Origin of the sequence: Bacillus sp. FSL K6-0255, assembly GCF_045040725.1 — a bacterium.
In the GTDB taxonomy this organism is placed as follows: Bacteria; Bacillota; Bacilli; order Bacillales; family Bacillaceae; genus Bacillus; species Bacillus subtilis.
Genome location: NZ_CP150278.1, coordinates 3,980,244 through 4,037,914, shown reverse-complemented (window position 1 = coordinate 4,037,914; position 57,671 = coordinate 3,980,244). Strand labels below are relative to the sequence as shown.

Below are 57,671 nucleotides of genomic sequence, written 5' to 3'. Positions count from 1 at the left end.
GGTATTTATGTTTGATTAAGCTTGGCAAAAGTACGTTACCAATCGCAATCCCGACGCCGATAAGTGCCGTTCCGAAAAACAAAGCGGCAGTATAACCGGTAGAACGAGTCAAAACACCGATAAGCAGTATCACGAGACCTAGCCATAAAGTTCGCTCATTTCCGAGGCGCTGTCCAAGCTTAGGTGCAAGCGGAGAAAGAACTGCAAACGAAAGCAGCGGCAGTGCGGTCAAAAAACCGGCTGCCCCATTGGACATGTGCAGCTCTGCCCGGATAGAGCTGATGACCGGACCGACTGAAGTGATCGCGGGCCGTAAGTTAAAGGCGATAAAGATAATGCCGGTGATCAGCCAAAATGATTGGATTTTTTTATTATGTGGATGTGGCAAAGCAGTTACTCCTCTTTTCTAACATATACATGATATTATCCCGAAACAGGTAAGCAAGTATGTGAATGAAGGCTATGATTTGTCCTCTTTTTGCAGTTCAGCCATTTTGGCAAGCAGAATATGCTGAGGCATATGCATGATCTGTTCAAGCGGCAGATTCAAGGACTCTGCAAGCTTTTGTGCAGTTTCAGCAGAAATTTGCAAAGGTCTCACAAAAGATCCCTCCTCTCTTCTGTCCATTGTACAAGAATCAGATGTGAAATGTAAGAAGATGTCACAAAGGAATAGAGCAATCGGAAAATGACCGTTATAAAAGAGGTAAGGAGGGTTCTTATGCACGCACCGTTGTCTTTATTAAAACAAATGCTGAAGGAACACCAAATAGACACTGAAAAAGCTGTCACTTTCGAAGAATATATAGCAGTGAGGCTAAAGCTTCAGGAGCTGATGGGGAAATTTGCTTCGATCGGGGAGTGGGATCTGTATCAAAAAGCGGCAGATTTGATGATGCACATAGGCATCCAATGGATGAAATAAACCGATAACCGCTAAAAAACCCTCGCTGCAGCGAAGGCTTTCATTCATTAAAATGAGTGTTCTTCTTCCACATTTTTAAACTGGTCATAAATTACAAGCTTAGACGGACTGTTTTCCTTAGCCACCTGTTTGGCCTTTTCAATAGCGGCGTCTTTAGACGTATACAAAGCTGTCGGCGCTACATTCTCCACCTCAATAAACCAGCCGTCCGCATCAACATTAGGCGTAATCGCATATTTCTTTATCATCTTTCATTCCTCCCTCATGTTTTATTGCATTTTTCCCGCCTTGTTACTGTCCGAAACGATCCAATCTGCTAACTGAAAAAAACAGGAAACAGACAATTTTTCTATTTTTTTTCTGTAGAAATGGTAGAATGGAGGTTGGAGATTTTTTAATGAGAGGACGGTGCTTAGCATGACAGACCTTCTGAATGACCGGCTTCCTCCGCAAAATATAGAAGCCGAACAAGCCGTGTTAGGCGCTATTTTTTTACAGCCGTCTGCTTTAACACTGGCTTCAGAAGTATTGATTCCAGATGATTTCTATAGAATGTCCCACCAAAAAATCTATAATGCGATGCTGGTGCTCGGTGACCGAGGTGAACCGGTTGATCTGGTGACAGTAACATCAGAGCTTGCGAACACAGACCTGCTGGAAGAAGTAGGCGGCATTTCATATTTGACAGATATCGCAAACTCGGTGCCGACAGCGGCTAACATAGAATATTACGCGAAAATCGTTGAGGAAAAATCGATTCTTCGCCGATTAATCAGAACTGCGACAACGATTGCTCAAGACGGGTATACCCGTGAGGATGAGGTCGAGGATTTGCTCAGTGAAGCGGAAAAAACGATTATGGAAGTGGCACAGCGCAAAAACACGAGTGCCTTCCAAAATATTAAGGACGTCCTTGTCCAGACCTATGATAATATCGAACAGCTTCACAATCGAAAAGGTGATATCACGGGAATTCCAACAGGGTTTACGGAGCTTGACCGGATGACTGCGGGTTTCCAGCGCAACGACTTGATCATTGTGGCTGCCCGTCCATCAGTAGGGAAAACAGCCTTTGCCCTGAACATCGCACAAAACGTGGCGACAAAGACCGATGAGAGCGTAGCAATTTTCAGTCTTGAGATGGGTGCCGAGCAGCTCGTTATGCGTATGCTCTGTGCCGAGGGAAATATCAATGCCCAGAATCTCCGTACAGGTAACCTGACCGAAGAGGATTGGGGCAAGCTGACGATGGCAATGGGAAGCCTATCGAACAGCGGGATTTACATCGACGATACACCAGGTATTCGAGTGAGTGAAATCCGTGCCAAGTGCCGCCGCTTGAAGCAGGAAAGCGGGCTGGGCATGATTTTGATCGATTACCTGCAATTGATTCAGGGAAGCGGTCGTTCAAAGGACAACCGTCAGCAGGAAGTATCTGAAATTTCCCGTGAACTGAAGTCGATTGCGAGGGAGCTGCAAGTCCCTGTTATCGCGCTTTCTCAGCTTTCCAGGGGTGTTGAGCAGCGTCAGGATAAACGTCCGATGATGTCTGATATCCGGGAATCAGGAAGTATCGAGCAGGACGCGGATATTGTCGCGTTCCTTTATCGTGATGACTACTATGACAAAGAAACCGAGAATAAAAATATTATCGAAATTATTATCGCCAAACAGCGTAACGGCCCGGTAGGAACCGTGTCTCTTGCGTTCGTAAAAGAATACAACAAATTCGTCAACCTGGAACGGCGTTTTGATGACGCAGGCGTTCCGCCCGGCGCATAAGCCCCAAGAGCTGCTCTTGGGGTTTTTTTTCATTCGAAAGATGGAAGAAATACCGTTCGCTCAGCGGATGAAAATTTGAAAGCGTTTTAATAAAATGGTGCAAAAAGGAGATGGTAACAATATGGGAAAACGTTTTTCGTCTTTTCAAGCAGCACAAATCCGAATTGCGCGTCCTACGGGCCAGCTTGATGAGATTATTCGTTTTTACGAAGAGGGACTGTGTTTGAAACGAATAGGAGAATTTTCACAGCATAACGGGTATGACGGTGTCATGTTCGGCCTTCCTCATGCCGATTATCATTTAGAATTCACCCAGTATGAAGGGGGAAGCGCTGCCCCCGTTCCCCATCCCGACAGCCTTCTTGTTTTTTATGTGCCGAATGCAGATGAACTGGCAGCGATCACTTCAAAGCTAAAGCACATGGGCTATCAAGAGGTCGAATCAGAGAACCCGTACTGGAGCAATGGGGGCGTAACGATAGAGGACCCGGATGGCTGGCGGGTCGTTTTTATGAATTCAAAAGGGATATCAGGCAAGTGATTCTTTCTTATGCTAAAGGATGAAAGTTTCGCAAGCTTTTTATGACAAAGCAGTGAGAAAACGCTTATAAAACGAATGGAAGCGAACGAATATAGATTTACAATAATTTAATGTTCGGATTTACAATTGACTTTCTGTTTCTTCACTGATAAACTTGATTTGTTTGAATAGAATCGTTTTGAAAGGTTAACGGAGGTGCACGGACATGTCTTCAGTAGTTGTAGTAGGTACGCAATGGGGCGATGAAGGAAAAGGTAAAATTACAGATTTCCTATCAGAAAATGCAGAAGTGATCGCCCGTTATCAAGGCGGAAATAACGCAGGGCATACAATCAAGTTTGACGGAATCACATATAAGCTTCACTTAATCCCGTCTGGAATTTTCTATAAGGATAAAACGTGTGTAATCGGAAACGGAATGGTTGTAGATCCGAAAGCATTAGTCACAGAGCTTGCGTATCTTCATGAGCGCAACGTGAGTACAGATAACCTGAGAATCAGCAACAGAGCTCACGTCATTCTGCCGTATCATTTGAAATTGGATGAAGTGGAAGAAGAGCGTAAAGGGGCTAACAAGATCGGCACAACGAAAAAAGGAATCGGCCCTGCTTACATGGATAAAGCAGCCCGCATCGGAATTCGCATCGCGGATCTGTTAGACCGTGACGCGTTTGCGGAAAAGCTTGAGCGCAATCTTGAAGAAAAAAACCGTCTTCTCGAGAAAATGTACGAGACAGAAGGGTTTAAACTTGAGGATATCTTAGACGAATATTATGAGTACGGACAGCAGATTAAAAAGTATGTTTGCGATACATCTGTTGTCTTAAACGATGCTCTTGATGAAGGGCGCCGTGTATTATTTGAAGGCGCACAAGGGGTTATGCTCGATATCGACCAAGGAACATACCCGTTTGTTACGTCATCTAACCCGGTTGCCGGCGGTGTCACGATCGGTTCTGGTGTCGGCCCGACCAAAATCAAGCACGTTGTCGGTGTATCAAAAGCATATACGACTCGTGTCGGCGACGGTCCTTTCCCGACTGAGCTGAAAGATGAAATCGGCGATCAAATCCGTGAAGTCGGACGCGAATATGGAACAACAACAGGCCGCCCGCGCCGTGTCGGCTGGTTTGACAGCGTTGTTGTCCGCCACGCCCGCCGTGTGAGCGGAATTACAGATCTTTCTCTGAACTCAATTGACGTCCTAACAGGAATTGAAACGTTGAAAATCTGTGTGGCATACCGCTACAAAGGCGAAATCATTGAAGAATTCCCAGCAAGTCTTAAGGCACTTGCTGAATGTGAGCCGGTATATGAAGAAATGCCAGGCTGGACTGAGGATATTACAGGTGCGAAGAGCTTGAGCGAGCTTCCGGAAAATGCGCGCCATTATCTTGAGCGTGTGTCTCAGCTGACAGGCATTCCGCTTTCTATTTTCTCTGTCGGTCCAGACCGCTCACAAACAAATGTCCTTCGCAGTGTGTACCGTGCGAACTAAATAGAATATGTCTGCAAGCCCCTATTTAAGGGGCTTGTTTTTGTTTGAAAGCCGCATATAAGTTGGTCTGAGAAAAAAATATGAAAAAAAACCAAAAAAGTTATTGCCACTTCTATTTGTTCGTGATATTATAAATCTCGTTGTTACGGAAACTGCTTCAATAGAGTACGAGATAAGAACTAGATCTAAGTCGTTTGCTCTATAGAAATTCCGACATCTTTAAGAGCCATTAGCTCAGTTGGTAGAGCATCTGACTTTTAATCAGAGGGTCGAAGGTTCGAGTCCTTCATGGCTCACCATTTCGTGAAGGCCCGTTGGTCAAGCGGTTAAGACACCGCCCTTTCACGGCGGTAACACGGGTTCGAATCCCGTACGGGTCATTGATTTACTTTAGCGTTATTGCTAAATTCCTTATTTGTCTGTGAGAGCTGACACGACAGCTCTCCGGACAATTACTGTAAGGTCCGGTAGTTCAGTTGGTTAGAATGCCTGCCTGTCACGCAGGAGGTCGCGGGTTCGAGTCCCGTCCGGACCGCCATTTTACTTTACTTAGTAGAGAAAAATAAAACATTTGGCTCGGTAGCTCAGTTGGTAGAGCAACGGACTGAAAATCCGTGTGTCGGCGGTTCGATTCCGTCCCGAGCCACTTACCAAACGCATCTGCAATCGTAGGTGCGTTTTTTCTTTTAGGAAAAAGGCAAACATGAGGAGTGTTATAATAGAAGAAAAAGGGAGAACCGGCCCTGCGGCCGGTTCAAAGAAGAAGACGTCATTGATAAAGACGCACTCCGGTGAGGGGAGGTTTCAATAAAGTTATCTTTTTTAAAAAAAGTTGACCAGCATGACAATAGATAAACAACTGGCGATAAAGGTGAAACATGTGTTTTTTTTCTAAACCTTTATTTTTTTTATCTTTTGACCTTAAACCGTTATAATAGACAAGGACCCATTCTTTACATGGGCCATAAGTGATGAAACGAATGTTATATAGATGAAATGAAGTCATTCGGCAGGAGGAAAATCAAAATGATGGATAAAAAGATCCTTGTAGTAGATGATGAAAAACCGATTGCAGATATATTGGAATTTAACTTAAGAAAAGAAGGCTATGAAGTGCACTGTGCCCACGACGGAAACGAAGCCGTTGAAATGGTAGAAGAGCTTCAGCCTGATTTAATTCTTTTAGATATTATGCTCCCGAATAAAGACGGCGTTGAAGTATGCCGTGAAGTCAGAAAGAAATACGATATGCCAATCATTATGCTGACGGCTAAGGATTCAGAAATTGACAAGGTTATCGGGCTTGAAATCGGTGCTGATGACTATGTCACAAAACCATTCAGCACACGCGAGCTCTTGGCACGTGTAAAAGCGAACCTGCGCCGCCAGCTGACAACAGCGCCTGCGGAGGAAGAGCCTTCCTCTAACGAGATTCATATCGGCTCTCTCGTCATCTTCCCTGACGCGTACGTTGTATCAAAACGAGACGAAACAATCGAATTGACTCATCGTGAGTTCGAATTGCTTCATTATTTAGCAAAACATATCGGACAAGTGATGACTCGTGAACATTTGCTTCAAACCGTTTGGGGCTATGATTACTTCGGCGATGTCAGAACGGTTGACGTAACAGTCCGCCGGCTTCGTGAAAAAATCGAGGACAACCCGAGCCATCCAAATTGGATCGTCACACGCCGCGGTGTAGGTTATTACTTGAGAAACCCAGAACAGGACTAATGACCATATGAATAAGGTTGGTTTTTTTCGGTCGATCCAATTTAAGATTACCTTGATTTATGTGCTTTTGATTATCATTGCCATGCAAATCATTGGTGTGTATTTTGTCAATCAGGTAGAGAAGTCGCTGATCAGCTCTTATGAACAATCGCTGAATCAGCGAATCGACAACCTTTCTTATTATATCGAACAAGAATATAAGAGCGATAACGACAGCACCGTCATAAAGGATGACGTCAGCCGTATTTTGAATGACTTCACGAAAAGTGATGAGGTTCGGGAAATTAGCTTTGTAGATAAAAGCTATGAAGTGGTCGGTTCTTCAAAGCCGTATGGTGAGGAAGTGGCAGGGAAACAAACGACCGATCTGATTTTCAAAAGAATTTTTTCTACCAAACAGTCGTATTTAAGAAAATATTATGACCCGAAAAGCAAAATCAGAGTTCTTATTTCCGCGAAGCCCGTCATGACTGAAAACCAAGAGGTTGTCGGCGCGATCTATGTTGTCGCGAGTATGGAAGATGTCTTTAATCAAATGAAGACGATCAACACGATATTGGCGTCCGGCACAGGTTTGGCACTTGTTTTGACGGCTCTTCTCGGTATTTTTCTGGCAAGAACCATTACCCATCCGCTTTCAGATATGCGAAAGCAGGCGATGGAGCTTGCGAAAGGGAATTTCTCGAGGAAGGTTAAAAAGTACGGGCATGATGAAATTGGGCAGCTGGCCACAACGTTTAACCACTTAACGAGAGAGCTTGAAGATGCCCAGGCGATGACTGAAGGAGAACGCAGAAAGCTAGCCTCTGTCATTGCCTATATGACAGACGGCGTAATCGCTACAAACCGAAATGGAGCGATTATTCTCTTAAACAGCCCGGCGCTGGAGCTGTTGAACGTTTCACGTGAAACAGCCTTAGAAATGCCGATTACGAGTTTGCTGGGGCTTCAAGAGAATTATACTTTTGAAGATTTAGTGGAGCAGCAGGATTCTATGCTGCTTGAAATTGAGCGCGATGATGAATTAACGGTGCTTCGCGTGAATTTCTCTGTGATTCAAAGGGAACACGGCAAAATTGATGGTTTAATCGCTGTCATTTACGATGTAACCGAACAAGAGAAAATGGATCAGGAACGCAGAGAATTCGTTGCGAATGTATCACATGAGCTGCGGACGCCGCTTACGACAATGCGCAGCTATTTAGAAGCGTTAGCTGAAGGCGCGTGGGAAAATAAAGACATTGCTCCGCGCTTCTTAATGGTGACACAAAATGAAACAGAGCGTATGATCCGGCTTGTCAATGATCTGCTTCAGCTGTCGAAATTTGACAGTAAGGATTATCAATTTAACCGGGAATGGATTCAGATTGTCCGGTTTATGTCGCTTATTATTGACCGTTTTGAAATGACAAAAGAGCAGCATGTGGAGTTTATCCGCAATCTGCCGGACAGAGATCTGTACGTCGAGATCGACCAGGATAAAATTACGCAGGTGCTCGATAATATTATTTCTAACGCTTTAAAATATTCACCGGAAGGCGGACATGTCACGTTCTCGATTGATGTCAATGAAGAGGAAGAACTTCTCTATATCAGCGTGAAGGATGAAGGGATCGGCATTCCGAAAAAAGATGTCGAAAAAGTCTTTGACCGCTTCTACAGGGTGGATAAAGCGAGAACGAGAAAACTTGGCGGCACCGGTCTGGGATTGGCGATTGCCAAGGAAATGGTACAGGCGCACGGCGGAGATATTTGGGCGGACAGCATAGAAGGAAAAGGCACGACGATTACATTTACTCTTCCATATAAAGAGGAACAAGAGGATGATTGGGATGAAGCGTGAAAATATAAAAACGATATTACTTACGGTACTCGTCGTCATCAGTCTTGTTTTTACATGGGGGATATGGACGTTCCAGCCAAACTTTTCTGAAGGCTCATCCTCAACAGAGTCTACTGTTCGTGTGAAACATAAAATCGAAAAAACCACTCAAAAGCTGTCTGAAACGGTAAGGCCAAGGGACATGTTTATCCATGATGACGGCGCTCATTACAAAGTGGATGACAATGCCCTCTATGAAGAAATTTGGTCTGACTTGCCACATTGGGATGTGAAAGGAATTAAAGATATTTCGGATCAGTATGACAAGGCTGGATTCAAAAGCTGGTTTTATGGAATAGGCGGTTCTGAAGCCAAGCTTGACTTGCAATTCAGCGATACGATTCCGATTGATATTTTCCAAACGCTGTTTAAATGGTCTAATCAGTCGTTTGAATACAGTTCGTTTGACCATATTCTGATCCCGTTCAATGAAACAAAAGCGAACAAGAAAATCTATTTGGTGTCATACAGCAAGCAGCTCATTCTTGAAGTGACGGTTGAATCAGCAAACTACCGGAACATTATGAACGACTTGAAAAACAGGCAATCAAATATGCCGGCGTTCAGTTTGTTCTCCATTGGCTCAAAGAAAGAGTTCTTGCTGCCGAACAAACCGCTTACGATGGACAAAAAAGAATTTGTCACAGAATCCATTAAAACAAATACCTTTAAGCAGGCTTTGTTTAGTGATCCGAGCATTGTAAGAGAAGATTCGAATTACAACAACAGAAATGTGCTGACAGATGGGATCAGCCGTTTAGATGTGAATCTAAGCCAGCGACAGGTGCAATTTCAGCAGCGCAATTTGGTGCAGAGCACATCCTATCAAACAGGTGAATTAATCAAAAAGAGCCAAAAATACCTTGAGGATACCGGAAGCTGGACGGATCACTATCAATTTTTCAATATCAATGACAGCCAGCAGCTGAGCTTCTATATCTTTATGGATCAGATCCCGGTCATTAACAGCACAGCCAAACCTTTCGGAGCGACATCGGCGATTACGGTGCAATGGGCGAATGATGATATTCTCAGCTATAAGCGGCCGAATTACAGTCTCGGAACGAATCCGATTAAAACAAGTGAAACAGAGCTCATGAGCGGCAGCGAAGTGAGGATGCTGCTTTCGAAACAAACCGCTTATGATACGGACAAAATTGATCAGATCTTCCTTGCTTATCAATTGGTATCAACATCAACCAATGATGATCCTCTCGTTGAACTGGAACCGGTTTGGGCGATGAAAGTAAATGGAAAAATTGTGCCGATTACAAAGGATTTATTGAGGAAGGAGGGGGCTAACAGTGGAGTGGAATAAGACAAAATCAATCTTCATCGTTGCCTTCCTCATTTTAGATATTTTCTTAGGCTATCAGTTTTTTCAAAAATGGCAGGCTACCGGCAAAGAATATGAAGTCATTAAAAATGATGTCGAGCATGACATGAAGGCCGATCATATCACGTATGAAGGTTTGAATAAGGAAGCGACAGAAGGTTATCGGATCACGGCAAATCAAAAGTCTTTCTCCAAGGAGGAAATTGAGGCGCTGAAGGATCAAAAGCCTTTAATGGACATGCCTAGTGATGATCATAAAGTAACGAGCCTGAAAATGAAGTTTGCAAATCCAATCGCCCTATCAAAGAAGGATATCGAGGACGATGCTCAGGCACTTGTTTCTTCGAAAATTCAAGATGGCGAAAAATATAAGCTTTGGAAGGTTGATAAATCGAAGAAAGAAATTATTTTCTTCCAAACGTACGAAGGTCATTATATTTACCAAAAGACCGACAATCCCTCTAATATGATCGGGCAAGTGGTGCTGCACTTAAACGGTAAAAACGAGGTTGTGTCATACGACCAGACTACGCTTGAGACCTTCAAGCAAATCCAGAAAGAAAGCTTAATTACTGAAATGGATGCGGTTGAGCTATTGTACTATCAAAATCAATTAAAAGAATACAGCACTGTGAAGAGCTGTAAATTCGGCTATGTAGCACAATATCCGCTGACAAGTACGCAGGTGCTGGCGCCGGTATGGAGAATTACGGTCGAGTACGAGAAAAAAGTGAACGGTGAGAAAAAGACAGTACAAGAGTATTTTACTGTGAATGCTTTGGAGAGTACGATTTTAGATACAGATCAATGAAAATAATGGAGTGAGACAAACATGAGCTTGCAATTTAGCGTACTTGCGAGCGGGAGTACGGGAAATGCGTTTTACCTCGAAACAGAGGATCACGCATTTTTAGTGGACGCCGGTTTGAGCGGGAAAGCCATGGATGGGCTGATGGCGCAGATCGGGCGTAAGCTGGATGATGTAGACGGCATTTTTGTGACGCATGAGCATAGTGACCATATTAAGGGCCTTGGTGTCGTCGCCAGAAAGTACAAGCTTCCGATCTATGCGAACGAGAAGACTTGGAAAGCGATGGAGAATCAAATCGGCAAAATTGACACCGATCAAAAGTTTGTATTTCCGATGGAGACGGTAAAGTCGTTCGGCGGACTTGATGTTGAATCGTTTGGCGTCTCCCACGATGCGGCGGAACCGATGTTTTATGTATTCCATTATAACGGCCGAAAGCTCGCATTAATGACAGATACGGGATATGTCAGCGACCGGATGAAAGGCATTATCCGTTCAGCGAATGTGTTTGTGTTTGAAAGCAATCACGATGTCGGTATGCTGCAAATGGGGAGATACCCATGGAGCATTAAGCGGCGGATTTTAAGTGACGTCGGGCACGTGTCAAATGAAGATGCTGCCTTGGCGATGACGGATGTCATTGGTGATGAGACGTCTCGTATTTACCTGGCGCATTTGAGCCAGGACAACAACATGAAGGAGCTGGCAAGAATGTCTGTACAGCAGACATTGGCTTCTAAAGGATTTGTGACGGGTGAGACATTTGACTTATACGACACTGATCCGAAGAAGGCCACTCCGCTTTGCGCTGTATAATTTTTCTATGTAAATCATGACTATTCTAGGAGTTTCTAACCCACAATATAACCATATTAACGTTCTTGGAAAGGATGGAATATGGTGGATTACGAACGTGAGGAAGAACATACTACTCCTGAACAGCCAAAGAGAAGCAAAAAAGGATATTTTCTTTCGAGTCTGATTGGCGTGATTGTCGGTGCCGTATTAATGGCGTTTATCATGCCGTACCTTTCAAATGAAGGGCTAGATACAGGCGCCTTAGATCAGCAGCAAAACAACAATGGCCGGGAATCAATCAGGACGGTGAATGTCAGTGTCAACAATACGGTCACCAAGATTGTCAGCAATGTGTCGCCCGCCGTTGTGGGTGTTGTGAACATCCAAAAATCAGATATACGGGGAGAGAGCGGCGAGGCTGGGAGCGGCTCTGGCGTCATCTATAAGAAAAATGACCATTCCGCTTATGTCGTGACCAACCATCATGTCATCGAAGGCGCTTCCCAAATTGAAATCAGCTTGAAAGACGGCTCACGTGTATCAGCTGATCTTGTCGGCAGCGACCAGCTGATGGACCTTGCCGTTTTACGGGTGAAAAGCGATAAGATTAAAGCAGTCGCCGATTTCGGAAATTCAGATAAAGTGAAGTCTGGGGAGCCGGTTATTGCGATCGGGAACCCGTTAGGCCTTGAGTTTGCTGGCTCTGTCACACAAGGCGTCATCTCGGGTACGGAGAGGGCGATCCCAGTAGATTCAAACGGTGATGGACAGCCTGACTGGAACGCAGAAGTCCTGCAAACAGATGCGGCCATTAACCCTGGGAACAGCGGCGGTGCTTTGTTAAATATGGATGGGAAGGTCATTGGCATCAATTCAATGAAAATTGCCGAGTCGGCGGTTGAAGGGATTGGCCTGTCGATTCCATCTAAGCTCGTGATCCCTGTGATAGAGGATTTAGAGAGATACGGAAAGGTCAAACGCCCGTTCCTTGGCATTGAGATGAAATCCCTAAGCGACATCGCAAGCTATCATTGGGATGAAACATTAAAGCTTCCTAAGAACGTCACCAATGGAGCGGTTGTGATGGGTGTAGACGCCTTTTCACCTGCTGGAAAAGCGGGGCTGAAGGAACTGGATGTCATCACGGAATTTGACGGATACAAAGTAAATGATATTGTTGACCTGCGAAAACGGCTTTATCAGAAAAAAGTCGGTGACCGGGTGAAGGTGAAGTTTTACCGCGGCGGAAAAGAAAAATCTGTAGACATCAAGCTGTCCTCCGCAGACCAATTAGGAAGTTAATCAAAACAGTCTGGCATCGTTTGCCAGGCTGTTTTGATATGCAAAAAAAACTGAACAGGGGTCACGCCCGTTCAGTTGAAAAGGATATATCGAATATGAAGAAAAATACAAGATGGATGTTACACGTGAAACAGCAGCAAATGGCTGTTAACTGCAAATACCTCCATTCTCAGCATTCACTTTAATGGTTTGTACCGTGTGGTTGCTGGCTGTGATGGTGATGATGTACACATAGGTGCCATTTTCTTTCTTCAATGCAGAAGATGTGACGGTGCCTATGCACTTGTTCAACGCAAAGCTTTGTGCTTTTGCTTTTGTGATCGCGGCTTGTTTATTTTCAACGTGATGCTTGACGATTTTTCCGCTGCTGCAGTTAATGTTAAAGGTGTGAATTTTGCCATCCTCACCAAGCACTTTAATGACATAGACATAAACGCCATCTGCTTTCTTCATTTGTGCTGATTGAACTGCGCCTTTGCACTTCTTTAAAACGACAGTTTTTGCTTTAGAGAGCGTAATAGAAGCCTGCTGCTGGGTTTGAACTTTAGCAGTGTCCTCTTTATGCAGAACAGCCGCGTGTGCGGATGATAAAGAACTGATTGAAATGACCGCGCCTAAAGCAGCTGCAGAACATATTTTCATATTCATTTGTAGGTCCTCCTTAGAAAAAGAACTGAACGCGGGTCACACACGTTCAGTTTAAAAGAGTATTTAGAAAAAGGTAGACATGAACTTAGAACTTTGTGTTAAAACAAGACTGGTGTTATACGTTGAATTTCAGTTATTTTACTGCTGGCAAGCAGTTATTTTATTTGCAAATGCTTCCGTTTTCAGCGTTCACTTTCACTGTATGTTCAGTGTGGTTTTGGGCAGTGATTTTAAACACGTAAACGAATGTGCCGTTTTCTTTCTTCAAATCAGTAGATTTCACTGTGCCTTTACATTTATTTAGTGCAATTTGATGTGCTTTTGTTTTTGTAACGGCTGCGTTTTTCTTTTGCACTTCTTGTTTTACGATTTTACCGCTGTCACAGTTGACATGAATTTTATGAGTGCTTCCATCTTCGCCAAGCACTTTGACAACGTAGATGTATGCGCCGTTTTCTTTCTTCAGTTCAGAAGATTGAACTGCGCCTTTGCATTTGTTGAGTGCGATTTGATGCGCTTTTGTTTTAGAAAGATGTGCTTGTTTCTTTTGCTCGTGTTTTGCGACTTTGCCGTTTTCTCCATTGATATGGAACGTGTGAAGGCTTCCGTCTTCACCCATTACTTTCACGACGTAAGCGTAAACACCGTTTTCTTGCTTCAGCTCAGAAGATTGAACCGCACCTTTGCAGTTTTTCAAAGCGATCGATTGGGCTTTTGTTTTGCTGATATAGCTTTGTTTCTTTTGAACATCATGTTTCACAACTTTGCCGCTGTTGCAGTTGACGTTCATCGTATGCTGTTTGCCGTCCTCACCGAGAACTTTCACAACATATACGTATGTGCCATTCACTTTCTTCATTTGGGCCGTTTGAACAGTACCTTTGCATTTGTTCAAAGCAACCTGTTTTGCCTTTGCTATTGTGATGGAAGCCTGTTGCTTCGTCTCAACCTTCGTTGATGTATCATCCTTTTGAATGACAGCGGCGTGAGCAGAAGTGAAAGAACTGATTGAAATAATCGTTCCCAGTGCAGCTCCTGATAAAACTTTAGTGATATTCATGTGAGATTCCTCCTTTATTTCATTGTTGGCTGTACCAACTAAGGCAATTGTATAGGCCGAAGCTGAAAATCAAATGAGGGCTGGCTGAAAACTTGCTGAATTCAGCTGATTTTTAGGGAAGATTCAGTTTGTTTTCAGTTAAAAACGAATAATAGGAGGGGAAGGGAAAAAACTAATCAGAGGTTTATGCCAACTAAGGAGAGAGCACAGCATGAATAGGATGAAAGGCATCAAGATTTTGCTCGTGGACGATGAACCGGCGATATTAGATTTTTTGACAATGGGTCTTGAAAATGAAGGCTTTGAAGTGAAGACAGCAGCTGACGGAATGACAGCGATGAACACCGTAAAGACATTTCAGCCGCATGTGGCCATCTTGGATGTGATGATGCCCGGAATGGATGGACTGGAAGTATCGAGGATGATGAAAAAAACCGGCCATACCGCCGTTATTATGCTTACGGCCAAGGATGAGGTGGGGGTTCGGGTAAAAGCGCTGACAGAGGGCGCTGATGATTATATGATCAAACCCTTCAGCTTTGAAGAGCTGCTGGCGCGAATCTATGCGAGAATTCGGGATCACTTTCCCAACTTGTTTGAAGAATTCGCGCTCGGTCCGTTTCGAATTGATGATCGGCGCAGAGAAATCCGCTATCAGGAAGAGGTGCTCAAGCTTTCAGCAACAGAATACGAGCTTTTAAAGTTTTTGGTGCTGAATCACGGCCTTGTGCTCAGTAAAGCAAGGATTCTGGATAAAGTATGGGGGTATGATTTTTATGGAGAAGAGAATATTGTTGAAGTGTACATTCGTTCCTTGCGGGAAAAATTGAATGACAAAAAGCATGAAGTGATCCGAACGGTTCGGGGTGCGGGCTATCGGGTGGATATTGAATGAAAAAACGATTCAAAACACTGCGCTTTCAGCTTTTATTCCGCTCATTATGCATTCTCGTTCTTCTATTGGTGTTTGTCGGCGCTATGCAATATGTGTTTGGAAAACGCCTCTTATATGAAAACCGAGCTGTCAGCATTCAAAGTTATATCAACTCAACGGAGCCAACCATCTGGAATAATATTAAAACATACAAAAGCCATCCCGACAGCTCGGAAAAGTCAGATGGTGCTGTCCGTCCCGCCTTTATCTATCCGGGCGTGACCATTGTTTTTATCGATAAGAAAACAAAAGACAGTACGGTATTGTCGACCGATCCATATGCGGGAGCACCGCCAACAGTGAAAAAAAGTGTATATGATGAGGCATTAAAAGATACGATGGCCTTGCATTACAAAATCACGAAAAATGAATCCGGCGAGGAAGTGCTGATTGTGTTTCAGGCTATTACTATTGATGGAAAAGAAGCAGGCGTGATCCAAATGAGTACTTTAACAGAACCACTGAAGGACGTACTGCTCCGGCAAATCAGCATTTATTCCACGCTCTCGCTGGTTGCGCTCCTGCTCGGGCTTTTCACGTTCTTGCCTGTGGTCAGACATACGCTTAAACCGTTATCACAAATGGTACATATGATGGGAGAAATCAATGCAGGAAATTTGAATAAAAGGCTTCCTGTATATCGAAAACAAATGGAAATCGATACGCTTGCCATTTCGTTTAATCGCATGCTGGAGCGGATTGAAACGTCATTTAAAGCAGAAAAAGAAGCGAAGGAGCGCATCCGGCAATTTGTATCAGACGCTTCACATGAATTGAGAACGCCTTTAACGTCCATACACGGTTTTATCGAAGTGCTGCTGCGTGGCGCCGCGCTTCAGCCGGAGCAGAGAGATAGGGCGCTGAATAGTATGTATGAAGAGTCGAAGAGAGCCACTCGGCTGATAGAGGATCTGTTGTTTTTAGCAAAAATTGATCGGGTGCCGAGCTTTGAAATGAAGAGAGGAAATCTCGATGCGCTCATAAGGGAGATGGAGCCGCAGCTCAGTCTGCTTGCAAAAGAAAGAAGACTGCAGCTGTGGCTTGAGGATGATGCTGAAGCGGTGTTTGACAGAGATAAGATGAAACAGGTCATTTTGAATTTGGTTTATAACGCGGTGCAGTATACAAATGAGAAAACCGGTGCCATCACCATCTCTCTGCAAAGAGGCAGTGACGGCGTGAGGTTGATGATAGCGGACAACGGCACAGGCATCGCGCCGGAACATTTGCCGCATTTATTTGACCGGTTTTACAGGGCAGACCCATCCCGCTCCCGGAAATATGGAGGGTCGGGATTGGGTCTTGCCATAACGAAATCGATTATCGACAGCCACAATGGGTCGATTGACGTGAAAAGTGAAATAGGCAGAGGCACTGTTTTTCTGATTAGGCTTCCTGCCCCGGATTATTCGTTAGACGAGTGAGAAAATTTCTTCAGCCGATATTGGAGGCTTTGTCTGCTGATGCCAAGCTCCTGAGCAGCTTTCGAGATATTATGGCCGTGTTTTCTTAACACGTTCTCTATCACATATTTTTCGAAGCTTTCCATTTTTTCTTTTAAGTCCGCGGCTGGCTGGTGTCTTGGTGTTTCCGGCTCTGGGATGTCAGCCGGCTTGATTTTCATTCGGTATTGATAGGGCAGATGGGAAGCCGTAATCGTGTGCTCGTCCGTCATGAAATTCATTGCGCCTTCGATCATATGCTCAAGCTCGCGAATATTTCCCGGCCAGTCATAAGAAAGGAAAAATTGTTTCACGTCATCGCTGATGTGTTCAACATTCATTTGGAACAGATGGTTGTTTTTCTGGATGAACTCCGACGCGAGAAGCAAAATGTCTTCTTTTCGTTCCCGAAGCGGCGGGATGATCAGTGTGACGACACTCAGCCTGTAATACAAGTCCTTCCGCATTCGTTCGCCTGCAATCGCATCAATTGGATCTTCATTCATCGTGGCAATAATACGTACGTCAATCGGTGTATCCTTTGTAGAACCGATGCGCCTGATTTTCCGTTCTTGAAGGGCGCGCAGCAGCTTTGCCTGAAGGCTGAGATTCAGCGAGTTGATTTCATCTAACAGCAGCGTCCCGCCGTGGGCTTGTTCAAACAGGCCGGGCTGGTCGACAGCGCCGGTAAACGCGCCTTTTTTCGTCCCAAACAAAATGCTTTCCACAAGGCTGTCTGGCAGTGCCGCACAGTTTTGCGAAATAAACGGGCAGCCAGAACGATTGCTTCCATTATGGATACTTTGCGCGAACAGTTCTTTTCCCGTGCCGGTTTCGCCTGCGAGAAGCACAGATGATGACGTACGGGTTGCCCGCTTGGCGTTTTCGATGACGTCTTGAATGGCCGGACTGGTGCCGAGAATACTGTCAAACGTATAGGTTGTGCTGCCTTTTTTGTTCATATTCTCCCTGATCAGCCGTTCAAGCTTTGTCACATCCTTGGCAATTTCAACGGCGCCTCTGATTTTGCCGTCTTGGACGATGGGATATGTATGATTGATCGTCGTAATTTCCTGGCCTTTATTATTGAAATAGCTCTGTTTGACGTTTTTAATCGTCTTGCCTTCCTGAAGAGCCTGTACCAGTGTGCTGTCCTGCTGCTTTGAAAACATAAACACATCCATCAGGTTTTTATTCAAGACGTCATGCTTCTCCATATCTTCAATCTGCATCATTTTATTGTTATAAACGATTGTGTTTCCATGCTCGTCTACCACGTGCAGGCCAACATCGATTTCATCTAAAATACTCTGAAAAACCAATGTGAGGAATTCGCTGTCTTTGACCACTGTATGAACCTCCCTCAATTATTTTCTTAATATTGCTTCTATTTTATAAAAAAACGGAGAGGATATGCAAAAGAATTTTGCACTCACTGAATTTTTTGCTCGAAATATCAGAATGTTTTTGCACCTTGTCCTCGAAAATTGTAGAAAACACACGAATTCTTGATTTGGCACAGAACTTGCATTTATATAAAGGGAAAGCAGGATAACATGTTGAAACAGAAAACAAGGGGGAATTCAAATATGCCAGCTTTATCTAAATCCAAAGAAATTATTGATCAGACGTCTCATTACGGAGCCAACAATTATCATCCGCTCCCGATTGTTATTTCTGAAGCGCTGGGTGCTTGGGTAAAGGACCCGGAAGGCAATGAATATATGGATATGCTGAGTGCTTACTCTGCGGTAAACCAGGGGCACAGACACCCGAAAATCATTCAGGCATTAAAGGATCAGGCTGATAAAATCACCCTCACGTCACGCGCGTTTCATAACGATCAGCTTGGGCCGTTTTACGAAAAAACAGCTAAACTGACAGGCAAAGAGATGATTCTTCCGATGAATACAGGAGCCGAAGCGGTTGAATCTGCGGTGAAAGCGGCGAGACGCTGGGCGTATGAAGTGAAGGGCGTAGCAGACAATCAAGCGGAAATTATCGCATGTGTCGGGAACTTCCACGGCCGCACGATGCTGGCGGTATCTCTTTCTTCTGAAGAGGAATATAAACGAGGATTCGGCCCGATGCTTCCAGGAATCAAACTCATTCCTTACGGCGATGTGGAAGCGCTTCGACAGGCCATTACGCCGAATACAGCGGCATTCTTGTTTGAACCGATTCAAGGCGAAGCGGGCATTGTGATTCCGCCTGAAGGATTTTTACAGGAAGCGGCGGCGATTTGTAAGGAAGAGAATGTCTTGTTTATTGCGGATGAAATTCAGACGGGTCTCGGACGTACAGGCAAGACGTTTGCCTGTGACTGGGACGGCATTGTTCCTGATATGTATATTTTGGGCAAAGCGCTTGGCGGCGGTGTGTTCCCGATCTCATGCATTGCGGCGGACCGGGAGATCCTAGGCGTGTTTAACCCTGGCTCACACGGCTCCACATTTGGCGGAAACCCGCTTGCATGTGCAGTGTCTATCGCTTCATTAGAAGTGCTGGAGGATGAAAAACTGGCGGATCGTTCTCTTGAGCTTGGCGAATACTTTAAAAGCGAGCTTGAGAGCATTGACAGCCCTGTCATTAAAGAAGTCCGCGGCAGAGGGCTGTTTATCGGTGTGGAATTGACAGAAGCCGCACGTCCGTATTGTGAGCGTTTGAAGGAAGAAGGGCTTTTATGCAAGGAAACGCATGATACAGTCATTCGTTTTGCACCGCCATTAATCATTTCCAAAGAGGATTTGGATTGGGCGATAGAGAAAATTAAGCACGTGCTGAAAAACGCATAAATCCGCACCATGGCGGGATATTCACTTCGTTTGTATAAATTTACAACAGAAAAATCAGCACTCCCTATTTGCTCAGCTACAGTATTTTAGTATAATGTATCTTTATGAGAAGAAGTGAATTTTATATTAAATAGATAGAGACTCTTTGGACAGCAAACTGGGATACGCACCATGTAGATGTTCCAGCTTAGATCCAATACAAGTTGCTGAAGGGGTGCAGAATGTGAATACAAACCAAGATAACGGAAATCAGCTCCAGCGGACAATGAAATCACGCCATTTGTTCATGATTTCATTGGGCGGAGTGATCGGAACCGGTTTCTTCCTTGGAACCGGGTTTACCATTAACCAGGCGGGACCGCTCGGCGCGGTTCTGTCCTATTTAGTGGGCGGCTTTATCATGTTTTTGACCATGCTCTGCTTAGGAGAGCTGGCAGTCGCCTTTCCTGTGTCGGGGTCCTTCCAGACCTATGCCACGAAATTTATCAGCCCGGCTTTCGGGTTTGCGTTCGGCTGGCTGTACTGGCTCGGCTGGGCGGTTACATGCGCCATTGAATTTTTATCAGCGGGGCAGCTGATGCAACGCTGGTTTCCGCATATAGACGTGTGGATCTGGTGTCTGGTCTTTGCGGCACTGATGTTTATTTTAAATGCGATCACCACAAAAGCCTTTGCGGAATCTGAATTCTGGTTCTCAGGCATTAAAATTTTGATTATCCTTTTATTTATTATTCTCGGCGGAGCTGCCATGTTTGGCCTGATTGATCTGAAGGGCGGAGAGCAGGCGCCGTTTTTGACACATTTTTATGAAGACGGGTTATTTCCGAACGGCATAAAGGCAATGCTGATTACGATGATTACCGTGAACTTTGCGTTTCAGGGGACTGAGCTGATCGGGGTTGCAGCCGGAGAAAGTGAAGACCCTGAAAAAACGATTCCACGGTCAATCAAACAGACAGTATGGAGAACGCTTGTCTTCTTTGTGCTTTCAATCATTGTCATTGCCGGCATGATTCCGTGGAAACAGGCGGGTGTCGTGGAAAGTCCATTTGTTGCCGTATTTGAGCAAATCGGAATCCCATATGCAGCTGATATCATGAACTTTGTTATTTTAATCGCGCTGTTATCTGTTGCGAATTCAGGTTTATACGCATCGACACGTATTCTGTACGCGATGGCGAATGAAGGACAGGCCTTCAAAGCGCTCGGAAAAACAAATCAGCGCGGTGTACCGATGTACTCGTTAATCGTAACGATGGCTGTGGCCTGCCTATCACTTCTGACAAAGTTTGCGCAGGCTGAAACTGTATATATGGTACTGTTATCTTTGGCGGGTATGAGCGCGCAGGTCGGCTGGATTACGATCTCGCTTTCCCAAATCATGTTTAGACGCAAATATATCCGCGAAGGCGGGAAGATAGAAGATTTGAAATTTAAAACACCGCTGTACCCGGTGCTTCCGCTGATCGGCCTAACATTAAATACGGTCGTGCTCATCAGTCTTGCATTTGATCCGGAGCAGCGTATCGCGCTGTATTGCGGCGTACCATTTATGGTCATTTGCTACATCATTTATCATGTTGTCATTAAAAAACGCCAGCAGGCGAATCGTCAGCTAGAGCTTTAAAATGTTGTCCGTAAGTCATCTTTGTTAGAACCCGCATAGGACATTATCTTAAATGTTGAGGTGGAATCACAGATGGATAAAACGATTTCGGTTATTGGAATGCCAATGGATTTAGGACAAGCACGACGCGGAGTAGATATGGGCCCGAGTGCCATCCGGTACGCTCATCTGATCGAGAGGCTGTCAGACATGGGGTATACGGTTGAAGATCTCGGTGACATTCCGATCAACCGCGAAAAAATCAAAAATGACGAGGAACTGAAAAATCTGAATTCCGTTTTGGCGGGAAATGAAAAACTCGCGCAAAAGGTCAACAAAGTCATTGAAGAGAAAAAATTCCCGCTTGTCCTGGGCGGTGACCACAGTATTGCGATCGGCACGCTTGCAGGCACAGCGAAGCATTACGATAATCTCGGCGTCATCTGGTATGACGCGCACGGCGATTTGAATACACTTGAAACTTCACCATCGGGCAATATTCACGGCATGCCGCTCGCGGTCAGCCTCGGCATTGGCCACGAGTCACTGGTTAACCTTGAAGGCTACGCGCCTAAAATCAAACCGGAAAACGTCGTCATCATTGGCGCCCGGTCACTTGATGAAGGGGAGCGCAAGTACATTAAGGAAAGCGGCATGAAGGTGTACACAATGCACGAAATCGACCGTCTTGGCATGACAAAGGTCATTGAAGAAACCCTTGATTATTTATCAGCATGTGATGGCGTCCATCTGAGCCTTGATCTGGACGGACTTGATCCGAACGACGCACCGGGTGTCGGAACCCCTGTCGTCGGCGGCATCAGCTACCGGGAGAGCCATCTTGCTATGGAAATGCTGTATGACGCAGGCATCATTACCTCAGCCGAATTCGTTGAGGTAAACCCGATCCTTGATCACAAAAACAAAACAGGTAAAACAGCAGTAGAGCTCGTAGAATCTCTGCTAGGGAAGAAGCTCCTGTAATAAGAAAACCCCCGCACCCGCGGGGGGTTCAGCGTGTCGACAAACCCTCGCATTCGTTGTCAGGCCTGCGCTTCGGTGCTCACGAATTCCAAACATTCGCTGCGCTCTAATGCTCGTTCTTCCTAGACTTCAAGGGTTTTCAATCACGCTGAAAAGATGAAAGAATCCTAAAACTACAAACCGTTTTAGGATTCTTTCGTTAAATTGAACCCCCGCACCCGCGGGGGTTTTTCATTTATCCAATCATTTTCTCAGCGACTTTCATTTCCTGTGAATGGGTTTGATGGTCTGCAATAAACCAACCTGATAAAATCACCGCTGCGACGCCTGCGCCAATCAGAAATCTTTTCATTTATATAACCTCCGTTCGTTTAATCAGTTCTTCAATCTGTAATGCTTCATAAAAAAAGTGGGCAGCTTCTTTGTAAAGCTCAAGTTCCCTATACCGTTCGCCAGCCAAAATGGAAAGTTCTCTTACACTGTCATACTCTTTCTCGGACAACAAGTCATCCATATGTTGTTTGCATAAGTGAAACGTTTCCGCATGACCCCCTTCTGCATAAATGGCATATAAAATGTCTATTTTTGCCTCACATATTCTATTCGGCTCAGCAGTCAATTTTTCCTTCACGTCTTGGTAATAAGATAAGGCCTGTTCTTTCTTTTTGATCTTAAACAGCTCTCGTATCAGCAAGTAGGCAGAATGATAATAATAGGCGGAGCGGGCATACTCATCGTTCCGTAGAGCCTCCTCTAATTTCGAAACCGCTTCTTCTGATTTGCCGCTTTGCGCATGAAGAAGGCCGAAGTTATGCAAAAGCTGGGCTTCAAAAAAATGATCCTCTAATTCACTCGTGATCCGAATTGCTTCGTCCAAATAAGCCTCAGCTTCTTCAAACTGGCTCATCTCTGTAAAATTGCCTGACATGGTAATCAGGGCTGAAGCCAGCTTCTTTTTATAATCAGTTTCTTCCCTGAACGTTTTGACCGCTTGCCGTGTATGATTGAGGGACACAATATTTTGTCCCAGCTTATAATAGAGCTTTCCGACCTTCAGGTGAAATTCAGCTTTCTCAATCGGATCGGGAATGTTGTCGAGATACTGCTCTGCATCTTTATACAGCCCAATGGCAATGTCATAATTATTTTTATAGGCCTCATACATGCCTTCAAACAGAAAAAAGTAATATTTCAGCATGTCAGACGTAGCATTCATATGAGAAGGCTCCTCATGCTGAAAGCCCTGTCCTCTCGCCTCGTGAAGCAAAACCTTGTGGCGCAGTTCCAATAAGGAGAAGTAGGCAAGCACCTCCTGATCCTCTTCCATGTCATCCAATAAAGGCTTCACTTCTTCAAATAAACGGGAGGATTCTTCAACTTCATGTTTCTTGATGGCAAGGTACCAATCGTTGAGCATGCTAGCGATTTCTGCGGGTGCGATCTTATTCATGTGAAACTCCTTTCTCTAGTGACTTATCAATCTCAGTTGCTTATTCTGATAGTAACACCTCTTTCTATTTTATGTAAAATCCTCTAGTCAATATATGAAGGAGAGATGATATGACAATTATGCTGAGCCCTATGCAGACAGAAGAATTTCGGTCTTATCTCACATACACAACAAAGCATTACGCGGAAGAAAAGGTAAAAGCGGGAACATGGCTGCCTGAAGATGCACAGCTTTTGTCTAAGCAGGCGTTTACTGATCTGCTTCCGAGAGGGCTGGAAACACCCCATCACCATTTGTGGAGCCTCAAGCTGAATGAAAAGGATACCGTTGGCTGGCTCTGGATACATGCTGAACCGGAGCATCCGCAGCAGGAAGCGTTTATTTATGATTTCGGGTTATATGAACCGTATCGGGGAAAGGGCTACGCAAAGCAAGCATTGGCGGCATTAGATCAAACGGCACGCAGCATGGGAATCCGCAAGCTGTCCCTTCATGTCTTTGCCCATAATCAGACGGCGCGAAAGCTATATGAGCAAACCGGATTTCAAGAAACAGACGTAGTGATGAGCAAGAAGCTTTAACGAAAAGGGCCTGATAAAGGCCTTTTTCTGTAAATGATTTCTAAAAATTCTGTAAATAACCTAGTTACTTTCCTTATTTTCCTAATATAATGTGGGTGAGGAAATTACCTTTCCTACACTCACAAGAAAAGAGGAGATGTAATGAAGTTGAAGAAACGAGTGTCGATGTTTTTGGTAGCGCTTACAATGTGTGGCGGCCTGTTTGTTTCTCCCGCCAAAGCCGTAAAGACCACAAATTATGCTGAAGAAATTGCCGCACTGCAGCCAGGCACGACACCGGAAGAAATCATGAAATCTGCCAGCCAGATTGCCAAACAGCAGCACGTAAAGCAGGACGTTATCCTAAAACAGTTCTATAAGGAAATCACGGCTGATAAAGCAGAAGGAGACCGGCTCGCCAAGGAAAGCGGCATGTCTATCATGGGCGGGTCGTCCGGCACGAAAAAACTCCCGACAAGCGCGAAAGGCAATATCTATTACACGAACTCCTACACAGCCTACTACAATCATGGCCACGTCGGCATGTACTCCGCTGCTGACAAAATTGTTGAATCTGTCCCGGGCGACGGCGTCAGGCAGATCGCTTATAATGCCAGAGACGTGGAAGACAACTCCATTGTGCAAACCGTCAGCGTATCCTCATCTCAAAAAACAGCTGCTGCCGACTGGGCGGTATCAAAAGTCGGCGACCCATACTCATTTAACTTCGTCAATAACAGAAATACCGGCCATGACGGCGCCAAAAACTGTTCAAAGCTCCTATGGTCTGCCTTTTTGCTAAAAGCAGGGATTGATATAGACAGCAACGGAGGCTTAGGCGTGTATCCGCGCGACATCACAAGTTCTTCGTATACGACAACTATCATGACCATTTACTAAGGAGAAGGCTATGAAAAAGTGGATGATTACCATCGCCATGCTGATTCTCGCAGGAATCGCACTATTTGTCTTCATTTCTCCTCTCAAAAGCCATAAAACCGTAAGTCAGCAGGATCTCAGAAACCCCGATTTCCTGGATGACAAAGAAGTCCTGCTGTATTTTTCATCCTCTGCAGATCAAGATGCATTTGGCGGCGGGAAAAGCTACGCCCTGTTTATCAGCCAGGACGGGACGCTGTCTTCCTTTAAGATGAAGGGCCTTGAGCTGGGCTCAGCCGAGGTTCACGGCGACAGTGTGATGCTGGAGGACAAAAACAAAATTTATACGATCAAAAACGGTCTGCGCTCCCATAAAAGAACCTATCAGCACACAGGCGACAGCGCAGGCTTTCTGCAAAACACGGACGGCTTTTACACCTTATACAACTCCGGCTACGACAAAAAGAAAGAAGGATACCGCTCAGAGCTGTACCGCCAAATGGACGGAGAGTGGAAAAAAGACGTCATCCCCTACTACATCCGAGCCTCCGGTTTTCATGACGGCGCCATTTACGCACTCGTCCCGACAGCTGACGAAAAAGGCTATGAGCTCCTTCAGATTCAAGCGGATCAGAAGAAGCTCACTTATCACACGATAACGGAATGGCAGTACCGGGAAGGAGCCTCAGTCGAATCCCAGCTTGCCGTGGACGACCAAGCTGTGTATGTCATGGTTCGCGGCCAAAAAGCCCACAATCTCTATCAAATGGTCAAGATTAACAAAAAAAGCGGCAAAGTAGAGCTGCATGACATCGCCGAATACAAAAACGACGAACAAACGATATACAGCTCCATGCCCTTCAGCTTTAAAAACAGCTTTTTCCCTTATGACGGGAACCTGTATTTCATTGACGGCTTCGGAAAGGTACACAAAATCGATGCCAAGACAGGAAAAACAAACATCGCCTTCACCCTTTCCCAGGACAAAATGAAAGCCGATTTCAAAGAAATCACCCAAAAAGGCAGCAGCCTCTATTTCTTCACATACACGTATAACAAGCCTGCCTACATTGAACAGTACAGTTTGAAAACCGGAAAGAAAATGAAAGAAAAAGAGATTAGGAAGGTAAAGGATGTCGTGACGCCGAAGAGTCATTTGAAGCTGTATGATGTTGAGGTGATGAAGGGGTTTTAAGGCAAGGAGGTTAGTATGGGAGCCATCGCCGTTTTATTTATCGTTTTTGGTTTTCCGATCGTCGCAGGTGTATTTGGTATAGCGGGTCATTTTTTATTTAAAAGATTTTGGGTGGCACCGCTCATCGTTCTTATCACGAGCTTGATATTGTTAGTTACGTTAGCTTCGGGGAATAGCTCATTCATATTTTGGGTTGTTATGTATACGGCAATTGCGTTAGTAACGAGTGTTGCCACATTATTTCTCAGGAAATTTTTTGAGTGATCTCTGTTTATGAAGAGACTGGTGTGAAGTCTCTTTTTTTGTTGAACCGAAGTTTGCAGAGGATTTTGGGTATGGTTTAGAAACGAATCCAAAGGAGGAATTACATGCAGACAAATCGGGTTATTCTTCTGGCAGTTATGATCTGCCTGGTTTCGGCCATTACTGTGTTCTTGTTAAATGGATGTAAAGTCGACTTCTTAGACATCGGCGGAACCATTATTGGATGCTTTCTTGGCATATTTGTTGTTGTAAGAATACAGAAAAAACAGTCGTGAAAAAGGGAAAGAGTCATGCCGAACCGAAGTCATGTTCAAGGACGGAGAGTCCAAACACATGAATGGGAGGAATGGCGTTGACAGGAAACAAAGCGGTTGTGTACAAAGGCAAAGGGACTGTAGCGGTGGAGGATATCGGTTATCCGGAGTTAATCTTGAGGGACGGGCCCGGCGTCCCGAAGGCGAATGTGAATCGAAAATGTGAGCATGGGGTTATTCTCAAAGTCATTACAACCAACATTTGCGGAAGCGACCAGCATATGGTCAGAGGCCGCACAACGGCGCCTGAAGGCTTGGTGCTCGGACATGAAATCACCGGAGAAGTCATTGAAACGGGGCGTGATGTCGAATTTATCAAAAAGGGCGATATCGTATCCGTTCCTTTCAATATTGCCTGCGGACGCTGTGTGATGTGCAAAACGCAGAAAACGCATGTGTGCCTGAATGTCAATCCGGACCGTCCGGGATCGGCTTACGGCTACGTCGATATGGGCGGCTGGGTCGGCGGCCAGTCTGAATATGTCATGGTGCCATACGCTGATTTTCAGCTTTTGGTATTCCCTGAGAAAGAACAGGCGTTAGAAAAGATTCTCGATTTGACCATGCTGTCGGACATATTCCCGACCGGCTTCCACGGAGCTTACACAGCGGGCGTGCAAACAGGTTCAACCGTTTATATCGCGGGAGCGGGGCCTGTCGGCTTAGCAGCCGCTCACTCCGCTCAGCTCCTAGGCGCCTCCACCGTGATTGTCGGCGATCTGAACGAAGACAGACTGGCACAGGCGAGAAGCTTCGGCTGTGAAACGGTCAACGTACAAAAACACGACCGCCTCGGCGAGCAAATTGAACAAATACTAGGTGAACCAACCGTTGATGCTGCAGTGGACTGTGTCGGCTTTGAAGCATCTGGGCACGGCAATCAAGGAGAAGCGCCAGCCGCCGTGCTGAACTCAATCATGGACGTCACCCAGGTCGGAGGCAGCCTTGGCATTCCAGGCTTATACGTGACCGAAGATCCCGGTGCAAAGGATGCGGACGCCAAAACAGGCTCATTAAAAATCCGCTTCGGACTCGGCTGGGCCAAAGCCCACACCTTCGTCACCGGACAAACGCCCGCCATGACATACAATCGCAATTTGATGAAAGCGATTCTGAGCGGCAGAGCGCAAATCGCAAAAGCCGTCAACGCCACCGTCATTTCTCTGGACGACGCGCCAAAAGGCTACAGCGACTTCGACAAAGGCGCAGCCAAAAAATTCGTCATCGACCCGCATGGGACATTGAAGTAAAAGAAAAAGCCGGACGTTCTCAGAACGCCGGCTTTATTGCTGGTAATCCGTTTCTTCAAAGCGATTTCCTGTTTCGTCTTGGACAATTAAGTCCCCTTCGATTTTGTCCAGTCCAATCAAAATATAAGGGTTTTTCTCATTTGCCGTAGGAGCAGGTTTTCGTTTCACAGTTACAATCGTTTCTTTAGGTGAGAATTTGACGTCTGACACTTCAAGCTTCTTATCTTTCTCGCTGCTTCCGAGAGACACAATAACCATTTTTCTCCCTTCTAAAATGGTGAAGACTTGATATCCTTTCACGTCATCATGCATTTGGAGATAATTAGCGTATATTTCTAAGTCTGGACTGCCTTCACCGATTCGATCCTTCTCCAACACCCAATAAGACGGCTGACACCCAGCAAGCAGCAACATGATCACAAAAAGCCAAACCCATCTAAAGCGCAAATGCAGACCTCCCCACACATCGGTTACATCCAAACTAACACACGAGCGAAATAGAGTCATCAACAGCTTGTTTGTCGAATTGTGGATAAAACTCAGCCCGAAGCACTACTAACATGTGAATAAATAGGTTATATTGAGAAGAGAACATTTGTAAAAATGGAAGAAAACATCGGAGGATTTGAACATGAAACAAGCGTATTATTCCTGTGAAGAACACATCGAAACGGTGCTGGATATGTACATAGACGACCACGAGCTGCCGCCCGAAATCAGAAAAATCGAACATACTAACAGTTTATCCACAGCCTGTGAATTATGTGGAGACCCCGCAGTATATATAGTGGGGAACGAATGATCTTACACAAAATACAGAAAAGATATCCACAATTGTGGACAACATATATGAATAACTTGTTTTTAAAGTGGGGATGACCTGTGAATATCAATATTGTGACAATCGGAAAACTAAAAGAAAAATACCTCAAGCAAGGCATTGAAGAATACACCAAACGACTTTCGGCCTACGCAAAAATCGACATCATCGAACTCCCGGACGAAAAAGCGCCGGAAAACCTAAGCGACCAGGACATGAAAATCATAAAAGACAAAGAAGGCGACCGCATCCTATCAAAAATCAGCCCCGACGCCCACGTCATCGCCCTCGCCATCGAAGGAAAAATGAAAACATCCGAAGAACTAGCCGATACAATAGATAAGCTGGCTACATATGGAAAAAGCAAAGTCACCTTCGTCATCGGCGGCTCACTCGGATTGAGCGACGCAGTGATGAAGCGAGCGGATGACAAGCTGTCGTTCTCGAAAATGACGTTTCCTCATCAGTTAATGCGGTTGATTTTGGTGGAGCAGATTTATCGGGCTTTTCGGATTAATCGTGGGGAACCTTATCATAAGTGAATGAGGTTTTTTAGCAAATAAGTTAAAAAGAATATTTCTAAATTAGGAATTATATTTCCATAATTCTAGCTGAGAAATTAGGTTGACATTCGTTCCTAATAAGTAAAATGTAATCACCCATAAAAGTATCAAATGATTAGGAACCTTTGATTACATAAATCTTTTCAGAATAGGGTTAGTCTTTAAATAAGTGATTTTTTTATGAAGTGTAATGTTTAATTTGTATAAAAGGTTGAGAAGGTTTCATAACACAAGAAAGGAGTGTATTTATGATTAAACCAGATTGGAATATCTTTAAAGCGAAATTTAGTGAGAACCCACAGAATAACTTTGAATGGTTATGTTACCTTTTATTTTGCGAAGAGTTCGGAAAAGAATTTGGTATTTTTAGGTATAAGAATCAATCTGGGATTGAGACAAATCCAGTTGATGTAGATGAAGAAGTTATAGGATGGCAAGCCAAATTTTATGAAACAACTTTGTCGGATCATAAAGGCGAACTAATTAAAACCTTAATTAAAAGCAAAAGAGACTATTCAGATTTAACAAAAATTATTTTTTATACAAATCAAGAATGGGGGCAAAGTCATAATCCTGAAAATCCTGAACAAAATGATCCCCAAGCAAAAGTTGATATTGAAAGTAAGGCTAAGGAGATTGATATCCAAATTGAATGGAGGACTGCAAGTTTCTTTGAGTCACCCTTTGTTACCATAAAAAATGGTTTAATCATTCAACATTTCTTTAGTTTTGAAAAGAGTATTGTTCAACTCTTATCGGAAAAACAAACCCATGCCGAGTCTATCTTAAAGGATATACAAACATCCATAAACTTCCATGGGAGAAAGATAGAAATAAATAGAAACGCCCTTCTTGAAAGGATAATAAGTGAAATCGAAAAAGAACAAGTATTGATGTTAACTGGTGCAGGTGGAATTGGAAAAACAGCGGTTATCAAAAGGCTATATGAAGATCAAAATACAAATACCCCTTTTTATATTTTTAAGGCAAGTGAGTTCGAAATAAATGATGTAAATAATTTGTTTGGCGGATATAGTTTGCAGGGTTTTATTGAAGCTCACAAAGAGGAAGAGAAAAAGTTAGTCGTAATTGACTCGGCGGAAAAGTTGTTAGATTTAGAAAACACAGACCCATTCAAAGAATTTGTCTCTGTTTTAATAAAAAATGAATGGAAATTTATATTTACAGCGAGAAGTAATTACTTGTCTGATTTGGACATGCAATTTATTGACCAATATCAAGTTAAACCCATCAAATTTTATATTGAAACTCTGAGCGAGGAAGAACTGATAGGCTGCTCTCAAGTTAATAATTTTAACTTACCAACCGATACGAGGCTGTTGGAGTTACTCAGAAACCCATTTTATTTAAACGAATATTTAAAGTTTTATAATAATGACGAAGTTATTAATTATCAAAACTTTAAAGAGAAACTATGGAATAAGTTAATAAAAAAATCAAAGCCAACCAGAGAGCAATGTTTTATGAAGATTGCATTTCAAAGAGCAAGTGAAGGTCAATTTTTTGTTTCTCCTAATTGTAATGAATCGACAATTAATTCCTTAGTGCACGATGGTATCTTGGGATATGAAACAGCAGGATACTTTATTACCCATGATATTTACGAAGAGTGGGCTTTGGAAAAAATTATTGAATCTGAATTTATTAGGCAAGAAAATCACCATGAATTCTTGAAGAAAATTGGGGAATCTCTGCCTATTCGGCGAAGTTTCAGAAAATGGGTGTCTGATAAGCTCTTAACCGAGGATGATTCCATTGAGAATTTTATAGAAGAAGTCATTGAGGATGAAAACATTCCCTATTTCTGGAAGGATGAAGTTTTGGTATCAGTATTACTGTCGTCTTACTCGGATCACTTTATTAATTTATTTGAGGAAAAGTTACTTGAGAATAACCAAAAACTATTAAATAGAGCAACATTTTTATTAAGAATAGCATGTAAAGAAGTAGATGAAGATTATTTAAAAGGAGTAGGATTAGATAAATACTCTATCTCTTATATGCAGTATATATTCACCAAACCAAAAGGAAAAGGATGGGAAAGTATAATTAAACTAATTTACAAAAATAAAGACAAAATTGAGGTAGAAAAACTTAACTTTATATTGCCGATAATAAATGAATGGAATAATAAATTTAAAAGCGGCGAAACGACAAAGTTATCAGCTTTAATTGCCTTAGAATATTACCAAGTAATCGTTAAGGAAGACATTTACCTTTCAAGAGGAGAAGGTATTGAGGAGAAACTTATTCAAACAATTTTATATGGAGCTGCCGAAATAAAGGAGGAACTTACTACCATTTTTGATAAAATAATTAAAAATGAGTGGAGGAATTATAGAGATCCTTATTATAACTTAGTAAATGCTATTTTATCGAAAGTGGGCGAAAATCAGGAGATTCTTAAGTCACTTCCTAATTATGTATTAAGCCTAGCAGATTTATACTGGTTCAATCCACAGGAAAAACGTCATCCGTTTCATTATAGTGTTGGCGTCGAAGGTGATTTCTGTATTGATGAGAATCAGAGGGATTATTACCCTCCAAGTGCATTTCAAACACCTATTTATTGGTTGCTTAAATATTCACTTAAAGAAACCGTTGATTTCTTGCTAAGGTTTATAAATAAAACAGTTGAATGCTATGTAAACTCAGATTTAGATAAATCTGAAGTTAAAGAAGTAGAAGTTGTTACCGACTCCCATGTAGTAAAACAATATATAAGTACCAGACTTTGGAACACATATAGGGGAACTCAAGTTTCACCTAATGTTTTTCAATCCATTCATATGGCGTTAGAAAAGTTCCTTCTTGAAACAGCAAAAAATACTGACTCTAAAATACTTGAAAGTAACCTTTTATACTTAATCAAAAACTCAAATTCTTCTTCATTGACAGCAATAGTGGTAAGTGTAGTTTTAGCCTACCCCGAAAAAACTTTTAATATTGCTAAGGTTTTATTTCAAACAAAAGAATTCTTTTTTTATGACAGCAGGAGAATGATACTTGAACACTATGCAAAAAGTCAGTACTTGATTGGAGCTGGATTGATACCTAAAAATAAAATTTATAAAGATGAGAGAATTAAATCGTGTAATGACAGCCATAGAAAAAAAACACTTGAGAATCTCGCTCTAATGTATCAATTATTTAAGGGTGAAGCTGTAACTGATGAGGAAGCAGAAAAAAGGCAAAAGGCTATATGGGCTATTTTTGATCAGTATTATAGGGAAAGTACAGACGATTCTGGGGAAGACTTTAAAACATGGAGACTTTTTCTTGCTCGAATGGACAGGAGAAAAATGAATCCTACTTTTGAAGAAGTCGATGAAGGATTGCAGATAAATCTTAATCCAGAAGTCGATCCTGGCTTAAAGGAGTATAGTGAAGTAGCTCTCCAAGAGAGTTCTGAAGCAATGAAATACCTTTCATTAAAACTGTGGGCTGACTATAAAGTCAAAAATGATGAGAAGTACAAAGAGTATACTAAATATGAAGAGAATCCAAAACAGGCGTTGAAGGAAGTTAAGCAAATTCTTGAAAAATTAAAAAAGAGTGATGTTGAATTTCAACTTTCTAATAAGGCGATTCCTGCTCATGTTTGCACTGTTTTAGTACGGGATTATTTTGAGGAACTTTCAAAATCTGAAAAGGAACTTTGTAAAGATTTAATTTTAACATTTGCATCTTCATCTTTCAGACCGAATTATATGTATCAGATATGGGATGGTGTTGAAGCGGCGATATCAGTATTGCCCCTTATATTAGAGAAGTTTCCTGAAGAAAAAGAATATATAAAAGGCATTCTGTTATTAACTTTGTTCGATTCCCATTCAATAGGAATGTATAAAAAATTTTCCGATTACTCAGCTGAGACAATCTTAAATAATTTGTGGGACATTAGTTATGATGATGCACAATCTCTACTCCTTGGGTTCCTATACTTAAAGCCAAAATATGATGAAATGCGAGAGAGTATGAGACAAGAACACCCTAAGCAAAATAAATATAAGCTATATGAGAATGAGTTAATCGAGACATTCATAAGAGAGTATGAAAAAGATATAGAGAGGGTCATAACAAATTCAATTACTTTAGATGAAATAAAATATATAAAAAATATAAACTTATGTATCTTAAGAACAGCTTTTCAATTAATTCCATTAAATAATTATGATGAATCTCATAAAATAATTACTCAACATATTATAACTGCTTTTGCAGAAAAATTATTATCGAATGATAGAGAAGATATAGTTGATTACGAAGTGAGCCATGATTTCTTAAGGAAATTCTCTAGGATTGTTTTAACATCACATAGGGATGATGTTTCTTTGTTTCTACAACCGTTTATTGAAAGCTTTAATAACAATGAACCTATGGCAGATTTATTTGAAGAATTCATCTTGGCAGAAGATATACTAAGAACTTATGATAACTTTTGGCTAGTATGGGACTTGTTTTATGACAAAGTCGCCCAGTTGTCAAAAGGTGAAAGTTATTATAATCAAAAAATCATTAAAAGTTATCTCTTTGCTTCGATACCATGGAATGAAGATGTATCTGAATGGCATGCGTTTAAAGATAATAATAAAAGATTTTTAAGTAAGGTTGCGAGAAGAATGGGGGAATCTCCATCTGTTTTATATTCAATAGCAAAATTACTAAATGGAGTTGGGCAAAAGTATCTGAATAATGGGATCACTTGGATTTCCAAACTCTTAATTGAAAACAATAATATATGGGCAGCGAAATTAGAAGAGAATACTACTTATCATTTAGAAAACTTGGTAAAAAGTTATATTTATAAGAATCGGGAAAGAATAAAAAGAGAAACAAAACTAAAACAAGAAGTTCTCGTAATATTAAACTTTTTAGTGGAGAAAGGATCAGTAGCTGGATACATGCTAAGAGAGAACGTTCTATAATAACTCTCGGTATTTTAATATTAATTTTAGAAAGAGCTTGGTTTTTACTGTCAGGCTCTCTCCTTTTATTTATAATTCTTTGTATCAATTGGATGCGCACAATGCAATTCACTTTACTAAAGTTAGAGGAGATCAATAGAAATTTAACTGATAGTGATTATTTAGTTCATGTGTTCTTAAAAAAGAAATGCCCTCTGCCCTTTAAATCATTTCCGGCTCCCATGCCCTTCTTTTTCATGTTAATAAGTAAACTTCATGGTAATCTTTTTGGGGGTTTGTTTGATAGCAAATCATTTCATTTTTCATTTTTTGTTCATACAAAATAGCACACTCTATATTTGTATTGGCATTTTATTTACGCATTTATGAATTAAAACGTTGCAGAAAATTGTAATTTACAGTGCTAAATGAGATAATGGAAAACCAAAAAAAGAGCCCAGAGAATAATCTCTGAACCCCGTATACCTCACTTCATATACCGATACTCCCGCAAACTCTCCAAAATCGCTACTTCCTGCAAAAGTTCCTCACCCACATTCGTTTCCTTCACTTTCTTCCGCTCAAGTTCTTTGTCCACTAATCGTTTGACCGTTAAGACGTCGGTTCCGGTGCTTAGGACTTCTGCCTTGGAGTTGAAGTGTTTATGGGCGACGAGCTGCATGCCGTAGGAGTTGTATAGCAGTGTGTAGCCGGCGATGCCTGTTGTGGATTGGTAGGCTTTGGAGAAGCCGCCGTCGATGACGATCATTTTTCCGTTTGCTTTGATTGGGTCTTCTCCTTCGATTTCTTTTACCGGTGTATGGCCGTTGATGATATGGCCATGATCTGGATTGAGGCCGAATTCTGCCAGGATGTTTCGGCAGGTTGCCTCGTCCTCGCGTAAATAATAATACGGGTTTTTCTTTTCTTTATGCGTTTCCTTCTCTTTAATGAAATACCGCTCAAATGTCGTCATGGCCCGTTTTCCGAAGAGAGAGGAGTATTCGCCTGTCCATAAATACCAGGCCATATCTGTCGCCAGGTCATCGGTTTCTTCCGGGTGGGCAAAGGCTTCCCGTAAGAATCGTTCAAATACATCGAGCAGCTCACGGCCCGCATACGGTTTATCCTCAATCATCATCGTTTCCATATTGCCGTTTTCATCGACAGGAATACAGCCGTGAATCAACAGGTTGCCGTTATATTTTAAATAAAGGCTGCCTTTTTTCATCATAAAATTCATATGACGGCCCAGCTTTTCGGAATGCTGGACAGAGAACAGCAGCTTGTCTATGACTTCTGTTTCTTCTTCTAATAGCTGATCTGGCTGCTCCGGATTAATCGTCGCAAAGCAGGTGTTTTCCAATTGATATGTTTTTCCGTTTAGCGTGATTTCGTTTTTGTCATAATCTATTTTCTCTAATAACAGCCGCTCTTCCATATTAAAGTTCGGCCGTCTCTTGATAATCGGACTCTCAAGCTTGAATTGGATCATCGCAATCGCTTGATGGATTTTTGTGATTTGCTTAATCTCATCCTCTGGCCTGTTGTCGTCTGCTTTTGGACGGAACGCTGGATTATCATCGTAATATTTTTCGGCCAGGTTCAGCAGCGGTCTCAGGTTGATGCCGTACACGTCTTCAATAATATCCAAGTTATCGTAGCGGGCACAGATGCGGATAATATTGGCCAAGCACACTTTGGACCCGGCATAGGCTCCGATCCAAAGGACATCGTGATTTCCCCACTGAATATCGACAGAATGATAGTTGATCAGTTCTTCCATAATCCTATCCGGCTGCGGGCCGCGGTCGTAAATATCGCCGACCACATGCAGATGGTCGACCACCAGCCGCTGAACGCTGTAAGCAAGGCCGGTGATCAGCTTATCGGCTTGGCCAAGCTCAATGATCTGATCAATGATTTCGGAGTAATATTGCTCCTTGTTGCCTGCTTGTTCTGTTTTGTATAGCAGCTCCTCCGTAATATAAGCAAACTGAGTAGGCAGTGCTTTGCGCAGTTTGGAGCGGGTATACTTGGAGGAGCAATATGAAACGAGCTTAATCATTCGGTTAATCGTTTCTTTATACCACTCGTTTAATGCTGCTTTCGCATCAAAGTCATGTTTGATTAACTTCAGTTTGTCTTCCGGATAATAGACCAGTGCTGCTAATTCATCGATTTCTCTATCGTAAATGACACCGCTGAAAATGTCGCGTATCTTCTCTTTGACTCGTCCTGAACCATTGCGCAGCACGTGCTGGAATGCCTGATACTCCCCGTGCAAATCACTGACAAAATGCTCGGTGCCCTTTGGCAGGTTCAATATCGCTTTCAAATTAATGATTTCTGTTACCACTTTTTCTTCACAATCGTATTTTTGCGCGAGTAGATCTAGGTACTTGCTTTCCAAAATCGTCCATCCCCTTTTTAGAATAAACCCCTATATATGATCATGTGCATGATAAGGTGCATTTAAAAGTATGTCATTGTTTTTCATCATTGGACCTTTATATGATAGTACCGCATAACTGCTTTTATAGACAATTGAAACGAGTGAAAGATTAAGGCAGCTAGAGCTGAAAAACCTTTCAGCAGAATTTACGGAGGAGGTTATTTAGTCAAGGGCTTAGGCTAAAAGGTTCAGTATCCTCCTTATTGTTGTTATCAATATGCATTGATATGGTATTGACGATCCATTTATTTAGCTTGTTGTCAGTTATCTTGTAAGGAATTGCCTTGAGGAAACTGCCGTTGTTGTACATTGAGTGTTATATATTGTAAACTAGAGTAAAAGATATCCAGATTAATCATCGAAAAACATTTCTTACATTTCCAAACCGGAAACGAAAGAGGCACCTCGAAAATACAAATATTTCCTAGGAGTATGTATATGAATATAGCGAATTACACTTTAAAAGTGAAAGGCAAAACGTTACTTCAGGACACCAACTTGCATTTTTCGAGCGGGAAAATTAATCACGTTGTTGGAAAAAATGGAGTCGGTAAATCACAGCTTGCTAAAGACTTTTTGTTAAATAATAGCAAAAGAATCGGCAGAGATATTCGTCAAAATGTTTCTTTAATATCCAGCTCTTCGAATATACCTAATGATGTTTCTAAGGACTTTTTATTACACTTTTTGAGTAAAAAATTTGATGCAGAAATGATAGATAAAATCGCACATTTACTTAATCTGGATAATATTGATGGAAAAGTTCTGATCAAAAATTTGAGTGATGGACAAAAGCAAAAATTAAAATTGCTCAGTTTCTTATTAGAGGATAAAAATATTATTGTTTTAGATGAAATAACGAATTCATTAGACAAAAAAACGGTTATAGAGATTCATGGCTTCTTAAACAAGTATATTCAGGAGAACCCCGAGAAGATTATCATCAACATTACACATGATTTGTCTGATTTAAAGGCGATAGAAGGGGATTATTATATATTTAATCACCAAGAAATTCAACAATATCATTCAGTGGATAAATTAATTGAAGTGTATATAAATGAGTAATAAAACAGTGGGGGCTTGAGATGAAATTAGAGTTTAAAAAGAGTATTAGCAACAAAGTTATCATTATTTTAGGAGCAATGTTTGTATTTTTATTTTTGCTGGGTTATTTTTTACTTGTTGGAATTGATAAAGTCAGCAATGTTACACCTGAAATGTTTTTCTTTAGCTCCTATACTGTTGCGACCCAGTTTGGTTTGATGTTATTTTCATTTGTTATAGCTTTCTTTATTAATAGAGAGTATTCAAACAAAAATATTCTCTTTTACAAGTTAATTGGAGAGAACATCTATACTTTCTTTTATAAAAAGATAGCTGTTTTATTTTTGGAATGTTTTGCATTTATAACGCTAGGCCTGCTAATCATATCGTTGATGTACCATGATTTTTCGCATTTTGCATTATTACTTTTTTTATTTTCTGCAGTTATACTGCAGTATATTCTAATTATCGGAACTATAAGCATGTTATGTCCTAATATATTAATTAGTATAGGTGTCAGTATCGTTTATTGGATGACTTCTGTTATCTTAGTAGCTATAAGCAATAAAACGTTTGGTTTCATTGCTCCTTTTGAGGCAGGTAACACTATGTATCCCCGAATAGAAAGAGTGCTGCAATCTGATAACATGACACTTGGGAGTAATGATGTTTTATTTATTATTTTGTATTTAGTTTCAATTATTATCATAAATGCGATTATCCTTCGCTTTTCTAAAACTAGATGGATCAAAATGGGCATTTAATAAAGGAAGCTACTTCACTGTGAAGTAGCTTTTTTTGAACATAATATTTGGTGGAGAATTATTAAAAGAAATCCTATTAGATACCGAATTTCACAATAAAAAACTATTAGCCTGCACCACAAACTGCGACTGCTTATAATTATACGAAATCTTCGAGTAATCAAACGGCTGCCCATTTGTCAGGTGAAAAATACTTTCTATATACAGCTTCGGCAGTCCAGCCTCTAATCCCAAATATTCCGCTTCCTCCTCATTAAGCTGGTCCACGTGCAGAAACAAATCAGAAAAACCAATCTTCAACCCCAGTCCTTCCCGGATGTAATGGAAGATGGAGTGGGAAACGATTTCGTTGTTTAAATACGTCACGATGGATTTGTTGTAATAGGATTCTTCGTAGCAAAGGGTCTGGCCGTTGATATAGCGGACCCTTTTGACATAGTAGGTGTCCTCGTCCATTTCGATGTTCAGGTTTTCCGCCGCTTCAGGTGTCGGCTTTCTCACGTCCAGTTCGATGACTTTTGAGGTGACGTTGAAATCCTCGAGATCTTTTTTAAATCCCTGATTCGACAGAAGGCTGATATAGCCTTTTCGTTTATGTTTTCTGACGAAAATGCCGCTTCCTCTGACTTGAAAGATCGCGCCTTTTTGCTCTAATAGCTCGAGGGACTTTGTGATTGTGCTTTTGCTGACTTCAAACTGGGCCATGAGGGTTTCCAGGACTGGCAGTTTGTCTCCCTGCTGAAGCTGGTGTTCTTCTATATATGTTTCAATTTCCGCTGCGATTTGCTGGTATTTTAACATACGCATTCCTCATTTATTCGTTTAATTTCACTTGTCAAAATTATAGCATAAACCGCTTACAATTATAGTTAGTCCGTAAATATTTTGTTTCGGTATTGATAAATTATACCGGTACAATTATAATGAAAGCGCAACCAAAACAAAGGGGTGGGTGAAAATGTCGGGGAAAGTGAGAGATTATACGAAACTAGCAAAAGACATTTTAGAGGCCGTAGGCGGGGAAGAGAATGTGATTGGGGCTTCTCGCTGCGCTACCAGACTTCGATTGGTGCAGAAGCGGTCTACCCCTAAAGCGAAGGAAATCGTGAAATCGATGCCACCATCCCGGGTCATTACGGTTGTCAAAGCATGCGATTGGCCTGCGTTCAGCGTCGAATTGCTTGCGCACATCGGGCTGGATAGAGTGACATTAGGCGACACGTCTTTTTCTTGAAGGTAAAAGAAGGCGATACCGTCAAAAAAGGCGAAGTGCTTGTTGAGTTTGATAAATCTTTCATTGAAGAGATTGAGGAAAGTGCATTACATCAAAAAATATTTACAGTCGTAAGCTGAGGAGGAATTAAACATGGGAAACATGTCAAAGGATTTTTTATGGGGCGGTGCTTTAGCTGCCCACCAATTTGAAGGCGGATGGAATCAAGGCGGTAAAGGGCCGAGTGTCGTCGATGTGATGACAGCGGGTGCGCACGGCGTGCCGAGAAAAATCACTGACACGATTGAAGAAAACGAATTTTATCCGAACCATGAAGCCATTGATTTCTATCACCGATACAAGGAAGATATCGCTTTGTTTGCAGAAATGGGATTAAAATGCCTGCGGACGTCCATCGGCTGGAGCCGGATTTTTCCGAAAGGCGATGAGGCTGAACCGAACGAAGCTGGTTTGCAGTTTTATGATGATGTGTTTGATGAATTGCTGAAGCATGGGATCGAGCCGGTCATTACCCTGTCTCACTTTGAAATGCCGCTGCACCTGGCAAGAGAATATGGCGGCTTCAGAAACCGGAAAGTCGTGGACTTCTTCGTCAACTTCGCAGAGGCTTGCTTTACCCGTTACAAAGATAAAGTGAAGTACTGGATGACATTTAACGAGATTAACAACCAAATGGATGTAAACAATCCGTTGTTCTTATGGACGAATTCAGGTGTTGTGGTTGGCGAAAACGAAAACGCCAAGGAGGTCATGTATCAAACGGCACACCACGAACTAGTGGCGAGCGCATTAGCAGTGGCAAAAGGAAAAGACATCAATCCAGAGTTCCAGATCGGGGCCATGGTATCACACGTGCCGATTTATCCTTTCTCCTCCAATCCTAAAGATGTGATGCTGGCTGAAGAAGAAATGAGGCAGCGCTATTTCTTCCCTGATGTGCAAGTTCGCGGTTATTATCCAAGCTACGCGTTGAAGGAATTTGAGCGAGAAGGCTACAATATCACATTCGAAGATGGCGATGATGAGATTTTAAGAAACGGAACCGTCGATTACTTAGGCTTCAGCTATTACATGTCAACAACTGTGAAAAGCGATGTGAAAAATGATAACACTGGCGATATTGTAAATGGCGGCTTGCCGAATGGTGTCGAAAATCCGTACATCACTTCGAGTGACTGGGGATGGGCGATTGATCCAACCGGGCTGAGATATACGTTAAATCGTTTTTATGACCGATACCAAATCCCGTTATTCATCGTTGAAAATGGCTTTGGCGCAGTGGATACGCTGGAGGAGGACGGCAAGGTTCATGATCCGGAACGCATTCAATATTTAAAATCGCATATTGAAGCATTGAAAAAAGCGGTCACGTACGATGGTGTTGATTTAATTGGCTACACGCCGTGGGGCATTATTGATATTGTCTCCTTCACAACTGGCGAAATGAAAAAACGCTACGGCATGATCTATGTTGATCGTGACAATGAAGGAAACGGATCCATGAAGCGGTATAAGAAAGATTCCTTTGAGTGGTACAAAAATGTCATTCAAACGAACGGCGAGGAACTATAAGAAGCTGGCCCGAATCGAGCACGTTTACCGTAGTGCCTGGTTCGGGTTTTTCTGTAGAAAAAGAAAAATCCGCTATCCTGCCAATCTGGCAATATAGCGGATTTTTTTATCAGTTACGGATTAGGTAATCAAACGCGCCGAGAGCGGCAGTTGCACCTGATCCCATAGAAATAATAATTTGATTGTACGCACTGTCTGTGCAGTCGCCGGCAGCAAATAAGCCTGGCACGCTTGTTGCGCCGTGTTTGTCGACAATGATTTCGCCCATGCGGTTGCGTTCAACCGTTCCTTCTAACCATTCTGTGTTTGGCACGAGACCGATTTGGACGAATACACCTTGAAGTTCAACGTGTTTTTCTTCGCCTGTTTCGCGGTCTACGTATGTGATGCCGTTAACGCTCTGATCGCCTGTGATTTCTTTTGTTTGTGCGTTTTTTACAACAGTAACGTTAGGCAGGCTGTAGAGACGTTTTTGCAGGACTTCGTCTGCTTTCAGTTCCGGTGCGAACTCTAGCACAGTAACGTGATTGACAATACCTGCAAGATCAATCGCTGCTTCAATACCAGAGTTTCCGCCGCCGATTACCGCAACGTCTTTGCCTTCAAACAATGGCCCATCACAGTGCGGGCAGTATGCGACACCTTTGTTTTTGAACTCTTGTTCACCGGGTACGTTGACATTGCGCCAGCGTGCACCTGTTGAAAGGATCACTGTTTTACTTTTCAGGACAGCGCCGTTTTCGAGTTCAAGTTCGAACAGATCTTTCTTCTCAAGGCGTTTCGCACGCTGAAGGTTCATAACATCAATATCATATTCCTTCACATGCTCTTCAAGACTTGCCGCAAGCTTCGGTCCTTCCGTCGCTTTGACGCTGATGAAGTTTTCGATGCTCATGGTGTCGAGAACCTGTCCGCCGAAGCGTTCAGCGACAACCCCAGTGCGGATGCCTTTACGTGCAGTATAAATCGCTGCACTTGCACCAGCAGGTCCGCCTCCGACAACAAGAACGTCATACGGCTCTTTGTCAGCAAATTCAGATGCATCTGTGCCGCTGCCCATTTTCGCAAGAATTTCTTCAAGCGTCATACGGCCGCTTCCGAAGGACTCGCCATTCAGGTAAACGGTCGGCACTGCCATGATGTTTTTGCTTTCAACTTCTGATTTGTATGCTGCACCGTCAATCATCGTGTGCGTAATGTTCGGGTTCAGCACGCTCATCATGTTTAAAGCTTGTACAACATCAGGACAGTTGTGGCATGTCAGGCTGATATAAGATTCGAAGTGGTATTCACCACTGATCTTCTTCACCTGATCAATGACTTTTTGGTCCACCTTAGGCGGTCTGCCGCTCACTTGGAGCAACGCCAACACTAATGATGTGAATTCGTGGCCCAGAGGGATACCGGCGAAAGTCACGCCAGTGTCTTCTCCGACACGATTGACACTGAAGCTTGGCGTTCTGTTTAATTCAGCTTTTTCAACTGAAATTTTCGATGACATGGAAGCCAGCTCATCAACGAGAGCCAGCATGTCCTTAGAAGTGTCATCTTCGCCTGCGCTAACTTTGAGAACAATGTCATTCTCAATTAGCTGCATATATTGATTTAATTGTGCTTTGATGTTTGCATCAAGTACCAATTGAATGCACTCCTTAGATTTTACCTACTAGATCAAGGCTAGGTGTAAGAGTTTCGCCGCCTTCTTCCCATTTAGCCGGGCAAACTTCACCTGGGTTTTGACGAACGTATTGAGCTGCTTTTACTTTGTTTACAAGGTTGCTTGCGTCACGGCCGATACCGCCTGCATTGATTTCAACAGTTTGGATAACGCCGTCTGGATCGATGATGAATGTTCCGCGGTCAGCAAGGCCAGTTTCTTCGTCAAGAACATCGAAGTTGCGAGAGATCGTTTGAGATGGGTCGCCGATCATTGCGTAAGTGATTTTGCTGATTTTTTCAGAGCTGTCATGCCAGCCTTTGTGTACGAAGTGAGTATCTGTAGAAACAGAGTAGACTTCAACACCTAATTCTTTAAGAGCAGCATATTGTTCTTGAAGATCTTCAAGCTCAGTTGGGCATACGAAAGAGAAATCTGCTGGGTAGAAGCAGAATACGCTCCATTGGCCTTTCAAATCTTCGTTTGTTACATCGATGAATTCACCGTTTTTGAATGCTTTTGCTTCGAATGGAAGTACTTCTTTACCGATTAAAGACATAATGTATATTCCTCCTAAAAATGTATTAGAAAGCATAATCGCTTTCAATAATAATTCTAATTATATATGAATTATTAATTAATATATATTTTTTGTCAAGCCATAACCTACTTTTTTTCATCTTACTAAAGGTGTGACAGGTAGGATTTATGCATTTCTTTTATAACAAATGAGAGGCTGATTCTCAATTAGACAAGGTTTTCAGGGACTTTTGTAAATCAGAATGACAGGCCGTTTTGGCATTTGAACATTTTATGACACCATGGGCAAGGGGCAAAGGACAATGGCCAAAAGCAGAATAGAACGGAACAGCAAGCTGCTGTCACATGATAATCTTGGGGAATGTTTCTAGCTATTATTGTATCACTGTTTATGATATTTAAAACATAACTTATGTCTTCTGTTGTTTGGGATAGAAGAAAAAAACACGGTTCAGTTGAAAACTGACCGTGTTTCTGATGACAGGTTATTCAGACCAATTCGTATGGAAAACGCCGTCCATATCAGTCCGTTCGTACGTGTGAGCGCCAAAGTAATCGCGCTGCGCCTGCAAGAGGTTCGCATTGGAACGCCCTGTGCGGTAGCCGTCGTAATAAGAGAGCGCGGTAGTTAAGCATGGGAAAGAGATTCCGGTGCTGATACCCTCGCAAACGACTTTTCGCAGGCCAGTTTGATAGGCATGGAGCTTATCTGTGAAATAAGGCGCGATCAGCAGGTTAGCCAGATTTGGCTGCTCACTGAATGCTTCGCTGATCACGTTTAGGAAATCAGCGCGGATGATGCAGCCGCCTCGGAAAATCAAGGCGATGTCTTTGAGCGGCAGATTCCAGCCGTAAAGCTCAGATGACATCTTATATTGGGCAAAGCCTTGTGCATAGGCGCATACTTTCCCCATGTAAAGAGCCTGTCTGACGTATTCAATCCAGGTGTCTTTATCCAAGTGTTTTTCTTCGGCTTCCGGGCCTGCTAATACGTCTTGAGCTGCCATCCGTTCTTCTTTTAAGGATGACAAGTAGCGGGCGAACAAGGACTCTGTGATGATCGTGGACGGGATGCCGTTATCAATCGCCTGCATGCTCGTCCATTTCCCAGTGCCTTTTTGTCCGGTTTTATCAAGGATGACATCGATCAGAGGCTGCCCTGTTTTTTCGTCTTTTTTGCGTAAAATCTCAGCTGTAATCTCTATTAAATAGCTTTTCAGCTCACCTTGATTCCATGTTTCAAAAATAGATGCAATTTCATCTAGCGGCAGACGAAGCGTTTCTCTTAGAAACGTATACGCTTCTGCAATCAGCTGCATGTCTGCATATTCAATGCCGTTGTGCACCATTTTTGTAAAGTGCCCTGCCCCTTTTGGTCCGATATAGACACAACAAGGGTCATCTCCGACTTGAGCTGCGATTTTCGTCAGGATAGGAGCGGCTTTCTCATAGACGTCGCGATCTCCGCCCGGCATGATGGAAGGCCCTGTTAATGCACCGACTTCACCGCCGGAAATGCCGACTCCCAGGTAGCCGATCCCTTTTTCCTTCAGTTCGTCATATCTTCTTTCTGTGTCTTCATAGTGGGAGTTTCCTCCGTCCATGATGACGTCGCCTTCTTCAAGCAAAGGCTTTAATGATTGGATGACGGAATCTACGGGTTTTCCCGCTGTGACCATCAAAAAGATTTTTCTTGGTTTTTCTAACGATTGAACAAAGTCCTCAAGCTCGTAATACGGGCTGAGAGATTGTCCATCCAGCTTTTGGATAAGCTGGTCCGTTAAATCTCTGGTGTAATTATAGACAGCGACGTTTTCACCTTTATTTGCCATGTTTAAGGCGATGTTGCTTCCCATTACGCCTAAGCCTATGACACCAATCGAATTGAACATGTGTTACAGCTCCTTCTTAATTTCATACAACTAAACTTAACAATAAAATGAATCCCAGTCCAGCAACGGAAATAATGGTTTCCAGCAATGTCCATGTGGCGAATGTTTCTTTCATGCTTAATCCGAAGTATTCCTTGAACATCCAGAAGCCGGCGTCATTGACGTGTGAAGCGATGACACTTCCGGCGCCTGTTGCGAGTACGACTAACGCCAGGTTAACATCAGAATGGCCCAATAACGGAATGACCAGACCTGTTGTGCTTAGTGCGGCAACAGTCGCTGAGCCTAGAGAAATGCGCAGGATCGCCGCGATGAGCCATGCCAGAATGATTGGCGATAATGCCGTTTCTTTGAATAAGTCTGCTACGTAATCGCCGACACCGCCGTTGATCAGCACTTGTTTGAAGGCGCCGCCTCCTCCGATGATCAAAAGCATCATGCCGATTTGTGAAATGGCAGTTGAACAAGAATCCATCACGGTTTTGACTGGAATGTTGCGCTTGATGCCCATTGTATAGACTGCGACCAATAACGAAATAATCATAGCAGTCGATGCGTTTCCAATCAATCTGATAAAAGCTAAAATTCCGTTATCTGCAAACCCGATTGTTTCTTGAAGCAGGTCGATAATGGTCGCGACCGACATGATGATAATCGGGAGCATTGCAGTAAAGACACTTATTCCAAAGCCGGGTGTTTCTTCAAGGTTAAACGTTTTTTGTGTGCCGAGTGATGCAATATTGCCGTTTTTCGCAAATGATGCAGGAACGATTTTTTTCGCGAACTTTGTAAATAACGGCCCTGCGATGAGCACTGTCGGAACAGCAACAATAAAGCCGTACAGCAGCACTTCTCCAATGTTTGCGCCATACTCACCGGCGATCGCCGTAGGTCCCGGGTGCGGCGGCAGGAAACCGTGTGTGACGGATAGTGCTGCGACCATCGGGATTCCGAGAAATAAAATAGAAATCTTCAATTCTCTTGAAATCGCAAAGACAATCGGAATTAATAGAACCAGTCCTACTTCAAAAAATAACGCAATCCCAATAATAAATGAGGCAATGACAACGGCCCATTGAATATTTTTCTCACCGAATTTGTTGACGAGCGTCATCGCAATGCGCTGTGCGCCTCCTGAATCCGCGATCAGCTTGCCCAGCATCGCACCGAGTCCGAAGATGAGCGCGATGTGGCCAAGAGTCCCCCCTATTCCTGCTTCGATGGAGCTGACAACTTTATCGAACGGCATCCCGAGTGCCAGTGCCACGCCGAACGATACGACCAGCAGGGAAATAAATGTGTTTAATTTTAAGCCCATAATCAGAAATAGTAATGCTAAGATCCCAAGTGCAACGATGATTAACGGCATGGTAATGCCCTCCCCTTCATGTCATGTACTATTTGTGTGTGATTAAGCCCCTCTGATAATCTGCAATTTGTGTATATTGATTTTCTAATAATCTTGATAGATTGATGAAAATCGGCATTAATGTTCTGTATTCCTTGGCTGAGTCTTCAATCGGCGTATGTCTGTATGTGCTGCCGATCATGTCGGACACGGCGTCGAAAGAGTCAATTTTTCCTGTTGCATACAGGCCTAAAATGCAGGCGCCGAGACATGAGCTTTCGTAGCTTTCTGGAACGACAACCTCTGATTCGAAGATATCAGACATCATTTGGCGCCAAACCTCCGACCTTGCAAATCCCCCTGTCGCTTGGATGCGGGTTACCGGGCCATCCATGCATTCAGTTAACGCCAAGAACACCGTGTACAGGTTGTAAATGACGCCTTCCAATGCCGCGCGTATCATATGCTCTTTCTTATGCGACATGGTCAGGCCGAAAAATGAGCCCCGTACATCCGGATTCCACAACGGAGCGCGTTCTCCGGCGAGATATGGGTGGAACAGCAGACCGTCAGAACCGGGTCTGACGCGTTGGGCAATTTTCGTCAGCACGTCATATGGATCAATGCCCAGCCGTGTCGCTGTTTCGATTTCGGAGGAGGCAAACTCGTCTCTGATCCAGCGAAGGACGATGCCCCCATTGTTCACAGGTCCCCCAATAACCCAATGCTTGTCCGTCAAGGCATAGCAAAAAATTCTCCCTTTTTCATCGGTTTGCGGCTTGTCAATAATCGTCCGGATGGCACCGCTTGTACCGATGGTGACGGCGATTTCTCCCTTTTTAATGGCGTTGACGCCGAGGTTGGACAGCACGCCGTCGCTGGCCCCGATGACAAAAGGCGTTTCCGGATCGATTCCCATTTGGATCGCTATTTCTGGGCTGCAGTGCTGAAAGATCTCGGTTGTCGGCACGAGTTTGGATAAGTGATCCGGCGTGATGCCTGCGATGCGCAGTGCCTCTTCGTCCCAAGCCAAGCTTTTCAGGTTCATCATGCCTGTCGCTGATGCCAATGAGTAATCGATGACATACTCATTGAACAGCTGTTTAAAAATGTATTCTTTGATGCCGATATATTTTTTTGCCTTGGAAGCGATTTCTTTCCTTTCATTCGTGATCCAGGCAATTTTACTTAACGGTGCCATCGGATGAATCGGTGTTCCCGTCCGTTTGTACACCTCATGTCCGTTCAATTCCTCTTTGATCTTATGCGCCCAGCCTTCACTTCGGTTGTCGGCCCATGTGATGCATGGCGTCAGCGGCTTGTCATTTTCGTCGATTGCAATGACGCTGTGCATGGCGCTGCTGAACGAAATGAAAGAGATCTGTTTTTCGGGATGCTGTTTTGTAATTCTCGCTGTTGTATGGATGACTGCCTGAAATATCTCTTCCGGGTTTTGTTCAGCTGTTGAGATGTCCGGTGTATAGAGCGGGTAGCCGATGCTTTCTTTCTGTACCACATCTCCGTTTTCACTGAACAGCACAGCTTTTGTGCTTGTCGTGCCGATATCGATTCCTAACATATAACTAGTCATTGTTGTATTCAGCTCCTTTTGCCAGCATTTGTTGTGAGAGCCATAGGTCTTCTACCTTATCCTGCACATCATCAAAGTTTTGGTGAAGAGACTGAATCATCAGCGCCCTATCCTTTGTTTTGATGGCTTGAATATAAAGCTCGTGGTTATCTAAAATCCTTGTGAAGTCTTCATACTTTTCCTTTAACCGTACCCGCATCGATAAAAGAATAAAGCTTTCCATGACGGGTTTTAGATTGTTCCAGATCATCTGAATGTATGAATGATCAATCGCTCGGATAATGGTTTCATGGAACAGCACATCTTGAAATGAAAATTCGTCAGCGTCCTCATATTTGATTGAGACTTTCATCATTTCAAGAATTTTGCTGAGATCCTTAACTAAAGGCTCAATGTCTATTTTGACAAGCCGTTCAAAGACAAATGTTTCTAATAGTAACCGCACATCATAAATTTCCGCGATTTTCTTCTCAGTTAAACCAATTACGACCGCTCCCATTCGTTCTAAGCGGATGATTTTTTCGGATGCGAGAATTTTTAGCGCTTCGCGAACCGGCGAACGGCTTACTGAAAACTCGGCGGCGATTGTATTTTCTGATAAAATGGTACCGCTTTCAATCAGGCCTGAAACGATCCGCATTCTCAGCTCGTATGCGACACGAACTCCGGTTGACGCTTTTGAGAGCCATTTTGCGGGATACAACAGGTCTTTGGAGTCTAGCATACACTCACCTTCCTCACTCAAGAAGTATACTTGTATACAAGTATGATAACGTGAATATTTCTTTTATGCAAACACTTTCATTTCTAATTTTTAATAAAATTTTTCCCAATCATTATGGTATTTATTTCTAAATGGAATATGGTACATTGGAGATAACTAGCATAAGTGAATCATGTTTTGAAAGAGGCGATTTGGATGAAAATCATCATTGCACCTGATTCTTTTAAGGAAAGCTTATCAGCTCTGGAGGCCGCAGACGCGATAGAAAGAGGTTTCAAGTCGGTCTTTCCGGGTGCTGATTACAGAAAATTGCCGATGGCGGATGGCGGCGAGGGAACTGTTCAATCTCTGGTCGATGCGACCAACGGAAGGATCATAGAGCAAGTTGTCACAGGGCCGCTGGGGGAACCGGTGAGAGCTTTCTTTGGCATGATGGGAGATGGGAGAACAGCTGTGATTGAAATGGCTGCTGCTTCAGGGCTGCATCTGGTGCCTGTAGATAAGCGAAATCCGCTCATCACTACAACAAGGGGAACGGGAGAATTAATCGGAGCAGCTCTTGATGCAGGAGCGGAGCGTTTGATCATCGGAATCGGCGGAAGCGCCACGAACGACGGGGGAGCCGGGATGATTCAGGCATTGGGCGGAAGGCTTCTTGATAACTCAGGCAGCGAGATTGGCCCAGGGGGCGGCGCGTTATCTCAGCTTGCATCAATAGATGTGAGCGGGCTTGATTCCAGATTGCGGAATGTCAAACTGGAAGTTGCCTGTGACGTGGACAATCCGTTAACAGGACCAAAGGGTGCTACGGCTGTTTTCGGACCGCAAAAAGGCGCGACGGCCGACATGCTGGATGTACTAGAACAGAACGTAAACCATTTCGCTGATATGGCAGAAAAAGAGCTCGGATCAACCTTCCGAGATACAGAGGGCGCCGGTGCAGCGGGCGGTCTTGGATGGAGCCTGCTGACTTATCTTCAGGCTGACCTGAAAAGAGGCATTGATATTGTCCTTGAAGCGGTTGATTTTGAAAGTATCGTTCAGGATGCAGATCTTGTGATTACCGGCGAGGGACGGATCGACAGCCAAACGGTTCATGGAAAAACGCCGATCGGCGTAGCCAAGGCGGCTAAATCATACGATGTGCCTGTCATCGGTATTGCGGGATCAGTATCACGTGACAGTGATGCCGTCTATCAACACGGAATCGATGCGCTTTTCAGCATCGTCCCCGGAGCCGTGCCGCTAGAAGATGCGTTTGAACATGCCGCGGAATATATGGAAAGAACGGCGCGGGACATTGCAGCGTCTATCAAATTGGCGAAAACGATGTTTCTGATATAGCCGATGCACACGCCAATGCATAGCCATCCTTCTTTTTGGGTAGAGACAGTTAACACACAATGAGGAATTCATCCCAGAAGGAGGACGCAGATATGACTGTACAAGAAATCAAAGGAAAAAAACTAGTAAAAGGCATTGCGCCAAATGTGGAGCCGGAAGCTCTGTTAAATGATAAACGAAAAGTATTTTTGTTTGGTTCCCCTAGTTACACAAACATTGGAGACCAAGCGATTGCGTATGCGGAAGAGAAATTTATCAAAAATCATTTTCCGTATTATGAATACATTGAGATTATGGATTATGCGACGGATGAGGGCATTGAACTGGTGAAGGAGATCATTCGTGAAGACGATATTGTCTGCTTTACAGGCGGAGGGAACTTAGGAAACCTTTATCTCGATATTGAGGAAGACAGAAGAAAGGTCTTTTCGGCGTTTAAAGACTACAAATCAATTTCTCTGCCACAATCCGTTTATTTTGAGGATACAGAGGAAGGACAGAAGGAAAAGAAAAAAACACAGGATGCGTACCATCAAAATACAAACTTAACGATTGCTGCGCGTGAGACGCAAACACTGGATGTTGTGAAAGAGACCTTCAACTCCAATGTGATCTTTACACCGGACATGGTGCTTTCCTTGGATATTGTGCCGCGAGAGCTCGAGCGGGACGGCGTTCTCTTTATTTTAAGAGCGGATAAGGAGAAAGTGACTGACGAAGATTTTATTTCACAGATGAAGCAATGGGCAGAAAAAACAACTTACACAGAGCGTACCGATACGGTGCTGGATACGGTCGACACCATCGATTACGCTGATCGTGAAAAGCATTTTATGGAGATGCTGGACCGCATCGGCTCCAGTAAATTGGTGATTACCGACCGCCTTCACGCGATGATTTTCTCGATTATCACCAAAACACCTTGCCTTGTCTTTGGAAACAGCTATGGCAAAGCCAAACATTCATACCGGGATTGGCTTGAAAGCTTAAACTTCATTGAGTATACGGATAAGAATGATGTTGAGGAGCTGGAGCGTATGATTGACCGCCTGCTTCAAGCAGAACCGAATGACGTTGATTTATCTAAGGACTTTCAGCCGTTGATTGATTTTTTTGCTTCTTAAACGAAAAAGACTGCCCTCCCCCGGGGCAGTCTTTCTTTGTTAAATATGAAACAGCCAGACGACGAGCGGGCCGAAGAATGAGCCGAGCACCGCACAAAGCGTCATGGAGACGGAACTCATGGAGACGGCCAGTTCCCCATATTCCAATGCTTTGGAGGTGCCCAGTGCATGGGAGGCGCTGCCTAATGCAATGCCTTGTCCAAGGGAACTGCGTATGCGAAGCCATTTTAGGAAAAGAGGCCCGAGGATGACGCCTGAAAAGCCCGCAATCATGACAAATACGACTGTCATGGAAGGGACGCCGCCAAGATCGGCGGCGATCTGAATAGCGACAGGGGTTGTGATCGACTTTGGCAGAATGGATAATAAGAGATCATGATCAATCCCGAATGCTTCTGCGAAGATCAGCCCGCTGATCATTCCCATGCATAATCCGACCAGGACGCCGCCTAAAATGGGAACACAATGTTTGACAATAATATGCCATTGTTTATAAAGCGGATAGGCCAGTGCCACGACAGCCGGCCCAAGCAAAGAATTGATCCATTTCCCCCCGATCATATAGCCTTCATAGGAAACATGGAACATCATCAAAACCGCTACAATCAAAATGGTCGTTGTCAGAACGGGGATCAGAAATGGAAGCGGGAATCGCTTATAGAGTTTGACCATCGCTAAATAAGCGGCAACTGTTAAAAGAATTATAATGATCGCGATACATGCTTGCTGCATTTCTCTTTCTCCTCCCGTTTTTTTGCTTTTTTCTCTAATAGCTGGCTGGCGAATCCAGCCGCAATGATCGTGACGATGGTGCTCAGAACGACTGTAATCAGCAGCATCAGGCCATTGAATGAAATGAGAGACGGATAGTTTATCACTCCTGTCATTGCCGGGATGAACAACAATGGAAGGAAGGATAATAAAAACCCTGCTCCGTCTTCAATGATGGAGACGGGAACAATACGGAGGCCCAAGCAGATCAGAAGCAATACCAATCCAACGATGCTTCCTGACACGGGTAAATGAAACAGATGCTGAATGGCTTCCCCGATCATAAAAAATACATATAATATCAACACTTGCAAGATAATTCGTATGACTTTCACATCAAGTGCTGCTCTCCAATCAGAACAGCTTCCTCCTTTCTGGTGCTTGCTTCTAGGATGGTTCTGAGGAATCGCTTTACTTTCTTTTTATATGATTGTACTATACAAGTATAATGATTGATTTAGTCATATAACGACTTGTATTTATTCAGTTAATGTACATTTGTATTATACAAGTATATATGATGTTGTCAATGCCGGAGATTGGAATAGGGAGCGAGAGCGATTGCAAAATCAAAATCCAGTTGAATTAATTGAATATGAGCTGACGACTTTTATCAGGAGAGCTGTTTATCTGGATCAATCAGAGAAAAGAACAGGGAATTTGGAGAGATCTTCGTACTTATTACTGAGACAATTGGATGAGTTTGGGCCTGCTCGTGTTAAGGAATTGGCAGAATCGTTTAAGCTTGATATTTCTACTCTTTCAAGACAAGCAGCTGCATTAGAGGCAAAGGAGCTCATCTATCGTTTCTCAGACCCATCTGATGGGAGAGTCAGCCTGTTTACTATTACAAAACTCGGCAAACAACTATTAAAAGCCGATCAGCAAAAGCGCCTTGAACGTTATGAACAGATGCTGAAAGAATGGTCAACACAGGAAAAAGAGATGTTTGGCGAGCTGTTGCAGCGTATGAACAAGGCTTTTATCGATTAACAGCTGAAAAACCCATGGTTCGCTGGAACAGCATGGGTTTTTCTATCATGGTCAGAGATTATCTGCATCGTTTGGCGGCAGCCCAAGCCACTAGTCCGGCAACAACAGCCGCCGATACAATGGGGCGCTTCGTCGCTTTTGTGTAGTAGCTTCTTGACCTCATCCATCCTTTATTTGTGCCTCTGTCATGCATACTGCAGCCCGCATCATAAAGAGCGCTTTCTTCTCGCGGTTTGGACGGTCTTTCGGCATGCTGGCTGTGATACATGATTTTTTCCATCAGTCTGTCGGTCAGACGAGGGAAAAGCGCGCCCAGCATGGCGATGGCTTTGGCCTGTGAGCCGATGTACATGTCGCGCTTAGGGTGTTCGGCGGCAAACAGGATCGCTTCGGCGACTGCTTCCGGCGGATAGATCATGGAGCGGTAATGAGCCGGCTGTTTGTCGAGGTAGCTGTGCGCATGCTCGTTATAAGGCGTGTCAATTCTGCCCGGGTGGATGAGCGTTACCGAGACTGGCGCCTGTTCCTTTTCGAGCTCCATTCGGATGCTTTCCGTCCAGCCGTGAAGCGCAAATTTGGCAGATGCATATGTGGATTGAATGACCGTTCCCCTGTCTCCGAACAGGCTTCCTACATTAATGAGTGCGCCCGGCACACCTCTGCCGGTGTAGTGTTTGACAGCCGCTCTTGTTCCGTAAACAGGTCCCCAGAAATTTGTGTCGAACATGCGCTTCATGTCTTCGACGGTGACGTCCATGGCATGTCCGAAAGTCGAGACGGCCGCATTGTTGACCCATGTGTCAAAGCGGCCGAATGTGCTGATCGCGGTTTCTGCGATGCGGTTGACGTCCTCTTCTTTTCCGACATCCGCCTTTACCCATATGGCGTCGTGCCCTTTTTCCTTAAGTTCATCAGTGAGCTCCTTCAGCGCGTCTTCATTTCGCGCTGCTGCCACGACCTTTGCGCCTTTTTCAGCTGCCATTCGTGCCGTGACAAGTCCGATTCCGCTTGAAGCGCCGGTAATGACGATCACCTGATCCTTAAGCTTTTTCAGTTTGAGCTTTGTTTTTATGGCGAGGTTTTGTCGTTCAAGCTGTTCTGTATTTGTGACTGAATGATCGATTGTCATTGAGAGATCCCTCCTAGACGCTGTTTTTGTACATTACCCCATCCGGAAGGGTCTTACCCCTTTTGACAATCACAGGGTTCTTTTTTATATTATATAAGTCGCTCTACCATACCTAGGAGGGAATGTTTTAATGACTAGCAGAGGAGATTCACGTGAAAAAATCCTTCACACGGCGTCACGTCTGTTCCAGCTGCAAGGATATCACGCGACAGGTTTGAACCAGATTGTAAAAGAAAGCGGTGCTCCTAAGGGATCGCTTTATCACTTTTTTCCGAATGGCAAAGAAGAATTAGCAATTGAAGCGGTTACATATACAGGTAAGATCGTTGAACATCTGATACAGCAAAGCATGGATGAATCCTCTGATCCAACAGAAGCGATTCAGCTTTTTATCAAAAAAACAGCCAGCCAATTTGACAACACAGAAAGCATTAAAGGTATTCCAGTCGGTTTGCTGGCGAGTGAGACAGCGTTAATCAGTGAACCGCTGCGGACGGTTTGCATGAAGGTGTTTAAAAGCTGGGAAGCGGTTTTTGCCAGAAAATTAATAGAAAACGGATTTGCAGAAGAAGAAGCAAATCAGCTTGGAACGCTGATTAATTCGATGATTGAGGGCGGCATCATGCTTTCGTTAACGAATAAAGACAAAACGCCCCTTCTTCTCATTGCCGAACAAATACCAGTGCTGGTGAGAAAAAAAGGGTAGCATTTTGTTATCCTTTCTCCTACAATTATATAGAACGGTCTAGACAAATAATGATAATATATAGACTGGTCTAAATTGGAGGAAGCGATAATATGAAAACATTATGTACACATTCATTGCCTAAAGAAAAAATGCCTTATTTGCTTCGGAGCGGAGAAGGCGAGCGCTATCTGTTCGGCAGACAGGTTGCCACGGTGATGGCGAATGGGAGGAGCACAGGTGATTTGTTTGAGATCGTGCTTCTTTCCGGGGGAAAAGGAGATGCCTTTCCGCTTCACGTCCACAAGGACACACATGAAGGAATTCTCGTTTTGGACGGGAAACTGGAACTGACACTTGACGGTGAACGCTATTTATTAATATCAGGTGATTATGCGAACATTCCGGCGGGAACACCGCACAGCTACCGGATGCAGAGCCACAGAACAAGACTGGTGTCTTACACGATGAAAGGAAACGTAGCGCACTTGTATTCCGTTATTGGGAATCCGTATGATCACGCTGAACATCCGCCGTACGCAAGCGAAGAAGTCTCAAACGAGCGATTTGCAGAAGCAGCCGCTGTAGCGGACATTGTATTTCTAGATGAAGAAAAGCCTGCATGTTCGGCCAAATTAGCGGAACTTACAGAGCTGCCAGATGGAGCCGTTCCATACGTTCTTGAATCTGGAGAAGGAGATCGCCTGTTGACTGGAGATCAGCTTCACCGCATTGTGGCTGCACAAAAAAATACAGATGGCCAGTTTACCGTCGTATCCTCTGAAGGCCCTAAAGGTGACCGAATCGTTGATCACTACCATGAACATCATACAGAAACATTTTATTGCCTTGAAGGTCAGATGACGATGTGGGCAGATGGCCAGGAAATTCAGCTGAATCCGGGAGATTTCCTGCATGTCCCTGCAAATACCGTTCACTCCTATCGCCTTGATTCTCACTATACAAAGATGGTGGGCGTATTGGTTCCTGGTTTATTTGAACCGTTTTTCCGGACGTTAGGCGACCCGTATGAAGGCCACATCTTCCCATGTGAGCCTCAGGCTTTGCGTTTTGATCGCGTTTTGCAGAATATCGAAGCATTAGATTTAAAGGTGATGAAACCATAAAGATGACAAGATTGTAAGGTTTTCATGCCGGCCTGACACCTAAATCGATGTTTCCGCGCTTCATTTTTTCATACCCTTAAGGTACAGAAAAAAGGAGCGTGATGGCTATGTCTTCATTACAGCCGACTCTAACAAATGAGCGGATCGGTGTGCTTGATGTGCTGAGAGGAATGGCGATTTTCGGCATCTTATTTGTCAATCTGGCACATTTCAGTTATCCGGATATGTATTTGTCTATGCTTGGAAAAGAGAATTTTTTCATGGATAAGTGGTCTGAAGCTGATTTTGCCGCCGCAGACATACTGAAATTCTTCATTCAAACAAAATGTATTTTATTGTTTTCCTTTTTATTTGGATTTGGCATGGTTGTCATGATGGAGAGAGCAGAAAACAAAGGGAAACGGTTTGTTCCGTTATATGTGAGAAGGTTAATGGCGCTTCTCTTGTTTGGAACGATTCATGCCTTTTTGATATGGGACGGGGATATTTTAACAGAATATGCCTTGCTCGGTTTTGTCCTGCTCTTGTTTCGAAAAGCAAAGCCGAAAACACTGCTGATATGGGCGGTCTCTTTGTATCTTCTGTTTTCCATTCCGCTCATGTTGACAAGTTTTGATCAATCAAACGGACAGGAATGGGTACAAGCGGTAAAACAGCAGGCAAAACAAGCGATTCATGTTTATGGAAGCGGCAGCCTGAAGGACATTGCAGAACAGCGGATCCATGACCGTCTTGTTTATATGTCTTCGAATGGCATGCTTACGTATAATCCGCTCAACTTCTTCTTTGCATCCATTCCTTATTTCAGCATGTTTTTGCTGGGAGCTGCGGCAGCAAAATCACGGTATTTGCATGAACCGGAAAAGCATCGCAAAGGATTAAAACGATTATGGATGGCTGGGCTTGTCATCGGCATCGGCGCCCAGGTGCTGTACAATGTAACGGATAAAGAAATATGTTTGCTGATTGGCGCGCCTTTCCTCATGTTTTTCTATGTTACAACGGTTGTCTATCTTTATCATAAAACAAGAGTGAGAACAGTGCTGCAATCATTCTCCGCTGTTGGGAGGATGGCATTTACCAATTATCTGATGCAGTCTATTGTATGTACTTGGATTTTTTATCATTACGGCTTGGGCCTGTATGGAAAAGTGTACCCTGCTGCCGGTGTGCTCATTACAATTGCTGTTTGTGCCGTTCAAATGGTCTTCAGCCACCTTTGGCTTCGTGTCTTTCGGATGGGGCCGTTTGAGTGGCTGTGGAGAAGCGCTACGTATCTGTCGTGGCAGCCTATTGTAAAGAAAACAAAAGTCTAGATGCCTATTGGCGTCTAGACTTTTTTCTATTATTTATACACGACACGTGTTTTG

55 protein-coding genes, 4 tRNA genes and 2 pseudogenes (2 of these 61 cut by a window edge) are annotated in these 57,671 nt (G+C 43.4%); 40 read left to right on the top strand and 21 right to left on the bottom strand.

What is annotated here, in order from left to right:
• A protein-coding gene (locus MHB62_RS20965; protein WP_032722799.1) for a CynX/NimT family MFS transporter crosses the window boundary here: on the bottom strand, window positions 1–388 show its beginning. Its footprint begins 821 nt before the window's first position; 388 of the gene's 1,209 nt are visible here — the first part of the coding sequence; it begins with the start codon at window positions 386–388; its stop codon lies off the left edge, out of view.
• Between the two features lie 72 nt (window positions 389–460).
• The gene (locus MHB62_RS20960; RefSeq protein ID WP_003242786.1) at window positions 461–601 is read right to left on the bottom strand and encodes a YycC family protein; all 141 of its coding nucleotides are present in this window, start codon (window positions 599–601) and stop codon (window positions 461–463) included.
• Between the two features lie 120 nt (window positions 602–721).
• On the opposite strand from MHB62_RS20960, the gene MHB62_RS20955 reads away from it, so the two are divergent.
• Window positions 722–925 carry a hypothetical protein gene (locus MHB62_RS20955; RefSeq protein ID WP_015250806.1) on the top strand — a complete coding sequence of 68 codons (204 nt, stop codon included), beginning with the start codon at window positions 722–724 and terminating at the stop codon, window positions 923–925.
• A gap of 47 nt (window positions 926–972) precedes the next feature.
• On the opposite strand, the gene MHB62_RS20950 is transcribed toward MHB62_RS20955, so the two are convergent.
• Window positions 973–1,173: a DUF2188 domain-containing protein gene (locus tag MHB62_RS20950; protein ID WP_003226922.1), complete on the bottom strand. Its 201-nt coding sequence runs from the start codon at window positions 1,171–1,173 to the stop codon at window positions 973–975.
• A gap of 169 nt (window positions 1,174–1,342) precedes the next feature.
• Here MHB62_RS20950 and dnaB point away from each other — a divergent pair, with 169 nt between their 5' ends.
• From dnaB to MHB62_RS20880, 14 genes and pseudogenes are all read left to right on the top strand, one after another.
• Entirely contained in the window at window positions 1,343–2,707 is a 1,365-nt protein-coding gene (gene dnaB, locus MHB62_RS20945; RefSeq protein WP_003226923.1) for a replicative DNA helicase, read from the top strand.
• Window positions 2,708–2,828: 121 nt separating this feature from the next.
• Window positions 2,829–3,248 (top strand): VOC family protein, encoded by a 420-nt coding sequence (locus MHB62_RS20940; RefSeq protein ID WP_032722797.1) that lies wholly within the window; start codon window positions 2,829–2,831, stop codon window positions 3,246–3,248.
• 205 nt (window positions 3,249–3,453) lie between these two features.
• Window positions 3,454–4,746, top strand: coding sequence for an adenylosuccinate synthase (gene purA, locus MHB62_RS20935; RefSeq protein ID WP_003226929.1), 1,293 nt, complete (start codon window positions 3,454–3,456; stop codon window positions 4,744–4,746).
• Between the two features lie 223 nt (window positions 4,747–4,969).
• Window positions 4,970–5,045: transfer RNA gene (locus MHB62_RS20930), tRNA-Lys, on the top strand.
• Window positions 5,046–5,054: 9 nt separating this feature from the next.
• A tRNA-Glu gene (locus MHB62_RS20925) sits at window positions 5,055–5,126 on the top strand.
• Between the two features lie 81 nt (window positions 5,127–5,207).
• A tRNA-Asp gene (locus tag MHB62_RS20920) sits at window positions 5,208–5,284 on the top strand.
• A gap of 35 nt (window positions 5,285–5,319) precedes the next feature.
• Window positions 5,320–5,392: transfer RNA gene (locus MHB62_RS20915), tRNA-Phe, on the top strand.
• 383 nt (window positions 5,393–5,775) lie between these two features.
• Window positions 5,776–6,483 (top strand): cell wall metabolism DNA-binding response regulator WalR, encoded by a 708-nt coding sequence (gene walR, locus MHB62_RS20910; RefSeq protein ID WP_003244363.1) that lies wholly within the window; start codon window positions 5,776–5,778, stop codon window positions 6,481–6,483.
• Between the two features lie 7 nt (window positions 6,484–6,490).
• Entirely contained in the window at window positions 6,491–8,326 is a 1,836-nt protein-coding gene (walK, locus tag MHB62_RS20905) for a cell wall metabolism sensor histidine kinase WalK (RefSeq protein WP_009968432.1), read from the top strand.
• Entirely contained in the window at window positions 8,316–9,683 is a 1,368-nt protein-coding gene (walH, locus tag MHB62_RS20900) for a WalRK two-component regulatory system regulator WalH (RefSeq protein WP_032722849.1), read from the top strand. The genes walK and walH overlap by 11 nt, the downstream gene beginning before the upstream one ends.
• Window positions 9,670–10,512 (top strand): WalRK two-component regulatory system regulator WalI, encoded by an 843-nt coding sequence (gene walI, locus MHB62_RS20895; protein WP_003244037.1) that lies wholly within the window; start codon window positions 9,670–9,672, stop codon window positions 10,510–10,512. Before walH ends, walI begins: the two co-directional genes overlap by 14 nt.
• 21 nt (window positions 10,513–10,533) lie before the next feature.
• Window positions 10,534–11,328, top strand: a complete 795-nt coding sequence (locus MHB62_RS20890) for an MBL fold metallo-hydrolase (protein WP_003226939.1) — start codon at window positions 10,534–10,536, stop codon at window positions 11,326–11,328.
• 81 nt (window positions 11,329–11,409) lie between these two features.
• A complete protein-coding gene (htrC, locus tag MHB62_RS20885; RefSeq protein WP_015250812.1) occupies window positions 11,410–12,612 on the top strand; it encodes a serine protease HtrC in 1,203 nt (400 codons plus the stop codon).
• 20 nt (window positions 12,613–12,632) lie between these two features.
• Window positions 12,633–12,763: pseudogene (locus tag MHB62_RS20880) on the top strand (hypothetical protein).
• Here the strand turns inward: MHB62_RS20880 and MHB62_RS20875 are convergent.
• Complete coding sequence (locus tag MHB62_RS20875) at window positions 12,760–13,260, bottom strand: PepSY domain-containing protein (protein WP_032722795.1); 501 nt, start codon at window positions 13,258–13,260, stop codon at window positions 12,760–12,762. The pseudogene MHB62_RS20880 and the gene MHB62_RS20875 overlap by 4 nt on opposite strands.
• Window positions 13,261–13,420: 160 nt before the next feature.
• Window positions 13,421–14,320, bottom strand: a complete 900-nt coding sequence (locus MHB62_RS20870; RefSeq protein WP_015250814.1) for a PepSY domain-containing protein — start codon at window positions 14,318–14,320, stop codon at window positions 13,421–13,423.
• A 211-nt stretch (window positions 14,321–14,531) separates the two neighbouring features.
• Here MHB62_RS20870 and MHB62_RS20865 point away from each other — a divergent pair, with 211 nt between their 5' ends.
• Window positions 14,532–15,215: a response regulator transcription factor gene (locus MHB62_RS20865; RefSeq protein ID WP_024573086.1), complete on the top strand. Its 684-nt coding sequence runs from the start codon at window positions 14,532–14,534 to the stop codon at window positions 15,213–15,215.
• Window positions 15,212–16,678 (top strand): cell wall metabolism sensor histidine kinase WalK, encoded by a 1,467-nt coding sequence (locus MHB62_RS20860; RefSeq protein WP_032722793.1) that lies wholly within the window; start codon window positions 15,212–15,214, stop codon window positions 16,676–16,678. Before MHB62_RS20865 ends, MHB62_RS20860 begins: the two co-directional genes overlap by 4 nt.
• On the opposite strand, the gene rocR is transcribed toward MHB62_RS20860, so the two are convergent.
• Entirely contained in the window at window positions 16,660–18,045 is a 1,386-nt protein-coding gene (gene rocR / locus MHB62_RS20855; RefSeq protein WP_019712624.1) for an arginine utilization regulatory protein RocR, read from the bottom strand. The genes MHB62_RS20860 and rocR overlap by 19 nt on opposite strands.
• Window positions 18,046–18,285: 240 nt before the next feature.
• Between rocR and rocD the strand changes: the two genes are divergently transcribed.
• The 3 genes from rocD (at window position 18,286) to rocF (ending at window position 22,081) form a co-directional block, all read left to right on the top strand.
• Window positions 18,286–19,491: an ornithine aminotransferase gene (gene rocD / locus MHB62_RS20850; protein WP_019712623.1), complete on the top strand. Its 1,206-nt coding sequence runs from the start codon at window positions 18,286–18,288 to the stop codon at window positions 19,489–19,491.
• Between the two features lie 223 nt (window positions 19,492–19,714).
• Window positions 19,715–21,118, top strand: coding sequence for an amino acid permease (locus MHB62_RS20845; RefSeq protein WP_014481465.1), 1,404 nt, complete (start codon window positions 19,715–19,717; stop codon window positions 21,116–21,118).
• Window positions 21,119–21,190: 72 nt separating this feature from the next.
• The gene (gene rocF / locus MHB62_RS20840; RefSeq protein WP_003226959.1) at window positions 21,191–22,081 is read left to right on the top strand and encodes an arginase; all 891 of its coding nucleotides are present in this window, start codon (window positions 21,191–21,193) and stop codon (window positions 22,079–22,081) included.
• 235 nt (window positions 22,082–22,316) lie between these two features.
• On the opposite strand, the gene MHB62_RS20835 is transcribed toward rocF, so the two are convergent.
• Complete coding sequence (locus MHB62_RS20835; protein WP_003226961.1) at window positions 22,317–22,433, bottom strand: Phr family secreted Rap phosphatase inhibitor; 117 nt, start codon at window positions 22,431–22,433, stop codon at window positions 22,317–22,319.
• A complete protein-coding gene (gene rapG, locus MHB62_RS20830; RefSeq protein ID WP_017695778.1) occupies window positions 22,434–23,531 on the bottom strand; it encodes a response regulator aspartate phosphatase RapG in 1,098 nt (365 codons plus the stop codon).
• Between the two features lie 110 nt (window positions 23,532–23,641).
• Here rapG and MHB62_RS20825 point away from each other — a divergent pair, with 110 nt between their 5' ends.
• The 6 genes from MHB62_RS20825 (at window position 23,642) to fdhA (ending at window position 27,993) form a co-directional block, all read left to right on the top strand.
• Window positions 23,642–24,112 (top strand): N-acetyltransferase, encoded by a 471-nt coding sequence (locus MHB62_RS20825; RefSeq protein ID WP_019712622.1) that lies wholly within the window; start codon window positions 23,642–23,644, stop codon window positions 24,110–24,112.
• Between the two features lie 141 nt (window positions 24,113–24,253).
• Window positions 24,254–24,991 carry a YiiX/YebB-like N1pC/P60 family cysteine hydrolase gene (locus MHB62_RS20820; RefSeq protein ID WP_015715046.1) on the top strand — a complete coding sequence of 246 codons (738 nt, stop codon included), beginning with the start codon at window positions 24,254–24,256 and terminating at the stop codon, window positions 24,989–24,991.
• A 10-nt stretch (window positions 24,992–25,001) separates the two neighbouring features.
• Window positions 25,002–26,165, top strand: coding sequence for a hypothetical protein (locus MHB62_RS20815; RefSeq protein WP_032722791.1), 1,164 nt, complete (start codon window positions 25,002–25,004; stop codon window positions 26,163–26,165).
• Window positions 26,166–26,180: 15 nt separating this feature from the next.
• Complete coding sequence (locus MHB62_RS20810) at window positions 26,181–26,429, top strand: DUF2651 family protein (RefSeq protein ID WP_003243630.1); 249 nt, start codon at window positions 26,181–26,183, stop codon at window positions 26,427–26,429.
• A gap of 104 nt (window positions 26,430–26,533) precedes the next feature.
• Window positions 26,534–26,704 carry a hypothetical protein gene (locus tag MHB62_RS20805; protein WP_003244248.1) on the top strand — a complete coding sequence of 57 codons (171 nt, stop codon included), beginning with the start codon at window positions 26,534–26,536 and terminating at the stop codon, window positions 26,702–26,704.
• Window positions 26,705–26,766: 62 nt separating this feature from the next.
• Window positions 26,767–27,993, top strand: a complete 1,227-nt coding sequence (fdhA, locus tag MHB62_RS20800) for a formaldehyde dehydrogenase, glutathione-independent (protein ID WP_080287639.1) — start codon at window positions 26,767–26,769, stop codon at window positions 27,991–27,993.
• 33 nt (window positions 27,994–28,026) lie between these two features.
• Here fdhA and MHB62_RS20795 read toward each other — a convergent pair whose 3' ends face one another.
• A complete protein-coding gene (locus tag MHB62_RS20795) occupies window positions 28,027–28,440 on the bottom strand; it encodes a hypothetical protein (protein WP_017695771.1) in 414 nt (137 codons plus the stop codon).
• Window positions 28,441–28,624: 184 nt separating this feature from the next.
• Here MHB62_RS20795 and MHB62_RS20790 point away from each other — a divergent pair, with 184 nt between their 5' ends.
• The 3 genes from MHB62_RS20790 to avs4 all read left to right on the top strand — a co-directional run bounded on the left by MHB62_RS20790 (window position 28,625) and on the right by avs4 (window position 34,325).
• Window positions 28,625–28,795 carry a CxxH/CxxC protein gene (locus MHB62_RS20790; protein ID WP_003219122.1) on the top strand — a complete coding sequence of 57 codons (171 nt, stop codon included), beginning with the start codon at window positions 28,625–28,627 and terminating at the stop codon, window positions 28,793–28,795.
• Window positions 28,796–28,875: 80 nt separating this feature from the next.
• The gene (rlmH, locus tag MHB62_RS20785; RefSeq protein WP_003326142.1) at window positions 28,876–29,355 is read left to right on the top strand and encodes a 23S rRNA (pseudouridine(1915)-N(3))-methyltransferase RlmH; all 480 of its coding nucleotides are present in this window, start codon (window positions 28,876–28,878) and stop codon (window positions 29,353–29,355) included.
• A gap of 269 nt (window positions 29,356–29,624) precedes the next feature.
• Entirely contained in the window at window positions 29,625–34,325 is a 4,701-nt protein-coding gene (avs4, locus tag MHB62_RS20780; RefSeq protein WP_046664035.1) for an AVAST type 4 anti-phage nuclease Avs4, read from the top strand.
• A gap of 466 nt (window positions 34,326–34,791) precedes the next feature.
• Here the strand turns inward: avs4 and fbp are convergent, their stop codons facing one another.
• On the bottom strand, window positions 34,792–36,717 hold the full coding sequence (gene fbp, locus MHB62_RS20775) for a fructose-1,6-bisphosphatase (protein WP_032722785.1): 1,926 nt from the start codon (window positions 36,715–36,717) through the stop codon (window positions 34,792–34,794).
• Between the two features lie 480 nt (window positions 36,718–37,197).
• On the opposite strand from fbp, the gene MHB62_RS20770 reads away from it, so the two are divergent.
• A complete protein-coding gene (locus tag MHB62_RS20770) occupies window positions 37,198–37,827 on the top strand; it encodes an ATP-binding cassette domain-containing protein (RefSeq protein ID WP_032722784.1) in 630 nt (209 codons plus the stop codon).
• 20 nt (window positions 37,828–37,847) lie between these two features.
• A complete protein-coding gene (locus tag MHB62_RS20765; protein ID WP_014478516.1) occupies window positions 37,848–38,570 on the top strand; it encodes a peptide ABC transporter permease in 723 nt (240 codons plus the stop codon).
• A 90-nt stretch (window positions 38,571–38,660) separates the two neighbouring features.
• Here MHB62_RS20765 and MHB62_RS20760 read toward each other — a convergent pair whose 3' ends face one another.
• Window positions 38,661–39,371: a GntR family transcriptional regulator gene (locus MHB62_RS20760; protein WP_032722782.1), complete on the bottom strand. Its 711-nt coding sequence runs from the start codon at window positions 39,369–39,371 to the stop codon at window positions 38,661–38,663.
• 157 nt (window positions 39,372–39,528) lie between these two features.
• On the opposite strand from MHB62_RS20760, the pseudogene MHB62_RS20755 reads away from it, so the two are divergent.
• The 3 genes and pseudogenes from MHB62_RS20755 to bglA form a co-directional block, all read left to right on the top strand.
• Window positions 39,529–39,765: pseudogene (locus tag MHB62_RS20755) on the top strand (PTS transporter subunit EIIB); the annotation flags it as partial.
• Window positions 39,766–39,800: 35 nt separating this feature from the next.
• Complete coding sequence (locus MHB62_RS20750) at window positions 39,801–39,923, top strand: hypothetical protein (protein WP_250635614.1); 123 nt, start codon at window positions 39,801–39,803, stop codon at window positions 39,921–39,923.
• Window positions 39,924–39,936: 13 nt separating this feature from the next.
• Window positions 39,937–41,376, top strand: coding sequence for a 6-phospho-beta-glucosidase BglA (gene bglA / locus MHB62_RS20745; protein WP_032722780.1), 1,440 nt, complete (start codon window positions 39,937–39,939; stop codon window positions 41,374–41,376).
• Window positions 41,377–41,485: 109 nt separating this feature from the next.
• On the opposite strand, the gene ahpF is transcribed toward bglA, so the two are convergent.
• From ahpF to gntR, 6 genes are all read right to left on the bottom strand, one after another.
• Window positions 41,486–43,015 carry an alkyl hydroperoxide reductase subunit F gene (ahpF, locus tag MHB62_RS20740; RefSeq protein WP_032722779.1) on the bottom strand — a complete coding sequence of 510 codons (1,530 nt, stop codon included), beginning with the start codon at window positions 43,013–43,015 and terminating at the stop codon, window positions 41,486–41,488.
• Window positions 43,016–43,028: 13 nt separating this feature from the next.
• Window positions 43,029–43,592, bottom strand: coding sequence for an alkyl hydroperoxide reductase subunit C (gene ahpC / locus MHB62_RS20735; RefSeq protein ID WP_003243686.1), 564 nt, complete (start codon window positions 43,590–43,592; stop codon window positions 43,029–43,031).
• Between the two features lie 466 nt (window positions 43,593–44,058).
• Window positions 44,059–45,465 carry a decarboxylating NADP(+)-dependent phosphogluconate dehydrogenase gene (gene gnd / locus MHB62_RS20730; RefSeq protein ID WP_003243876.1) on the bottom strand — a complete coding sequence of 469 codons (1,407 nt, stop codon included), beginning with the start codon at window positions 45,463–45,465 and terminating at the stop codon, window positions 44,059–44,061.
• A gap of 22 nt (window positions 45,466–45,487) precedes the next feature.
• Entirely contained in the window at window positions 45,488–46,834 is a 1,347-nt protein-coding gene (gene gntP / locus MHB62_RS20725; RefSeq protein WP_032722778.1) for a gluconate permease GntP, read from the bottom strand.
• Between the two features lie 28 nt (window positions 46,835–46,862).
• Window positions 46,863–48,404, bottom strand: a complete 1,542-nt coding sequence (gntK, locus tag MHB62_RS20720; protein ID WP_015250835.1) for a gluconokinase — start codon at window positions 48,402–48,404, stop codon at window positions 46,863–46,865.
• Window positions 48,397–49,128, bottom strand: a complete 732-nt coding sequence (gene gntR, locus MHB62_RS20715) for a gluconate operon transcriptional repressor GntR (protein ID WP_003243132.1) — start codon at window positions 49,126–49,128, stop codon at window positions 48,397–48,399. Before gntR ends, gntK begins: the two co-directional genes overlap by 8 nt.
• A 195-nt stretch (window positions 49,129–49,323) precedes the next feature.
• Between gntR and MHB62_RS20710 the strand changes: the two genes are divergently transcribed.
• Window positions 49,324–50,472: a glycerate kinase gene (locus MHB62_RS20710; RefSeq protein WP_032722777.1), complete on the top strand. Its 1,149-nt coding sequence runs from the start codon at window positions 49,324–49,326 to the stop codon at window positions 50,470–50,472.
• Window positions 50,473–50,564: 92 nt separating this feature from the next.
• Window positions 50,565–51,596 carry a polysaccharide pyruvyl transferase family protein gene (locus MHB62_RS20705; RefSeq protein ID WP_003242482.1) on the top strand — a complete coding sequence of 344 codons (1,032 nt, stop codon included), beginning with the start codon at window positions 50,565–50,567 and terminating at the stop codon, window positions 51,594–51,596.
• A 39-nt stretch (window positions 51,597–51,635) separates the two neighbouring features.
• Here the strand turns inward: MHB62_RS20705 and MHB62_RS20700 are convergent, their stop codons facing one another.
• On the bottom strand, window positions 51,636–52,328 hold the full coding sequence (locus MHB62_RS20700) for an LrgB family protein (protein ID WP_032722776.1): 693 nt from the start codon (window positions 52,326–52,328) through the stop codon (window positions 51,636–51,638).
• On the bottom strand, window positions 52,298–52,702 hold the full coding sequence (locus tag MHB62_RS20695) for a CidA/LrgA family holin-like protein (RefSeq protein ID WP_009968420.1): 405 nt from the start codon (window positions 52,700–52,702) through the stop codon (window positions 52,298–52,300). Before MHB62_RS20695 ends, MHB62_RS20700 begins: the two co-directional genes overlap by 31 nt.
• A 226-nt stretch (window positions 52,703–52,928) precedes the next feature.
• On the opposite strand from MHB62_RS20695, the gene MHB62_RS20690 reads away from it, so the two are divergent.
• The gene (locus MHB62_RS20690; RefSeq protein WP_003243994.1) at window positions 52,929–53,360 is read left to right on the top strand and encodes a MarR family winged helix-turn-helix transcriptional regulator; all 432 of its coding nucleotides are present in this window, start codon (window positions 52,929–52,931) and stop codon (window positions 53,358–53,360) included.
• Window positions 53,361–53,418: 58 nt separating this feature from the next.
• On the opposite strand, the gene MHB62_RS20685 is transcribed toward MHB62_RS20690, so the two are convergent.
• Window positions 53,419–54,489, bottom strand: coding sequence for an SDR family oxidoreductase (locus MHB62_RS20685; protein ID WP_032722774.1), 1,071 nt, complete (start codon window positions 54,487–54,489; stop codon window positions 53,419–53,421).
• Window positions 54,490–54,619: 130 nt separating this feature from the next.
• On the opposite strand from MHB62_RS20685, the gene yxaF reads away from it, so the two are divergent.
• The 3 genes from yxaF to MHB62_RS20670 all read left to right on the top strand — a co-directional run bounded on the left by yxaF (window position 54,620) and on the right by MHB62_RS20670 (window position 57,617).
• Window positions 54,620–55,195, top strand: a complete 576-nt coding sequence (gene yxaF / locus MHB62_RS20680) for a transcriptional regulator YxaF (RefSeq protein WP_032722773.1) — start codon at window positions 54,620–54,622, stop codon at window positions 55,193–55,195.
• 92 nt (window positions 55,196–55,287) lie between these two features.
• On the top strand, window positions 55,288–56,301 hold the full coding sequence (qdoI, locus tag MHB62_RS20675) for a quercetin 2,3-dioxygenase (protein ID WP_032722771.1): 1,014 nt from the start codon (window positions 55,288–55,290) through the stop codon (window positions 56,299–56,301).
• Between the two features lie 107 nt (window positions 56,302–56,408).
• Entirely contained in the window at window positions 56,409–57,617 is a 1,209-nt protein-coding gene (locus MHB62_RS20670; RefSeq protein WP_032722769.1) for a DUF418 domain-containing protein, read from the top strand.
• Window positions 57,618–57,646: 29 nt separating this feature from the next.
• Here MHB62_RS20670 and MHB62_RS20665 read toward each other — a convergent pair whose 3' ends face one another.
• A protein-coding gene (locus MHB62_RS20665) for an RDD family protein (protein WP_019712603.1) crosses the window boundary here: on the bottom strand, window positions 57,647–57,671 show its 3' end. 431 nt of this gene lie beyond the right edge of the window; 25 of the gene's 456 nt are visible here — the last part of the coding sequence; its start codon lies off the right edge, out of view; its stop codon occupies window positions 57,647–57,649.

Coding starts and splice junctions, on each gene's coding strand:
- MHB62_RS20950 (WP_003226922.1), bottom strand. CDS start 1,173: ATGATAAAGAAATATGCGATTACGCCTAATGTTGATGCGGACGGCTGG.
- MHB62_RS20810 (WP_003243630.1), top strand. CDS start 26,181: ATGGGAGCCATCGCCGTTTTATTTATCGTTTTTGGTTTTCCGATCGTC.
- rocD (WP_019712623.1), top strand. CDS start 18,286: ATGCCAGCTTTATCTAAATCCAAAGAAATTATTGATCAGACGTCTCAT.
- MHB62_RS20955 (WP_015250806.1), top strand. CDS start 722: ATGCACGCACCGTTGTCTTTATTAAAACAAATGCTGAAGGAACACCAA.
- fdhA (WP_080287639.1), top strand. CDS start 26,767: ATGGGAGGAATGGCGTTGACAGGAAACAAAGCGGTTGTGTACAAAGGC.
- MHB62_RS20790 (WP_003219122.1), top strand. CDS start 28,625: ATGAAACAAGCGTATTATTCCTGTGAAGAACACATCGAAACGGTGCTG.
- MHB62_RS20820 (WP_015715046.1), top strand. CDS start 24,254: ATGAAGTTGAAGAAACGAGTGTCGATGTTTTTGGTAGCGCTTACAATG.
- MHB62_RS20805 (WP_003244248.1), top strand. CDS start 26,534: ATGCAGACAAATCGGGTTATTCTTCTGGCAGTTATGATCTGCCTGGTT.
- htrC (WP_015250812.1), top strand. CDS start 11,410: ATGGTGGATTACGAACGTGAGGAAGAACATACTACTCCTGAACAGCCA.
- yxaF (WP_032722773.1), top strand. CDS start 54,620: ATGACTAGCAGAGGAGATTCACGTGAAAAAATCCTTCACACGGCGTCA.
- gntR (WP_003243132.1), bottom strand. CDS start 49,128: ATGCTAGACTCCAAAGACCTGTTGTATCCCGCAAAATGGCTCTCAAAA.
- MHB62_RS20870 (WP_015250814.1), bottom strand. CDS start 14,320: ATGAATATCACTAAAGTTTTATCAGGAGCTGCACTGGGAACGATTATT.
- purA (WP_003226929.1), top strand. CDS start 3,454: ATGTCTTCAGTAGTTGTAGTAGGTACGCAATGGGGCGATGAAGGAAAA.
- avs4 (WP_046664035.1), top strand. CDS start 29,625: ATGATTAAACCAGATTGGAATATCTTTAAAGCGAAATTTAGTGAGAAC.
- MHB62_RS20670 (WP_032722769.1), top strand. CDS start 56,409: ATGTCTTCATTACAGCCGACTCTAACAAATGAGCGGATCGGTGTGCTT.
- bglA (WP_032722780.1), top strand. CDS start 39,937: ATGGGAAACATGTCAAAGGATTTTTTATGGGGCGGTGCTTTAGCTGCC.
- qdoI (WP_032722771.1), top strand. CDS start 55,288: ATGAAAACATTATGTACACATTCATTGCCTAAAGAAAAAATGCCTTAT.
- MHB62_RS20875 (WP_032722795.1), bottom strand. CDS start 13,260: ATGAATATGAAAATATGTTCTGCAGCTGCTTTAGGCGCGGTCATTTCA.
- MHB62_RS20815 (WP_032722791.1), top strand. CDS start 25,002: ATGAAAAAGTGGATGATTACCATCGCCATGCTGATTCTCGCAGGAATC.
- MHB62_RS20865 (WP_024573086.1), top strand. CDS start 14,532: ATGAATAGGATGAAAGGCATCAAGATTTTGCTCGTGGACGATGAACCG.
- MHB62_RS20860 (WP_032722793.1), top strand. CDS start 15,212: ATGAAAAAACGATTCAAAACACTGCGCTTTCAGCTTTTATTCCGCTCA.
- rocF (WP_003226959.1), top strand. CDS start 21,191: ATGGATAAAACGATTTCGGTTATTGGAATGCCAATGGATTTAGGACAA.
- MHB62_RS20705 (WP_003242482.1), top strand. CDS start 50,565: ATGACTGTACAAGAAATCAAAGGAAAAAAACTAGTAAAAGGCATTGCG.
- MHB62_RS20765 (WP_014478516.1), top strand. CDS start 37,848: ATGAAATTAGAGTTTAAAAAGAGTATTAGCAACAAAGTTATCATTATT.
- gntK (WP_015250835.1), bottom strand. CDS start 48,404: ATGACTAGTTATATGTTAGGAATCGATATCGGCACGACAAGCACAAAA.
- MHB62_RS20890 (WP_003226939.1), top strand. CDS start 10,534: ATGAGCTTGCAATTTAGCGTACTTGCGAGCGGGAGTACGGGAAATGCG.
- ahpC (WP_003243686.1), bottom strand. CDS start 43,592: ATGTCTTTAATCGGTAAAGAAGTACTTCCATTCGAAGCAAAAGCATTC.
- walR (WP_003244363.1), top strand. CDS start 5,776: ATGGATAAAAAGATCCTTGTAGTAGATGATGAAAAACCGATTGCAGAT.
- dnaB (WP_003226923.1), top strand. CDS start 1,343: ATGACAGACCTTCTGAATGACCGGCTTCCTCCGCAAAATATAGAAGCC.
- MHB62_RS20685 (WP_032722774.1), bottom strand. CDS start 54,489: ATGACAATCGATCATTCAGTCACAAATACAGAACAGCTTGAACGACAA.
- MHB62_RS20770 (WP_032722784.1), top strand. CDS start 37,198: ATGAATATAGCGAATTACACTTTAAAAGTGAAAGGCAAAACGTTACTT.
- walK (WP_009968432.1), top strand. CDS start 6,491: ATGAATAAGGTTGGTTTTTTTCGGTCGATCCAATTTAAGATTACCTTG.
- MHB62_RS20940 (WP_032722797.1), top strand. CDS start 2,829: ATGGGAAAACGTTTTTCGTCTTTTCAAGCAGCACAAATCCGAATTGCG.
- MHB62_RS20760 (WP_032722782.1), bottom strand. CDS start 39,371: ATGTTAAAATACCAGCAAATCGCAGCGGAAATTGAAACATATATAGAA.
- MHB62_RS20700 (WP_032722776.1), bottom strand. CDS start 52,328: ATGCAGCAAGCATGTATCGCGATCATTATAATTCTTTTAACAGTTGCC.
- gntP (WP_032722778.1), bottom strand. CDS start 46,834: ATGCCGTTAATCATCGTTGCACTTGGGATCTTAGCATTACTATTTCTG.
- gnd (WP_003243876.1), bottom strand. CDS start 45,465: ATGTTCAATTCGATTGGTGTCATAGGCTTAGGCGTAATGGGAAGCAAC.
- MHB62_RS20835 (WP_003226961.1), bottom strand. CDS start 22,433: ATGAAAAGATTTCTGATTGGCGCAGGCGTCGCAGCGGTGATTTTATCA.
- rapG (WP_017695778.1), bottom strand. CDS start 23,531: ATGAATAAGATCGCACCCGCAGAAATCGCTAGCATGCTCAACGATTGG.
- MHB62_RS20825 (WP_019712622.1), top strand. CDS start 23,642: ATGACAATTATGCTGAGCCCTATGCAGACAGAAGAATTTCGGTCTTAT.
- walH (WP_032722849.1), top strand. CDS start 8,316: ATGAAGCGTGAAAATATAAAAACGATATTACTTACGGTACTCGTCGTC.
- MHB62_RS20710 (WP_032722777.1), top strand. CDS start 49,324: ATGAAAATCATCATTGCACCTGATTCTTTTAAGGAAAGCTTATCAGCT.